This window comes from Stenotrophomonas sp. SMYL89, from assembly GCF_036319985.1.
In the GTDB taxonomy this organism is placed as follows: Bacteria; Pseudomonadota; Gammaproteobacteria; order Xanthomonadales; family Xanthomonadaceae; genus Stenotrophomonas; species Stenotrophomonas maltophilia_Q.
On record NZ_JAWIRW010000026.1, the window covers coordinates 1 to 41,361 of the forward strand.

At 67.4% G+C, this 41,361-nt stretch carries 39 protein-coding genes and 1 pseudogene; 25 read left to right on the forward strand and 15 right to left on the reverse strand.

Annotated elements, in window-relative coordinates; translation table 11 throughout:
- From V3B41_RS19210 to V3B41_RS19245, 8 genes and pseudogenes are all read left to right on the forward strand, one after another.
- Positions 1 to 841: pseudogene (locus V3B41_RS19210) on the forward strand (hypothetical protein); the annotation flags it as partial.
- A gap of 137 nt (positions 842 to 978) precedes the next feature.
- Positions 979 to 2,166 (forward strand): hypothetical protein, encoded by a 1,188-nt coding sequence (locus V3B41_RS19215; RefSeq protein ID WP_329861791.1) that lies wholly within the window; start codon positions 979 to 981, stop codon positions 2,164 to 2,166.
- Positions 2,157 to 3,257 (forward strand): hypothetical protein, encoded by a 1,101-nt coding sequence (locus V3B41_RS19220; RefSeq protein ID WP_005407892.1) that lies wholly within the window; start codon positions 2,157 to 2,159, stop codon positions 3,255 to 3,257. The genes V3B41_RS19215 and V3B41_RS19220 overlap by 10 nt, the downstream gene beginning before the upstream one ends.
- 135 nt (positions 3,258 to 3,392) lie before the next feature.
- Positions 3,393 to 4,070 (forward strand): hypothetical protein, encoded by a 678-nt coding sequence (locus V3B41_RS19225; protein WP_329861792.1) that lies wholly within the window; start codon positions 3,393 to 3,395, stop codon positions 4,068 to 4,070.
- Between the two features lie 16 nt (positions 4,071 to 4,086).
- Positions 4,087 to 5,736 (forward strand): CsgG/HfaB family protein, encoded by a 1,650-nt coding sequence (locus V3B41_RS19230; RefSeq protein WP_197620333.1) that lies wholly within the window; start codon positions 4,087 to 4,089, stop codon positions 5,734 to 5,736.
- A gap of 364 nt (positions 5,737 to 6,100) precedes the next feature.
- On the forward strand, positions 6,101 to 7,750 hold the full coding sequence (locus tag V3B41_RS19235) for a M28 family metallopeptidase (RefSeq protein WP_329861793.1): 1,650 nt from the start codon (positions 6,101 to 6,103) through the stop codon (positions 7,748 to 7,750).
- Positions 7,751 to 7,913: 163 nt separating this feature from the next.
- Positions 7,914 to 9,173 (forward strand): histidine kinase, encoded by a 1,260-nt coding sequence (locus V3B41_RS19240; RefSeq protein ID WP_005407896.1) that lies wholly within the window; start codon positions 7,914 to 7,916, stop codon positions 9,171 to 9,173.
- A complete protein-coding gene (locus V3B41_RS19245) occupies positions 9,163 to 9,933 on the forward strand; it encodes a LytTR family DNA-binding domain-containing protein (protein ID WP_329861794.1) in 771 nt (256 codons plus the stop codon). Before V3B41_RS19240 ends, V3B41_RS19245 begins: the two co-directional genes overlap by 11 nt.
- A 79-nt stretch (positions 9,934 to 10,012) precedes the next feature.
- Here the strand turns inward: V3B41_RS19245 and V3B41_RS19250 are convergent, their stop codons facing one another.
- Complete coding sequence (locus V3B41_RS19250; RefSeq protein WP_106549748.1) at positions 10,013 to 10,627, reverse strand: hypothetical protein; 615 nt, start codon at positions 10,625 to 10,627, stop codon at positions 10,013 to 10,015.
- Positions 10,628 to 10,936: 309 nt separating this feature from the next.
- On the opposite strand from V3B41_RS19250, the gene V3B41_RS19255 reads away from it, so the two are divergent.
- Positions 10,937 to 11,866, forward strand: coding sequence for an oxygenase MpaB family protein (locus tag V3B41_RS19255; RefSeq protein ID WP_197650953.1), 930 nt, complete (start codon positions 10,937 to 10,939; stop codon positions 11,864 to 11,866).
- A 154-nt stretch (positions 11,867 to 12,020) separates the two neighbouring features.
- Here V3B41_RS19255 and V3B41_RS19260 read toward each other — a convergent pair whose 3' ends face one another.
- Positions 12,021 to 12,608 carry a TetR family transcriptional regulator gene (locus V3B41_RS19260; protein WP_049432363.1) on the reverse strand — a complete coding sequence of 196 codons (588 nt, stop codon included), beginning with the start codon at positions 12,606 to 12,608 and terminating at the stop codon, positions 12,021 to 12,023.
- A 133-nt stretch (positions 12,609 to 12,741) separates the two neighbouring features.
- On the opposite strand from V3B41_RS19260, the gene V3B41_RS19265 reads away from it, so the two are divergent.
- Positions 12,742 to 13,962, forward strand: a complete 1,221-nt coding sequence (locus tag V3B41_RS19265) for an MFS transporter (RefSeq protein ID WP_329861795.1) — start codon at positions 12,742 to 12,744, stop codon at positions 13,960 to 13,962.
- Positions 13,963 to 14,059: 97 nt separating this feature from the next.
- Here V3B41_RS19265 and V3B41_RS19270 read toward each other — a convergent pair whose 3' ends face one another.
- Complete coding sequence (locus tag V3B41_RS19270; RefSeq protein WP_329861796.1) at positions 14,060 to 16,171, reverse strand: M13 family metallopeptidase; 2,112 nt, start codon at positions 16,169 to 16,171, stop codon at positions 14,060 to 14,062.
- A gap of 176 nt (positions 16,172 to 16,347) precedes the next feature.
- Here V3B41_RS19270 and V3B41_RS19275 point away from each other — a divergent pair, with 176 nt between their 5' ends.
- Positions 16,348 to 19,410: an EAL domain-containing protein gene (locus V3B41_RS19275; protein WP_049432355.1), complete on the forward strand. Its 3,063-nt coding sequence runs from the start codon at positions 16,348 to 16,350 to the stop codon at positions 19,408 to 19,410.
- A 245-nt stretch (positions 19,411 to 19,655) separates the two neighbouring features.
- On the opposite strand, the gene V3B41_RS19280 is transcribed toward V3B41_RS19275, so the two are convergent.
- Complete coding sequence (locus V3B41_RS19280) at positions 19,656 to 20,537, reverse strand: LysR family transcriptional regulator (RefSeq protein WP_049432352.1); 882 nt, start codon at positions 20,535 to 20,537, stop codon at positions 19,656 to 19,658.
- Between the two features lie 96 nt (positions 20,538 to 20,633).
- On the opposite strand from V3B41_RS19280, the gene V3B41_RS19285 reads away from it, so the two are divergent.
- From V3B41_RS19285 to V3B41_RS19295, 3 genes are all read left to right on the forward strand, one after another.
- A complete protein-coding gene (locus V3B41_RS19285; protein WP_049432350.1) occupies positions 20,634 to 21,044 on the forward strand; it encodes a DoxX family protein in 411 nt (136 codons plus the stop codon).
- A 31-nt stretch (positions 21,045 to 21,075) separates the two neighbouring features.
- Positions 21,076 to 21,867 (forward strand): class III extradiol ring-cleavage dioxygenase, encoded by a 792-nt coding sequence (locus V3B41_RS19290; protein ID WP_049432347.1) that lies wholly within the window; start codon positions 21,076 to 21,078, stop codon positions 21,865 to 21,867.
- Between the two features lie 117 nt (positions 21,868 to 21,984).
- On the forward strand, positions 21,985 to 23,634 hold the full coding sequence (locus V3B41_RS19295) for a Na+/H+ antiporter (RefSeq protein ID WP_197620148.1): 1,650 nt from the start codon (positions 21,985 to 21,987) through the stop codon (positions 23,632 to 23,634).
- A gap of 147 nt (positions 23,635 to 23,781) precedes the next feature.
- Here V3B41_RS19295 and V3B41_RS19300 read toward each other — a convergent pair whose 3' ends face one another.
- A complete protein-coding gene (locus V3B41_RS19300; RefSeq protein ID WP_329861797.1) occupies positions 23,782 to 24,030 on the reverse strand; it encodes a DUF3297 family protein in 249 nt (82 codons plus the stop codon).
- A 90-nt stretch (positions 24,031 to 24,120) separates the two neighbouring features.
- Here V3B41_RS19300 and V3B41_RS19305 point away from each other — a divergent pair, with 90 nt between their 5' ends.
- Complete coding sequence (locus V3B41_RS19305; RefSeq protein ID WP_012479021.1) at positions 24,121 to 24,663, forward strand: hypothetical protein; 543 nt, start codon at positions 24,121 to 24,123, stop codon at positions 24,661 to 24,663.
- Between the two features lie 146 nt (positions 24,664 to 24,809).
- Here V3B41_RS19305 and V3B41_RS19310 read toward each other — a convergent pair whose 3' ends face one another.
- From V3B41_RS19310 to msrB, 5 genes are all read right to left on the reverse strand, one after another.
- Positions 24,810 to 25,085 (reverse strand): DUF4031 domain-containing protein, encoded by a 276-nt coding sequence (locus tag V3B41_RS19310; RefSeq protein ID WP_049432338.1) that lies wholly within the window; start codon positions 25,083 to 25,085, stop codon positions 24,810 to 24,812.
- A 13-nt stretch (positions 25,086 to 25,098) separates the two neighbouring features.
- Positions 25,099 to 25,599 carry a hypothetical protein gene (locus tag V3B41_RS19315; protein WP_329861798.1) on the reverse strand — a complete coding sequence of 167 codons (501 nt, stop codon included), beginning with the start codon at positions 25,597 to 25,599 and terminating at the stop codon, positions 25,099 to 25,101.
- Between the two features lie 97 nt (positions 25,600 to 25,696).
- Positions 25,697 to 26,635, reverse strand: coding sequence for a flagellar motor protein MotB (motB, locus tag V3B41_RS19320; protein WP_329861799.1), 939 nt, complete (start codon positions 26,633 to 26,635; stop codon positions 25,697 to 25,699).
- 3 nt (positions 26,636 to 26,638) lie between these two features.
- Positions 26,639 to 27,493 (reverse strand): flagellar motor stator protein MotA, encoded by an 855-nt coding sequence (gene motA, locus V3B41_RS19325; RefSeq protein WP_008264562.1) that lies wholly within the window; start codon positions 27,491 to 27,493, stop codon positions 26,639 to 26,641.
- A gap of 91 nt (positions 27,494 to 27,584) precedes the next feature.
- On the reverse strand, positions 27,585 to 28,052 hold the full coding sequence (gene msrB, locus V3B41_RS19330) for a peptide-methionine (R)-S-oxide reductase MsrB (RefSeq protein ID WP_329861800.1): 468 nt from the start codon (positions 28,050 to 28,052) through the stop codon (positions 27,585 to 27,587).
- 141 nt (positions 28,053 to 28,193) lie between these two features.
- On the opposite strand from msrB, the gene V3B41_RS19335 reads away from it, so the two are divergent.
- Positions 28,194 to 28,565, forward strand: coding sequence for a hypothetical protein (locus V3B41_RS19335; RefSeq protein ID WP_049432324.1), 372 nt, complete (start codon positions 28,194 to 28,196; stop codon positions 28,563 to 28,565).
- Between the two features lie 124 nt (positions 28,566 to 28,689).
- On the forward strand, positions 28,690 to 28,875 hold the full coding sequence (locus tag V3B41_RS19340; protein ID WP_197650968.1) for a lana protein: 186 nt from the start codon (positions 28,690 to 28,692) through the stop codon (positions 28,873 to 28,875).
- Positions 28,876 to 28,984: 109 nt separating this feature from the next.
- Here the strand turns inward: V3B41_RS19340 and V3B41_RS19345 are convergent, their stop codons facing one another.
- Positions 28,985 to 29,464, reverse strand: coding sequence for a winged helix-turn-helix transcriptional regulator (locus V3B41_RS19345; protein WP_005407919.1), 480 nt, complete (start codon positions 29,462 to 29,464; stop codon positions 28,985 to 28,987).
- A gap of 149 nt (positions 29,465 to 29,613) precedes the next feature.
- On the opposite strand from V3B41_RS19345, the gene V3B41_RS19350 reads away from it, so the two are divergent.
- On the forward strand, positions 29,614 to 30,918 hold the full coding sequence (locus tag V3B41_RS19350) for a D-amino acid dehydrogenase (RefSeq protein WP_014035841.1): 1,305 nt from the start codon (positions 29,614 to 29,616) through the stop codon (positions 30,916 to 30,918).
- Positions 30,897 to 31,964 carry an alanine racemase gene (alr, locus tag V3B41_RS19355; RefSeq protein WP_049432321.1) on the forward strand — a complete coding sequence of 356 codons (1,068 nt, stop codon included), beginning with the start codon at positions 30,897 to 30,899 and terminating at the stop codon, positions 31,962 to 31,964. Before V3B41_RS19350 ends, alr begins: the two co-directional genes overlap by 22 nt.
- 111 nt (positions 31,965 to 32,075) lie before the next feature.
- Here the strand turns inward: alr and V3B41_RS19360 are convergent, their stop codons facing one another.
- Entirely contained in the window at positions 32,076 to 32,642 is a 567-nt protein-coding gene (locus V3B41_RS19360) for a DUF3016 domain-containing protein (RefSeq protein WP_049432316.1), read from the reverse strand.
- Positions 32,643 to 32,885: 243 nt separating this feature from the next.
- Between V3B41_RS19360 and V3B41_RS19365 the strand changes: the two genes are divergently transcribed.
- On the forward strand, positions 32,886 to 34,874 hold the full coding sequence (locus V3B41_RS19365) for an ATP-binding protein (protein WP_049432313.1): 1,989 nt from the start codon (positions 32,886 to 32,888) through the stop codon (positions 34,872 to 34,874).
- Positions 34,875 to 34,917: 43 nt separating this feature from the next.
- Positions 34,918 to 35,211 (forward strand): DUF3247 family protein, encoded by a 294-nt coding sequence (locus tag V3B41_RS19370; protein ID WP_049432308.1) that lies wholly within the window; start codon positions 34,918 to 34,920, stop codon positions 35,209 to 35,211.
- 72 nt (positions 35,212 to 35,283) lie between these two features.
- On the opposite strand, the gene V3B41_RS19375 is transcribed toward V3B41_RS19370, so the two are convergent.
- On the reverse strand, positions 35,284 to 35,547 hold the full coding sequence (locus tag V3B41_RS19375; RefSeq protein WP_005407925.1) for a hypothetical protein: 264 nt from the start codon (positions 35,545 to 35,547) through the stop codon (positions 35,284 to 35,286).
- A 157-nt stretch (positions 35,548 to 35,704) separates the two neighbouring features.
- On the opposite strand from V3B41_RS19375, the gene V3B41_RS19380 reads away from it, so the two are divergent.
- From V3B41_RS19380 to V3B41_RS19390, 3 genes are read left to right on the forward strand one after another with little or no spacing between them, the layout of a single operon-like run.
- Positions 35,705 to 36,769, forward strand: coding sequence for a class I SAM-dependent methyltransferase (locus V3B41_RS19380; protein ID WP_049432305.1), 1,065 nt, complete (start codon positions 35,705 to 35,707; stop codon positions 36,767 to 36,769).
- Complete coding sequence (locus V3B41_RS19385; protein ID WP_049432302.1) at positions 36,766 to 37,467, forward strand: pseudouridine synthase; 702 nt, start codon at positions 36,766 to 36,768, stop codon at positions 37,465 to 37,467. Before V3B41_RS19380 ends, V3B41_RS19385 begins: the two co-directional genes overlap by 4 nt.
- Positions 37,464 to 38,147 carry an HAD family phosphatase gene (locus tag V3B41_RS19390; RefSeq protein ID WP_049432300.1) on the forward strand — a complete coding sequence of 228 codons (684 nt, stop codon included), beginning with the start codon at positions 37,464 to 37,466 and terminating at the stop codon, positions 38,145 to 38,147. Before V3B41_RS19385 ends, V3B41_RS19390 begins: the two co-directional genes overlap by 4 nt.
- Before the next feature lie 61 nt (positions 38,148 to 38,208).
- Here V3B41_RS19390 and fabB read toward each other — a convergent pair whose 3' ends face one another.
- A complete protein-coding gene (gene fabB / locus V3B41_RS19395; RefSeq protein WP_049432297.1) occupies positions 38,209 to 39,417 on the reverse strand; it encodes a beta-ketoacyl-ACP synthase I in 1,209 nt (402 codons plus the stop codon).
- On the reverse strand, positions 39,417 to 39,932 hold the full coding sequence (gene fabA, locus V3B41_RS19400; protein ID WP_049432293.1) for a 3-hydroxyacyl-[acyl-carrier-protein] dehydratase FabA: 516 nt from the start codon (positions 39,930 to 39,932) through the stop codon (positions 39,417 to 39,419). Before fabA ends, fabB begins: the two co-directional genes overlap by 1 nt.
- Before the next feature lie 190 nt (positions 39,933 to 40,122).
- Here fabA and dinB point away from each other — a divergent pair, with 190 nt between their 5' ends.
- The gene (gene dinB / locus V3B41_RS19405) at positions 40,123 to 41,211 is read left to right on the forward strand and encodes a DNA polymerase IV (protein ID WP_049432292.1); all 1,089 of its coding nucleotides are present in this window, start codon (positions 40,123 to 40,125) and stop codon (positions 41,209 to 41,211) included.
- The last annotated feature ends 150 nt before the right edge of the window (positions 41,212 to 41,361 follow it).

Consider the following 41,361-nt stretch of genomic DNA (forward strand, 5'->3'; position numbering starts at 1 on the left):
CGCGTTCGGGCCAGACGGAAAATATGACGTCCCGCGCACGGCCAGCACCCCGCTGGCCACCTATGCGGCCATGGTGGTCGCCCGCCGCGAGCGGGTGGAATGGCTGCGGCCGTGGGCACCGTATACCGAAGTGAACGTCGATGAGTGGTGGCCGCAATTCAACGGATGGCAGGCAACCCCGCCGAAGCCTTTCAAACCCACACCGTTCTTTCCCACCCCTTGGACGCGCGCCCACTTCAAGCAATGGGACGCCCTACCCACGCTCGCCAAGTTGCATCGCCCGGTTGTCGCCCGCTTCACGGATGAGCAGGGTACGCCTCTCAAGCGTCAGGCCCAGCACGAGGCGCTTGTAGAGGGTTGGAAACAGGCCGCCGGCGAAACCTACATCAACTCGGTGTTCCTTGACACCGGCAAGGCCGGTACCGGCATCGCCACACTGTCACCGGTGCTGCGCGAGCTCAAGGGCAACCCGGACCTGCTGGATCCAAAGGAAGGCATCGACCTGTACGCGCGGCTGGGCGAAACCGGCGCGGCCTCGCCGTTCGTGCAGTTGGTACTGGCCACGATGGCCGCTGCCGAATCGAAGCGGGCCAGCATGGTGGTGCCCATGCGCCGGCCGGACCAGGTGACGATGATCCAGGTGAGCCCTTCGGACGATGAGATTCCGTCGTACCTGTTCAAGCCACGCTTGCTGCCGCAGACCTCGCAGGCGCCGGATGTGCCGGAACAGCAGCCTGCAGCGCCGCGCTACGTTGCGCCGATGTCGATGGACAAGGAAGCCGTTGCTGCCGACCGCAAGGCACTGGCTGAGCTGCTGCGCGATGGTGGGTCCGGTGGGTGAGATCGACAGGCGACAGGGCTTGAGCTTTAACTGACCTGGATTGTCGCATCTTGCCCGTTTTGTAAACAGCGGCTATCGTTGCGCCCTTCACACGCCTGTGCCGCGTCCGGCATGGGGTGGACACAGGACGCAGGTCGATGGCTTCAAGGAAGAGGAGTGCACGCGCCCTGCGCGTGCTGTTGGTGCTGTGCATGGTGGCCTTCACGGGCGCCACCCAGGCCGCAGACAAATCGCAGCAGGCCTACTGGGCCGGTTTTGCCTATACCGCTGATGCCGCTGCCGTGCAGGCGACCACGCCGCATGCGCACGCCGTGCTGGAAAAGCGCGGCCTGATCCCGCTGAACCAGACCTTGGCGCAGGCGCTCAAGCGCCGGCCGCCGGCGAACCTGGAACTGATCGACCAGCCGGTGGCGATGCTCGACGGCACAACCAGCGCGACGGTGCTGGCCGCCGCGCTGGACCGCGAACTGGTTTCGGTCGAGCCGATCGGCAACCAGTACAAGGTGCTGGTGGAAGTGGCCCTGCAGGCGCTGTTCTTCGATTTCCGCGAGCGCCAGGTGATTGCGTCCTATCCGCTGACCCTGCAGCGCATCGACGTGCAGGATTACCGTCCTGACAACGACGATATCGACACGATCGTCGCCGATCTGCTGTACGGCAGCGCCGATACCAGCCTGTCGCAGGTTCTGGCCGCCAGTCTCGCCCAGGCCAAGCTGCCCGATGCCGCCGTGCGTCGCCTGCAGGTCGGTGGCGTAACCCTGTCCGACGCGGTCCGCGCCAAGCTGCCTGACCCGAAGTGGGAAACGCCGCTGCGCGCCACGCTGGCCCATGAACTGTCCAAGACGCTGGCGTCCAATACCGGCGTCGGCCTGCTGCCGCCGGCCTCGGGCCAGGCGATCGGTGGTGCGATGGCCGCGCGCTTTGCCGACGGCAAGGTCTACCAGCTGAAGATTCCCGAGCCGGACTACGTCATCAGCGTGCAGGTCGATGCGCTGAAGAACGGCGTGATTGAAGAAACCCCGGCGATGAAGACGATGCTGTTCGGCGCCTTCTTCACCGCGAAGGTGACCGAGCCGTTCTCCGGCAAGGTCTACTTCGAACAGCCGCTGCGCAAGGGGGCCACCAAGGTGGTACCGGTCACGCAGTGGCAGGTCGACCAGTGGTCGGCCAGCTACGAAACCCTGCTGGCCGGCTTCGACGCCTTCGCCGGCGCCGCCGCCAAGCGCGCAGATTCGCGTGCATGGCTGGACGAACAGAAGCCGGGCGGCCGCCCGTTGCAGCAGCAGACCCAAGCCCTCCAGGAGTTGATCAAGTCATGTCGTTGATGCGTACCATCCTGCTCATCCTCATCGCCCTGGTGGTGGCCTCGCCGGTCGCCGCACAGACCGCCAGTTCGCGTGGTACCGGTTCGGCCAGCTATGGCCTGCGCCTGAGCGCCGATACCCGCGCCCAGGCCCTGAACAAGGCCAAGGTCAATGCACTGGAGGCGTACATCGCTGAAACCGGTGCAGCCAAGCTGCGCCTGTTCGAAGCCCGCCGCGCCGAGTTCATCGGTGAGATCGACCGCTATGTGCTTAGCGCCGTGCCGCTGTCGGACACCGAAGACAAGAAGGCCAAGACCTACACCGTCACCGTCCGCGCCGAGATCAACACCACGCTGCTGCAGACCAAGCTGGATGCCGGTTCGGCCGTGGCCGGTGCCACCGCCGCGCAGCGCTCGCTGCTGACCTTCCTGTTCATGGCACGCTCGCAGGACACCGTGCAGTCGTTCCAGGACAAGGAATACCGCCGCGTCGACGCCAGCAGCAGCTACAGCGAGAACACCCGTGAAGGCGACAGCTTCCGCGGCAACTCGGTCAGCACCAACGGCAGCATCAACCAGAACGGTTCGGTGTCGGTCACCAGCGGCGGCAGCACCACCCAGCGCAGCGACAACATCAGCTGGAAGGTGGCCAACGCGGCCGAGGTCAACACTGCGATGACTGGTGCCTTCAGCGCCGCCGGCTACGAAGTGGTTGAAGCCGAGTACGTGGAAGGCGAATCGCGCGGCCTGCTGAGCATCGAGCGCATCCGCAAGGATTTCAGCACCGGCAACGACCTGTCTGCCGCCACCCTGCGTGACACCGCCAACGGCATCCGTGCGGCCAACATCCCGTACATCGCCGTCGGTACCCTCGACGTCGGCATGCGCGACCGCGATCCGGCCAGCGGCAATACCCGCGTGTTCGTCACCGTCACAGGCAAGGTGCTGGACGTGACCGGTCGCTTCCCGCGCACCGTGTCGTCGGTGGGCCCGGTGCAGTTCTCCGGCACGGGCCCGAATGAAACCGTCGCCCGCACCAACGCCCTGCAGCTGGCCGCCGAGAAGGCCGCCCAGCAGATGATCAACGAACTGAACGTCAAGGCAGTCCGCTGACGTTACCGCTGCGCTCGCCGGGCATGGCCCGGCGCTACCGGCTCTGGTGGGTGCCGAGCTTGCTCGGCACTGACTCGCTGCCATCCCCGATCTCGCGTGCCGCGCTGCGGCCGTCTTTCTCATAAAGGAAATCCCATGATCCGCAATACCGCTCTTGTCGTGGCCATCGCTGCCGCCACCCTGTCGATGCCGGCCCACGCTGGCCTGGGCAAGCTGAAGGACCTGGCCGGTGCCGCCACCGGTACCTCCAGCAGCAACGCCTCCAGCGCCGCCGCTCCGGACGAAGCCGCGCAGGAAGCGCTGGTGCGCCGTTTCGTCAGCTCGCAGTCGCACTCGCTGCAGGCCCAGACCTCGTTCGCCCGCGCCTTCGGCCTGGCCGAGCAGGTGCAGCTGCTGGAAGCCGAGCGCCAGGCGCTGTCGTCGGGTTCGGTCAGCGTCGATGCGATGAAGAAGTCGGTGTCGGTCAGCGAAGCTGCGCAGGCCGCGATCAACGAGCGCCAGGCCGCACAGCCGGAACTGAACGCTGAATCCAAGCAGCACTACGCCGAAGGCCTGGTCTCGCTGCTGGCGTCGGCTGCCGAAGCGCAGAAGCTGGGTGGCGAAGCCAGCAACTTCACCGCCGGCATGAAGAACCTGGGCGCGACCCAGATGGCCACCGTCGGCCGCAAGCTGGCCGCCGGTGCATGGGTGGCCAAGGAATCGCCGGGCTTCATCCAGGGCCTGTACGGTTCGACCAAGTCGGCCGTGACCTTTGCCAAGAAGAGCAAGGTGAAGGTGCCGTCCAACGCCGATTCGATGCTCGATTCGATCTGATCCGAGGCGAATCTCCATGCGTACGACAACCCGTTTGATCGGCCTGGGCCTGGCCGCCGCGCTGCTTGCAGCCTGCGGCAAGCAGGACACCCCGGCCGCCGCGCCTGCACCCGCCAAGGACAAGGCAACCAGTGCGCTGGCCAGCAATGCGCCAGTGGAAGCAGCGCCCCTGCGTGGCACGCCGGATTTCGGCGGCACCACCCAGGTCGCGCGTGAAGCCGACGGCATCGGCAGCACCCCGGAACTGGCGGTGCTGGCAGCGCTGCAGTCGGCCGTGGCGCAGGTCAACGGCGTACGCGTGGCCAGCCAGATGCAGAGCCTGCGTGCAGGCCTGCATGTGGATGTGGATGGCGAACACGTCGGCGATATCCGCGCCGACGCGTTCACCCAGCAGATGATCGCCGGCTCGCAGGGCGCGGTGCTGGGCTATGAAATCCTGTCGCAGGATGAAGTGCGGCAGCTGGACGAGGAAACCATCGCCCGCGTGCGCGCCAGCGATGAAGGCTGGAGCTTCAAGGGCTCGGCGTCGGCCAATGCGTCCGGCGAAGCCTCGGCCAAGAGCGGTTCGGCCTCAGCCAGCGTCAGGGAAAGCTACGACGAGAAGGTCAACGTTGATGCCAAGCGTGGCGCCAGTTCGTTCGATTCCGACGTGACCCATCGCAGCATGCGCAGCTACTGGAAGGTGCGCGTGCGCGCGCAGATCGCCCAGTACCGTGCGCCGGACGAGCAGGGCAAGCCGAAGATCGTGGTCGCCCTGCCGCGTACCAAGGCCGGCAGCTACGCCGTGGGCGATGGCCGCGTGGATGCCGATGAAGTGGCCGACGCGATCCGTGCGCGCCTGTCCGACACGCTGACCCAGACCCAGCGCTTCATCGTGCTGGACCGCGAGTTCGGCGACGAACTGCAGGCCGAGATCGATCACATCAACAGCGGCAACGTGCGCCTGCAGGACACCGCACGCGTGGGCCAGCAGCTGGCGACCGACCTGATCCTGATCCCGACCATCGAGCGCTTCGAGTACCCGCGCAGCGTGCGCAACCTGCGCATGTCCGACCGCCAGGTGACCTCGTATTCCGGTGGCGGCCGCATCACCCTGCGCCTGATCAACGCCACCACCGGCCAGGTGGTGATGTCCGACAGCTTCGACCACCAGCTGGCCTCGACCGGTCCGAGCACCCTGCCGCGTGTGGTCAACGGTCGCAACATGGCGGCGGCGATGATGGAGTCGCTGTCCGGCCAGATCGGCACCACCATCGTCACCACGCTGTTCCCGGTGTCGGTGGTCTCGGTGGACGGCGACCAGGTGGTACTGAGCCAGGGCGGCGAAACGCTGCAGGCGGGCCAGCGCTGGCAGGCCGTTCGCCTGGGCGAAGAACTGAAGGACCCGCAGACCGGTCGCTCGCTGGGCCGCAGCGAACACCCGTGCTGCACCATCCGCATCGACCGCGTGGCCGCACAGACGTCCTACGGCACCATCGAAGACGGCGTAGACGCGATGCGCGGCGGCTTCCGCCCGGGCCAGATCGAACTGCGCCAGAAGCTGGGCAGCAAGCCGGCAACGGCCGCCGCAGGCGCGACCGCCTCGGCCGCTCCCGCCGCCGCACGCCCGGCCGCCAAGCCGAAGCCCAAGGCGGCCGCCGCCCCGGCCGAAGACCCGAACTGGTAACAGACTCAAGCAACATACAGATGGGGTCAGAGCCCTTTCCCGCCGGGAAAGGGATCTGACCCCTTCGTGTTTCCGTCCGTGTCGACCAAGGTCGACACCCACCAACAGCAGCAGAAATCTGTCGAAGGCGGGGTGGGTCCGGGTGCGGGGGGGGGCGGGGGGGGGGGGGGGCGGGGGGGGGGGGCCGGCGCCCCCCCCCCATTGGTGGGGTTCCCGGCCCCCCCCCCACTCGCCCCCACCCCGCCATCCCACGGGATGCCGCTGTTGCTTTGGCTTTGGCTGCTGCCCTGGCATCGGCGGGTGCAGGGCGCAGCCCTGCCGAATCCCATTACACTCCAGAGAGATTTCCCTGCTGGAGAGAGCAATGAAACGAGTAGCACTGGGCCTGCTGGCCCTGTCAGTGTCGAGCGCACTGATGGCGGCCACCCCGAAATTCGACGGCGCGCGAATCTCCGCCGACGTCAAGGAACTGGCCTCCGACGCCTACGAAGGCCGCTCCCCGGCCACCGCCGGCGAAGAAAAGACCATCGCCTTCCTCAGCAAGCAGTTCGCCGATGCCGGCCTGCAGCCGGGCGGTGACCTCAAGGACGGCAAGCGTCTGTGGACCCAGGCCGTGCCGCTGCGCAAGGGCGACATCGTCGGCGCACCGCAGCTGGCGCTGCACCAGGGCGGCAAGACCGTCCCGCTGGAGCAGGGCAAGCAGATCGCCGTGCGCGCCGCCATGAACGGCGCCAGCAACGTCGACATCAGCAAGGCGCCACTGGTGTTCCTCGGCTACGGCGTGAAGGCGCCGGAGCGCAACTGGGACGACTTCAAGGGCGTGGACCTGAAGGGCAAGATCGCCGTGGTGCTGATCAACGACCCGGACTTCGAGACCGGCCAGGGTGATTTCGACGGCAAGGGCATGACCTATTACGGCCGCTGGACCTACAAGTACGAGGAAGGCGCCCGCCAGGGAGCGCTGGGCGTGCTGATCGTGCATGAGACCGCACCTGCGTCGTATGGCTGGGCCACTGTGGCCGGCTCCAACACCAACACCATGTTCGATGTGGTGCGCGACAACCCGGCGGAAAGCCACCCGCTGCTGGAAGGCTGGATCCAGCGCGACCTGGCGGTGGAGCTGTTCCGCTCGGCCGGGCAGGATTTCGAGGCGCTGAAGAAGAAGGCGCAGCAGCGCGACTTCACCCCGGTGACGCTGACCGGCGCCAGCCTGGACGCGAAGTACGCGGTGAAGACCGAAGTGATCACCTCGCACAACGTGGCCGCGCGCCTGGAAGGCACCCGCCATCCGGACGAGACCATCATCTACAGCGCGCACTGGGACCACATCGGCGTGGGTGAGCCGGACGCACGCGGCGACCGCATCTTCAACGGTGCGCTGGACAACGCCAGCGGCACCGCCTCGCTGATCGAGCTGGCGCGCGGCTTCGCCAAGGCCAAGCGTCCGGAGCGCTCGCTGCTGTTCCTGGCGGTCACTGCCGAGGAAAAGGGCCTGCTGGGTTCGGAGTACTACGCCACCCATCCGCTGTACCCGCTGGAAAAGACCGTGGCGGTGATCAACATGGACGGCATGGCGCCGTTCGGCCCGTCGCGTGATTTCGGCATCTACGGTGCCGCGCGCTTCGAGCTGCTGGACCAGCTGAAGGACGTGGCCAAGGGCTGGGACATCCGCTACACCCCGGACCCGAAGCCGGAAGCGGGCCTGTTCTTCCGCTCCGATCACTTCCCGTTCGCCAAGCGTGGCGTGCCGGCGCTGTCCTGGTCGGCCGGCCAGGACTGGGTGCACGGCGGCGTGGCCGCAGGCAAGAAGGCCTCCGAGGACTACACCGCCAAGCGTTATCACCAGCAGGGCGACGAATGGCAGCCGGACTGGGTGTTCGCCGGTGCCGCCCGCGACCTGGAGGTGCTGTACACGCTGGGCAACCAGCTGGCCAACTCGCGCAGCTGGCCGAACTGGAGCAAGGACGAGTCGTTCCGCGCCGTGCGTGACGCCAGCGCCGACCAGCGCAGATAAGGGATTGCGGGGCGCTGCCCCGCCACCCTTCGGCAACGCCGGGCCATGCCCGGCGTTGCCGTAACGGCTTCCATCGCCGCTTTCCGGCCCTTCGTCGCAACCCGCTTGCTTGCCCGGCGGGCCGCCCTATGCTCGGCTCACCCCCTTCCTCCAAGGCGCCGTCGTGTTCGCCAGCCTCTCTCTCCTGATCCGCCACCTGCTGGCCTGGGCCGCCGCGCTGGTTGTCGCCGGCATGGTCTGGAGCGGCATCTTCAGCGGCATGAACGATGGCCCGGGCTGGGTGTTCGGCCTGCTGGCGATGTTCCTGATGATTTCTGCGCTGGGCAGCGCGATCACCCATGTGCGGCGTGTCTGGCTGGTGGCCGGCCGGCTGGATTCGACCACGCTCTCGGGCCGCCAGCGCCGCCAGGTGGAACTGCCGATGGATGCCGGCCAGGCCTACGCCGTGGTGGAAGCGGCGATTGCCGAACTTCCGCGCGTGGAGGATGTGGAAAGCTCGGCCGGCAGCCTGCAGGTACGCGCCTACGTGCGCCGGGTCGATCTCTGGAATGGCCGCCAGCCCTCGCGCTGGAACCTGCCGGCGCGGCTGGCGATCAAGCGCAACAGCGTGCTGGCCACGGTCACGCCGGGGCAGGGCACCAGCACTGTCACGCTGTTGTTCGAACCGGACGCTGGCTGGTGGGCCGATCTGCTCGCGCTGGACGAGGGCAGCAACTTCGAGAACGCCGAAGCGGTCACCCGCGCGATCAGCCGCCGCGTGGCCGACCAGCGCCGCGATGAGCAGGCCGCTGCCGAACAGACCCAGGTGGAAAAGGAACTGTCGGTCGCGCGCTTGAACCTGCTGCATGCGCAGGTGGAACCGCATTTCCTCTACAACACGCTGGCCAACGCGCAGGTGCTGACCCGCACCGATCCGGCGCGCGCCGAACAGATGCTTGGCCACCTGATCCAGTACCTGCGCAGCTCGCTGCCGCAGGTGGATGAGTCGGTGTCGACGCTGGGCGTGGAGCTGGAGCGTACGCGCGCCTACCTGGAGATCCTGCGCATCCGCATGGGCGCGCGGCTGGCGGTGGAAGTGCAGGTGCCGAATGAGCTGCATGGCGTGCACCTGCCGGCGATGGCGCTGCAGACGCTGGTGGAGAACGCGATCAAGCACGGCCTGGAACCCAAGCCCGGCGGCGGCACGATCTGGATCCTGGCGCGTGGCTTCGATGACCACGTAACGGTGACCGTGGCCGACGATGGCCTCGGCTTCGGCCAGGGCACCAGTGGCACCGGCATCGGCCTGAAGAACCTGCGCGAGCGCCTGCGACTGACCTGCGGCGAGCAGGCCGGCGTGGCGATCGTTGCCAACTTCCCCAGCGGCGTGGCCGCAACCATGACCCTGCCGCAGACACACAAGGAGCGCAGCCATGCCGCTTGAAGCCCTCATTGCCGAAGACGAGGAACTGCTGCGGCAGTCACTGGTGGAACAGCTGCGCCGGTTGTGGCCGGAGCTGAAGCTGGTGGCCGAGTGCGAGGACGGTGCCAGTGCGCTGGAGCAGCTGGCCGAGAAGCAGCCGGATATTGCCTTCCTCGATATCCGCATGCCCGGCATCAGTGGCATCGAAGTTGCGCGTTCGCTGTTCGAGCTGAGCCCGCGCACCCAGGTGGTGTTTGTCACCGCCTACGACCAGTACGCCATCGACGCGTTCGAGCAGGGCGCGATGGATTACCTGCTGAAGCCGGTCAGTGACGAACGCCTGCTGGCCACGCGTGAGCGCATCCTGTCGCGGCTGCCATCGACGCGCCAGGATGACGCCGTGCTTGAACGCCTGCTGCAGCGGCTGGGTCCATCCCAGGGTGCTGCCGAACGCCCGCCGCTGGCCTGGATCACCGCCAGCAACGGCCGCGAGACGCAGTTGATCATGCTGGAGGACGTGGCCTACTTCCGCGCCGACAACAAGTACACCACCGTGGTGACGGCCGCAGATGAGAGCCTGTTGCGCACACCGTTGCGCGAGCTGCTGGAAGTGCTCGACCCGCAGCACTTCCGCCAGATCCATCGTTCGACCATCGTCAACATGAAGGCGGTGGCGGCGGTCAGCCGCGACGATACCGGGCGTGGCGTGCTGCGGCTGCGAGGCCGCACGGAAACACTGGTGGTCAGCCAACCGTTCATGAGCCTGTTCCGCGGGATGTGATCCACGCAGGCTGCTGAAAGAACAATGCCACCGTGATCGCGCACGGTGGCATTGTGGGTCCCCCCGCTTTCCCCAAGGGTCAGTAGGCAGGCTGCAGTGTCAGGTCGTGGTGGTGCTCGTTCTCGCCCACGTGGTTGAGGCGGCCGACCAGCTCGGAGTGCTGCTTCATGCGCCCGATCTCGGTCATGATGCGGATGTCCTCGTGGCGCAGTTCGCGCTTGGCGGTGACCGCCTGCTTGTAGTCGAGCACTTCCGGGTAATGCTCGGCCAGGTCCAGTGCCTCGGCCACGTGCTCGACACTGTCGGCCTTGGAGCTGATGCGGGCGCGGCTGTTGAACGCCTTCATCCAGCGTTCGAAACCGGCAGTGCGGTCGAACATGTTGGCCATGAACCAGATCACGAACAGGATCGAGATCCATGAACCGAACACCACGACCACCCGGGTGAAGGTGATGTGGTAGTCGTCGCGCCACAGATAGTTGGTGATCAGGCCGAGGATCAACAGTGACGCCGCCTGCCAGCCGACGATCGAGGCGATCAGCCACTGGCACTTGGCCTGGGCCAGCACAGCCACTTCATCGCGGATCTGCTGCTCGCTGAGGTTGCGCCAATGCGCGACCTGTTTGTCGAACGGGCTGCTGTAGAGCTCGTTGTCGCGAAGCAGTAGTCCCAAACCCTTGAACAAAGCAATCATGGCTGGCTCCTTGTGGAACGTGCGTCGATCAGCATTGGACGGTGTGGCGGGTTCAGTTCTAGCACTTCCAGCGAGCCGTGCAATGGGCGCAATGCCAAGCGGCGTAAGGGTTTTGTCTGAATGGGTGAATGTTGCTGCATCGCAGCATTGAGGCCGCAGCCTGCGACAGGATGTCGCAGGGTGAAATGTGCTGCGGCCGCACATGAAACCGTGGCTGAGCGCGGAGACTCGCCGCCGGCGTCGTGATCGCCCAGAATCGGGGCCGACCGCGCAACGCGCGGCCGTACTCCCGCCTTTCCTGGACCTGTGATGCCGGCTCTGCTGCAGCGACTTTCCCGCCCCGTCACCGCGCCGATCCGGCGCTGGGTGCTGGAGGCTTTCCCGCGCGGCCAGAGCGGCATCGATTACGACCATCCGCTGGGCGACCCGGGCTGGTTCGGCCCGGACAGCGTCACTTGGCGGTTGCATGCCGAATTCCCCTCGATGCTGGCCGGCGGCTTGTGTGCGCTGATGTTGCAGACCTTGCACCCGCGCGCGCTGGCCGGGGTCTACGACTACTCCAATTTCCGCCAGGACCTGGTGGGTCGCCTGCGGCGCACCACAGCGTTCGTTGCAGGCACCAGCTACGCGCCCAGCGGTGAGGTGGAAGCGCTGGTGGCCAAGGTGCGTCGCATCCATGCGCGGATCCGCGGCCAGACCGCGCAGGGCGAGCCCTATGCCGCCGATGATCCGCAGCTGCTGACCTGGGTGCATGTGACCGAGGCGTTTGGTTTCCTGCAGGGCTTCCGCCGCTACGGGCGCGAGGTGCCGGCGCACATCGCCGATCGCTACTACGACGAGTACCGCCGGGTGGCCGAGGCGCTGGGCGCGGTGGATGTGCCGCGCAGTGAAGCCGAGGTGGCGGCGTACTTCTGTGCACGGCAACCGGAGTTGCGTGTGGACGAGCGCTCGCGCGAAGTGCTGGGGGTGTTGTCCGGCGTGCGCCTGCCGGTTCCGGTGCCAGGGTTGTCGCGCGAAGTGTTCCTGGGTGCAGGTGCGGCGCTGCTGCCGGACTGGGCCGAGGGCATGCTGAAACGCAATGGTCGCCAGCGTGCTCAGGCGGCAGCTTCAGCGAAGTTGATGCAGGGCATGGCGCCACTGTTCCGCCGCGCGCTGCCCGATGGCCTCGCCAGCCGTGCCTGCACGCGCATGGGCGTGCCGGTGGACGTCCTGCGCGAGTGGCCCACCGTTGCCTGGTAAATGCCAACCTTGGTTGACACGCTCGCACCATGGTTCTGGTAGGTGCCAACCTTGGTTGGCACGCATTTCGCGCGGTGCCGCAGAAGCGCCAACCAAGGTTGGCATCTACCAGAGCGGATTCCGCGGTAGATCCACGCCATGCGTGGATGAAGCCTTACCCGTCCACCTTCAACCCACGCAACAACACGTCCAGCGCCGCCGTCGCCTGCCGCAGGCGCGCATCACCCTCCTCTCCTTCGGCGATCCAGAACGCAGCCTCGGCCAGGCCGCCGTAGATCAACGACGCCAGTACCTGTGCATCCACCGGCGCCACCACGCCCTGCGCGATCAACTGTTCGATCAACCGCTGCATCGAGTGCACGCAGTGGCGCTGCGATTCCGGTGAGGCGCCACCGAGCACCGCGCGTGCATCGCGCAGCACGATGCGCTGGATCTCCGGTTCCAGTGCCATCTCGAGATAGGCGCGGCAACGCTGCACGAAGCCCTCCCAGGCATCGTCGGCGCCGTCGCTGATCGCCTGCAGGCGCTGGTCGGTCTCGGCATCCAGCTGGGCGACCACAGCCGCCAGCAGGCCCTTCTTGTCGCCGAAGTGGTGGTACAGCGCGCCACGGGTCAGCCCGGCCTGGGCGGTCAGGTCGTCCATCGAGGTGGCGGCATAGCCATGCTCGCTGAACACCCGGCGGGCGGTGGCCAGCAGGCTGGCGCGGGTTTCTTCCATCTCGGCGCGGGTGCGGCGGACCATCCGGAGCTCCTTACATACGAAGTGCATGATTATTTACATACGGCGCGTATGAATGTAACCTCTTATTCATACGCTCTGTATGTATTGTCGTGGCGCCGGGTGCGCCAGGCAAGCCGCTGCCCTGGAGATCCTGATGGCCACCCCCTATCGCGACCTGTTCGCGGCCCCCGGCACCGCCGGCCTCGCCCTGGCCGGGCTGCTGGCACGCCTGCCGCTGCCGATGACCGGCATCGGCATCATCACCCTGCTGTCGCAGCTGCGCGGCAGCTACGCATTGGCTGGTGCGGTGTCGGCCACCTTCGTGCTGACCTACGCGCTGCTGTCACCGCAGGTGTCGCGCTGGGTCGACCGCCACGGCCAGGGCAGGGTGCTGCCGTGGGCGGCCGCAGCCAGCGCGGCCGGTCTGCTGCTGCTGCTCGCGTGCACGCTGCTGGCCGCGTCCGACTGGACGCTGTTCATTGCGGCGATGCTGGCCGGCTGCATGCCCAGCGTGTCGGCGATGGTGCGCGCGCGCTGGACCGCGATCCATCGCGGCCGCGCGCAGCTACAGACCGCGTATTCGCTGGAGACCGTGTTCGACGAGGTGACCTTCATCGCCGGGCCACCGCTGTCGGTGGGATTGTCGGTTGCGGTGTGGCCGCAGGCGGGCGTGCTGGCGGCAGCGTTGCTGCTGGTGATTGGAGTGGCCGCACTGGTAATGCAGCGTGGCACCGAGCCGCCGCTGCAGCACCGCGAAGGTGCCGCACCCTCGCGTTCGTTGCTACGGCAGCCGGAGATCCGCCTGCTGGCGTTGCTGATGCTGGCGATGGGCTTGATTGTCGGCACCGTCGACATCACCAGCGTGGCGTTCGCCGAAGAGCGGGGCCAGCCGCTTGCCGCCAGCGCGGTGCTGTCGGCCTATGCGCTGGGCAGCTGCACAGCGGGCCTGCTGTTCGGTGCACTGAAGCTGCAGGCACCGTTGCCGCGCCTGTTGCTGGCCGGCGCAGCGGCCACCGCACTGACCACGTTGCCGTTGCTGTGGGCGGGCAACCTGCCTGCACTGGCCGTGGCCGTGCTGCTGGCCGGCGCGTTCTTCGCGCCGACGATGATCGTGGCGATGTCTCTGGTCGAGCAATGCGTGCCGGCAGCACGCCTCACTGAGGGCATGACCTGGCTGTTGGCCGGCCTGAACATCGGTGTCGCGCTGGGTGCGGCGGTGTCGGGCCAGGTGGTCGATGCCGCGGGCGTGCGCCCGGGCTTTCTCGTTGCGTTGATCGCCGGCGCCTGCGTGCTGTTGATCGCGATACTCGCGCAGCGCGCAATGCATCGCGCGCGCGTACCTGGCTGTGCTGCGGAGGCCACCGCAAGGACGTAGATCCACCCCATGGGTGGATGGCGTGGATAGATGCCAACCAAGGTCGGCACCCACCAGAAAATGAAACGGGCGCCTTGCGGCGCCCGTTCCCGTTACATCACCACACCTTGACCCGCTTGTCCGGGGCCAGGTACAGCTTCTGGCCTTCCTTCACTTCGAACGCCGGGTACCAGGCGTCGATATTGCGCACGGTCAGTGCGCGGAACTGGCCTGGTGCATGCACATCGGTCAGCAGCGAATTGCGCAGCGCCTGCTCGCGGCTCTTGCTGCGCCAGGCCTGGGCGAAGCCGAGGAAGAAGCGCTGGTCCGGGGTGAAGCCTTCCAGGGTCTGCCCCGGCTTGCCCTGCAGCGACAGCTGGTAGGCGTCGTAGGCGGTGCCCAGGCCGGCCACGTCGGCGATGTTCTCGCCCAGGGTCAGCTTGCCGTTCACATGCACGCCCGGGAACGGCGCGTAGCTGCTGAACTGCGCGGCCAGCGCATCGCCAGCAGCGTTGAACTGCTTCAGGTCCTCGGCGGTCCACCAGTTGTGCAGCTTGCCGGTTTCATCGAACAGCGCACCGGCGTTGTCGAAGCCGTGGCTGATCTCATGGCCGATCACCGCGCCGATCGCACCGTAATTCACCGCGTCGTCGGCGGCACCGTCGAAGAACGGCGGCTGCAGGATCGCCGCCGGGAACACCAGGCGGTTTTCCAGCGGCACGTTCATCGCATTGATGGTCTGCGGCAGCATCGCCCACTCGCTGTGGTCGACCGGCTTGCCCAGCTTGGCGATGTTGCGCTGGTACTCGAACAGCTCGGCGCGCTGCGCATTGCCCAGCGCGTCATCGCGGCGGATCTCCAGGCCGGTGTAATCGCGCCACTTCTCCGGGTAGCCCATGCCCACGGTCAGGCCGGCCACCTTGGCCTTGGCATGCGCCTTGGTCTGCGGCGACATCCACGACAGTGCATCGATGCGCTTGGCGAAGGCGGCGATGATGTTCTTCGCCATCTCGTCCGCGCGCTCCTTGGTCTTCGCGTCGAAGTGCTTCTCGACGTAGCGCTTGCCGATGGCTTCGCCGACGGCATGGTTGGCATCGTCCACCGCGCGCTTCCAGCGGTCGCTCTGCTGCGGTGTGCCGCTCAGCGCGGTGCCGTGGAAGGCGAAGCGGGCATCGGCGAACTTCTTCGGCAGGTAGGCGGCGGCACGGTCCAGTGCGTGGAAGGCCAGGTAGTCCTTCCAGACGTCCAGCGGCTCTGTGGCGACCAGCTTGGACAGGCCGGCCACGGCCTTGGGCTGCCACACGATGAAGTCCTGCTGGTCGCCCAGCGCGGCCGCATCAAGGAAGGCGTTCCAGTCCATGCCCGGTGCCTTGGCGTTGAAATCGGCCTGGGTCCACGGGTTGGCACCCTTGGTCACGTCGTTGGTTTCTTCCTGGGTGACGTGCGCCTGCGCGATCTTCGTTTCCAGCGCGAGGATGCGCTGCGCCTTGCCGGCCGGGTCGGCCACGCCGGCCAGCTGCAGCATCTGCGCGATGTAGGCCTGGTACTGCTTGCGCAGCTCGGCCATGCGGCCGTCACCGAGGTAGAAGTCGCGGTCGGGCATGCCAAGGCCACCCTGCACCAGGTAGGGCGCGTTGCGGTCCGGCTGCAGCATGTCCACCGACACCCACAGGCCGAACAGGCGGTCGGTGTAGAAGTTGGTGGCGTTGAGCAGGTCGACGTCGGCGCGCATGTCGCCGCCGAGGGTGCGGGCCAGGCCGGCCTTGTCGGCGATCGCATCGATGGCCTTCAGCTGCGGCTGCACCGGGGCGATGCCATGTTGCTCGATGCCGGCTTCATCCATGTAGGCGGCGTAGTAGTCGCCGATCAGCTTGTCGTCACCGCTGGCCTGTGCATTGCCGGCGGCGCCTTCGAGGATGGCGCGGGTGTCGGCTAGGGTCTTCTCGGCAATGACGTTGAAGCTGCCGAAGCGCGAACGGTCGGCCGGAATCTCGGTGTTCTTCACCCAGGTGCCGTTGGCGAAGCCGAAGAAGTCATCGCCGGCCGCGATGCTGCGGTCCATGCCGCTGGCATCGAAGCCGAAGCTGCCCAGCATCGGCTTGGCCGCAGCGGAGGCAGCCTCGGCGGGCTTGGCGGTGCCACCGGCCGGATCGGCCGGACGGTCGCAGGCAGCCAGGGACAGGCTGGCAACGATGGCCAGTGCCAGGGTGGGACGGCGCAGCTTGGACATGGACTTCTCTTGCAGCGGAAAACCCCAAGTCTAATCCGCTGCGGCCCGGCTGGCCCTCCCTGTGGCTGGCCGGTCCTGTGCAGGATCTGGCTGAACGCGCCGAAGCGATCTTCACGCCGTCACCGGGGTGGTGCATGCTGGGCCCTGGAGCCCTGCGCGGACACGGGGAGGTGGCCATGCAGGACGGGGTCAGGCGTCAAGAATGGCGTTCGCCGGCCGTTGAGGTCGGGGATGTGGAGGATTCGTTCGCGCATGAAGCCAGCCGACTGCACAAGGAAGCTCGACCGATGCCCGCGCTGAAGCGGGCGTTGGCCCGTCCGTTGCGCGCCATCACCTGGGGCGGCGTGCTGCTGGGCCTGTTGCTGGTGGCCGGATTGGCCACCATGCTGGCCAACGACCATCACCGTCGCCTGGAGGCCGCGCAGCGGCAGAGCCGGGCGCTGGCGGTGGGCAGCGAGCGCCTGCTGGCGCTGGAGCTGCGCAACCTGGAGCGGGCGATGTCCGGCATCGCCGCCGATGCCGCTGAACTGTTCCGCACCGTGCCGTCACAGGCGCCGGCACTGCTGGATGCTGCCATCGGTGGCGTGCTGCGCCGCCACGCTGAACTGCAAAGCATCGTGGTGCTGGACAGCCACGGGCGCGCGCTGACCGCCGGCCGCGGCGACCTGCAGCTGCCGCTGTGGACTGACCCGCTGCGCCGCGGGCAGGGCAGCGCGATGTACATCGGGCCGCCGCAGCGGGCCAGCGATGGCGGCTGGGTGGTGCCGCTGGCACTGCCGATGGCCGGTGAACGCTGGCTGTTGGCGCGGCTGCGCTGTGGTGAACTGCAGCGCATCGCCGGCGGCCTGGATGTGGGGCCCAACGGGCTGGTCTCGATCAGCGATGCCGAGGGTTACATGCTGGCGCGCGTGCCCGATCCGCATGGCACCGTCGGTCGCCGCTACGACCTGCCGCGGCGTGACCTGCTCGGCAAGCAGGCGGTGGTCGAGCTCGGCAGCCTGCCCGGCGTGGTCGACGGTGTGCCGCGCATCACCACCATCAGCACGCTCGACCGCAGTCCGCTGGCGGTGCAGATCGGCTTGGCCGATGAAGACGTGCTGGCGCCATGGTGGCCCTACCTGCAGGCGTCGGTGGTGATTGTGCTGGCCTACATCGCGGTGCTGCTGGTGCTGCTGTATGCGGTGCGCCGTACGACCCGCCGCCAGCAATCGATGGCCGAGGAACTGAAGGCGGGCCATGCCGAGCTGCGCCTGGCCCATCAGGTCGGCCGTGTCTGTACCTGGTACGTGGACGAGGATGCCGCGCTGCTGCGCTGGTCACCGCTGGCGCGCGAGATCTTCGGCGTGCAGACCGATGCGCTGCCGGTAGCCGACTTCTTCGCCCGCGTGCATCGTGATGATGCCGCGCGCCTGCAGCAGGCCTTTGACCAGGCCTTCGCCGGTGGTGCAGTGCTCGACCAGGTGTTTCGCCTGGTGCTGCCCGGTGGTGAAGTGCGCTGGGTGGGTGCGCGCGGGCAACGGGTGGAGGTGGCCGACAGCGAGCGCCGCATGATCGGCGCGCTGACCGACCTGAGCGAGCGCTACCAGGCGCGCGAGCAGATGAGCGAAGTGGAACGCCGTTTCCGCCTGCTGTTCGATCGCAACCCGGCGCCATTCTGGGTGTTCGACCCGGACACGCTGCGCTTCATCGAGGTCAACGATGCCGCGGTGCGCCAGTACGGCTACAGCCGCGAGGAATTCCTGGCGATGAGCATCCTCGACATCCGCCCGCGCGAGGGCTGGGACGAGGTGAAAGGAGCGATCGCCAAGGCCCGCGTTGGTGAACTGCAGGATGCGGCGGTGCGCCTGCACCGGCGCAAGGATGGCAGCGTGTTCGAAGTGCGCGCACACTTGTCCAAACTCGATTTCGACGGACAGCCCGCGTGCCTGGTGCTGGCCGAGGATGTCAGCGAACGGTTGGCCTACGAACGCGACCTGGCCTACCAGGCACGGCACAACCCGGCCACCGGCCTGCTCAACGTACGTGCATTGACCGACCAGCTGGATGAGCAGGACGAGGGTTACACCATCGCCTTCGTGCAGCTGCGCGGCCTGCAGCTGGTGGCCGATACGCTGGGCCGCGAGATCGGCGATGCCGTGCTGCAATCGATGGCGACCCGGCTCGGTGGGTTGGGCGCGCGCTGCGGCACGCTGGCGTTCCAGCCGGCCGAGGACTTCGTGTTCGCCATCGGTGCCGAACACGATACCCAGCGCGTGCTGGACGACCTGCTGCAGATCGTGTCAGCGCCGATGCGCGGCAAGGATTCACTGCACCAGTTCGAGCCGCGCATTGGCGTGGCAGTGCACGTCGCCGGTGACGGCCACAGCGCCGAGCAGGTGATCGGCATGGCCGCGCAGGCCGCGCATGCAGCGCGTGCCGAGGGCAACGTCGTGGTCTGGTTCGACGCAGCGGTGACAACGCGGCTGGCCGACCGGCTGCGCCTGGCCGGGCGCATCCATGCGGCCATCGACAACGAGTTCCAGCTGTATTTCCAGCCGATCCGGCATGCCAGCGATGGCAGCCCTGCGGCGTTGGAGGCGCTGCTGCGCTGGCCGCAGGCTGATGGCAGCTTCATCCCGCCCAATGAGTTCATCCAGCTGTGCGAGGAGACCGGGTTGATCCTGGCACTGGGGCGCTGGGTGATCCGCGCGGCAGCGAAGGCACAGCGGCGGTTGGTCGAGGCCGGTTGGGGCGAGCTGCCGATTGCCGTCAACGTCTCGGCCGTGCAGTTCTTCAACAGCGATCTGGTGGCCGAGTTCACCCGCGCCCAGCAGGAGTTCGGGCTGGCGCGGGGTGCGCTGCATGTGGAGCTGACCGAGAGCAGCCTGATGCGCAAGCCGGCACAAGCGATGCAGACCATGCAGCGCCTGCACGAGCAGGGCATCAGCGTGTCGCTGGATGATTTCGGCACCGGCTATTCCAGCATGTCCTACCTGCAGCACCTGCCGCTGGACATCCTGAAGATCGATCGCAGCTTCGTGGCGGACGTGGAAACCAATCCGCGCAATGCCTCGATCTGCCGCGCGCTGCTGTCGCTGGGCCACAGCATGGGCCTGACCATCATCGCCGAAGGCGTGGAGACGCCGGGGCAACTGGACTGGCTGGCCGCGCATGGCTGCGACCAGGTGCAGGGCTACCTGCTGGGGCGACCGGCGCCGCTGGAACAGATCATCGATGCGCTGGACGAGGTGGCGGCCTAGGTCGCGCGCCGGACAAGGAGCCGGCGACGTGTAGTGTAGAGTCGACTGTTAGTCGACTGCTCTTGTTAGTCGACTGCTCTTGTTAGTCGACTGCTCTTGTTAGTCGACTGCTCTTGGCGTTTGGCAGAAAGACGCGCGCTACGCGCGGGAGTCGACTGACAGTCGACTCTACCGGGCCATATCCGCCGGAAACATCGGCGGATCCATGCGCCGGTAGCGCCGGGCCATACCTGGCGGACGCCCCCTTACACCCCGGCTTCCACCAGGTGATCGATGAAACTGCGCACCTTCGGTGCCAGGTGGCTGCGGCTGGTGTAGACGGCGAAGATGCCGATCGGCGCCGCCTCCCAGTCCGGCAGGATGCGCACCAGGCGGCCCTCGGCCAGTGCATCCTGCAGCAGGAAGTCCGGCTGCAGGATCACCCCCATGCCGGCGATCGCCGCTTCGCGCAGCACATCACCGTTGTTGGCGTGCAGCAGGCTGCTCACCGCCACCTTCACTTCGCCACCAGGCCCCTGCAGCGGCCAGTGGTCACCGGCGGCCCAGTAGCTGTAGCTCAGGCAGGCGTGCGCCTGCAGCTCCTGCGGTGTCTGTGGCGTGCCATGCGCGGCCAGGTACGACGGTGCGGCGCACAGGCTCACCCGCGATTCGCCCAGGCGGCGCGCGATCAGCGCCGGGCTCGGTTCGCGGGTGATGCGGATGGCGACGTCGTAGCCTTCCTCCACCATGTCCACCAGCCGATCAGACAGCGCCAGATCCAGTTCCACCTGCGGAAAGCGCTGGCGGTAGCTGGCCAGCAGTGGCCCCATCCGGGCGATGCCCCAGCTGACCGGTGCGTTGATGCGCAGGGTGCCGGAGGGCTCAAGCGCCTGCGCGCCGATGCTGGCCTCCAGCGCGTCGAACTCGGCCAGCAGGCGCACGCACTGGGCGTAGTAGGCGGCGCCGGCACTGGTTGGGCTGACCCGGCGCGTGGTGCGGTGGAGCAGGCGGGTGGACAGGCGTTTTTCCAGCGCGGCGACCTGGCGGGTGACCCCGGCGGTGGACATGTCCAGGGCCTGGGCGGCGGCGCTGAAGCCGTTGCGCTCGACCACCGCCACGAATACGCGCATCGCCTCAAGGGTGTCCATTGTTGCGCCTTTTGAAATAAATACGGTCAAACGATCGTATTTATCGGTCTGTGAAGGCGCAATAACCTGTGTCCATTCCTTCCGAGGTGCCTCCCCATGCACACCACGATCGCTCCTGTTTCTTCGCTGGCCCCGTATGGCGCCACCCTGCTGCGCCTGGCCCTGGGCGTGCTGTTCCTGGTCCACGCGCTGACCAAGCTGCTGGTGTTCACCCCGGCCGGAACCGCCGCGTTCTTCGAGTCGATCGGCCTGCCCGGCGTGTTCGGCTACGTAACCATTGCGGTCGAGCTGGCGATCACCGCCGCGCTGCTGCTGGGCATCTACGCGCGCTGGGTCGGCCTGGTCGGCGTGCCCCTGTTGCTGGGCACCATCGTCACCGTGCACGGCGCCAATGGCTTCAGCTTCGCCAACGTCGGCGGTGGCTGGGAATACCCGGCCTTCTGGGCGCTGGCGCTGGTGGTGCTGTTCCTGATCGGCGATGGCAAGTGGACCCTGCGTTCGCGCTGATCGCCGCCTGATCCTGCAACTGGAGAATTCCATGTCCCGCCTGCCTTCGTTGTACATCTCGCATGGTTCGCCGATGACCGCCCTGCATCCGGGCCAGGTCGGTGTGCGCCTTGCCGAGCTGGCGCAGGATCTGCCAACCCCGCGCGCCATCGTGATGGCCTCGGCGCACTGGCTGGGCCGGCAGCCGCTGGTCGGCGCGCATCCGCAGCCGCCGACCATCCACGACTTCGGTGGCTTCCCGCGCGCGCTGTTCGAACTGCAGTACCCGGCGCCGGGTGATCCGGCACTGGCCGAAGAAGTGGCCGGCCGCATCGCCGCCGCCGGCCTGCCGGTGGCCATCGACCCGCAGCGTGGCCTCGACCACGGCGCGTGGGTGCCGCTGCGCTTGCTGCGCCCGCAGGCCGATGTCCCGGTGGTGCCGCTGTCGATCCAGCCGCTGCTTGGCCCCGAGCATCAGTTCGCGCTGGGCCGTGCATTGGCGCCGCTGCGCGAGCAGGGCGTGCTGTTGGTCGGCTCGGGCAGCATCACCCACAACCTGCACGACTGGGGCGACTACCAGGACGGCAAGGAAGCGCCTTACGTGCGCCCCTTCATCGAGTGGGTGGAGCAGCGGCTGGCCGCCGACGACCGCCAGGCGCTGCTCGACTATCGCCGCCAGGCGCCGTTTGCCGAGCGTGCGCACCCGACCGACGAGCACCTGCTGCCGCTGTTCTTCGCGATGGGCGCGGCGGGCGAGGGCGGCTTCGGTGCACGTCGCATCGATGCCGGCATCGACGCCGGTTTCCTGGCCATGGACCTGTACCGCTTCGATGGAGCGGCATGAGCCGGGGCTGACGCCGGGCCATCCCCGTCGTCGCGCCTGCAGCCGCATGTGGTAGTTTTTTCCGGGTTTCCGGCGCTGGCTCCCGAGCCGCCCCCCGCGCCGCTTCCTGGAAGAAGCATGCATACCATTGAAGTCGTCCTGGCGATGCTGGTAGCCGTTGTCGCCAGCGGCTACCTGGTTCGCGTCCTGCCGTTCTCGTTGCCGCTGCCGCTGGTGCAGATCGGCCTGGGCGCGGTCATCGCCGGGGTGTTCAACCGCGGCCACGCGCTGGAGCCGGAAGTGTTCTTCCTGCTGTTCCTGCCGCCGCTGCTGTTCCTGGATGGCTGGCGCATTCCCAAGCAGGGCCTGTTCCGCGACAAGGGCGCGATCCTCGAGCTGGCCTTCGGCCTGGTGGTGTTCACCGTCATCGGCGCCGGCTTGCTGATCCACTGGCTGATTCCAGTGATGCCGCTGGCCGTGTGCTTCGCGCTGGCGGCGATCGTGTCGCCCACCGATCCGGTGGCGGTCGGTGCGATCGCCTCCAAGGCGCCGATCCCCAAGCGCCTGATGCACATCCTGGAGGGCGAGTCGCTGCTCAACGATGCATCGGGCCTGGTCTGCTTCCGCTTCGCAGTGGCGGCGGTGATGACCGGCACCTTCTCGCTGGCCACGGCGTCGCTGACCTTCGTGTGGGTGGCGGTGGCCGGCCTGGCGGTGGGCGTGGCGGTCACTTTGGGTGTGTCCACGTTCCAGCGCTGGCTGTGGCGCCGTTTCGGTGAAGAGCCCGGCGCGGCGATGCTGGTCAACCTGCTCATCCCGTTCGCGGCCTACCTGTTGGCCGAAGAAATCCATGCCTCGGGCATTCTCGCCGCGGTCGCCGCCGGCATCGCGATGAGCTACGTGGAGCTGACCGGCCGCGTCTCCGGCAGCATGCGCGTGCAGCGCGCCGGGGTCTGGAACATGCTGCAGTTCAGCTTCAACGGCATCATGTTCGTGCTGCTGGGCGAGCAGCTGCCGGGCATCGTCGAACGTGCCACCACCACCATGAACGAAAGCGGCCACCAGAGCGCGTGGTGGCTGCTGGTGTACGTGGTGGTGATCAACCTGGCACTGATCACGCTGCGCCTGCTGTGGGTGTGGCTGTCGCTGCGCTGGAACCTGCTGCGTGCGCGGCGCCGCGGCCTGGAGCGCGGCGAGGCGCCGAACTGGCGCATCGTGGTGGCGACCTCGGTGGCCGGCGTGCGCGGTGCGATCACCCTGGCCGGTGTGTTGACCCTGCCGCTGTTCCTGCCCGATGGCAGCGCGTTCCCGGCGCGTGACCTGGTGATCTTCCTGGCCGCGTCGGTGATCCTGTTCTCGCTGCTGGGCGCCAGCATCGCGCTGCCGCAGCTGCTGAAGGGCCTGCAGCTGCCGGCCGATTCGGGCGAGCGCAAGGAAGAGGACCTGGCGCGCCGGCTGTCGTCGAAGGCCGCGCTGGCCGGGGTCGAGCGCATGCGCCAGCAGCTGGTGATGAACCAGAATACCGAGAACGTGCAGCTGTACAACGACGCTGCGTCGCGGGTGAGCCTGCTGTACCAGCGCCACCTGGAGCGCGACAGTGATGGGCCCGACGTGGACCCGGAGAAGGTGCGGCGCATGGAGATGGGCTACCGCCAGCTGCGCAGCGCCGGCCTCAATGCCGAGCGCGAGGAACTGTTCCGGCTGACCCGGCGCGGGGTGATCTCCGATGAGATCTCGCGGCGCCTGATCCGCAACCTGGACCTGCTGGAATCGCGCAAGCGCGAGTGATGCCCGGGCCGGGCCGTGCTGGCGCCGATGCGGATCCGGCCTTGGAATGTAGAGCCGAGCCTATGCTCGGCTGCTGTTGCTTCAGGCGTCATGAACCCGGAACGAAAAGCAGCCGAGCATGGGCTCGGCTCTACATGCCGGTGCTGCTTACTCCGGCTTCTGGTCCAGGAAATACGCCTCGACCTTGCCCTTGACCTTGATGGTCATCGGGTTGCCGCGGCGGTCGCGGGCCTTGCCGGCCTGCACGCGGATCCAGCCTTCGCTGATCGAGTATTCCTCGACGTTGTCGCGCTCGACGTCGTTGAAACGCACGCCGACGCCACGCTCCAGCGCCTGCGCATCATGGAAGGGGCTGGCCGGGTTGATCGCCAGGTGGTCGGGAGGGATATCGCTCATCGCTTCATTCACAGTGACGGCCACCAAGGCCGGCTTCAGCGGCACAGGATAAACCGTAGAATGCCGGCCTGCCCCAGAGGAAGTTCCGCCATGCCCGACAACAGCGACTATTTCGATTTCGAGGAAGACATCCACGACTTCGACGAAGATGGCTTCGAGGCGCGGGTCTGGAACCTGCTGGTACTGATCAACCCGGGCGACGAGGAACTGGCCCTGCAGCAGTTCAACCGCTGGCGCGAGCATCTGGCCGAGGACGGGCAGCCGCTGGAAGCGGACAGCGACTGGCTGCCGGCCCTGTTCACGGCCATTGCCTGGCAGTCCGGTTTCGAGGTGGAACGTGATGACCTGGAATCGCTGCAGTCGGCGGTGAACGAGCTGTCGGCGCGCTTCAACCTGCAGCTGGACTGGGGCGGCGACCTGGACGACGAGGACTTCGCCGAAGGCCTGGACGGCGTGCAGCTGATGTCCACCGCCTTCGACCGCCTGCGCGAGCACAACTACACGCTGTGGAGCGTGGATGCCGGCAGCGACGGCTTCACCGGGGTGATGGCATTGACCCGCGACGACGACGCGATGCTGGCGCTGTGCTCGCTGCTGAACGTGGAAATCCGGCTGGGCAGCGACCCGTTCTGAGCAGGACGGCAGCGCTGCGCATGTAGAGCCGAGCCCGCGCCCGGCTCCAGTCCGTTCTCTTGTAGAGCCGAGCCCATGCTCGGCTGCAGTCCGCGTAGAGCAGCCGAGCGTGGGCTCGGCTCTACAGGAGGCAAACGGCAGCCTGCCTACGGCCGGTACTGCGCCCTGGCGTTTGCAATCACGGCTTTGACAAGGTCACGGTCGGCGTGCCGGGAAATGGCCCGCGCACCGAGCGCGATTGCCTGCGCGCGCAGCTCGGCGGTGACATCGTAGTGGGCACCGCTGGCCTTGTTCTGGAAGGCCCGCAGGGGAATGCCGAGCTGCGCCGCCATGGCGTGCAGCTCGGGCAGGGTGTCGGCCATCAGGTGCGCCCAGCGCTGTCCGCGCCAGGGATGCACCGCGTCATCGACGTAGACCGTCACGGCCGCGGCCGGTTCAGGCCTGCGGCTTGCTGTCGCTGTCAGCGGCCGGGGTGGCCTTGGCATCGGCAGCAGCTTCAACCACGTCACCTTCGGCGGCCTCGGCGGCTTCGCCTTCCTCGCCTTCAGCAGCGTCGACGCCTTCGAACTCGGCAACCAGCTTGTCCAGGTACTCGTCAGCGGTCTCGCCGGACTCTTCGGCCAGGGTGTCCAGCAGCTTCTGCAGCAGTTCGGAATATTCCAGGTTGACCTTGCGGCCTTCCTTCTCCTGCACGTTGGACAGGTGCTTGAGCATGGCCAGCATCGGCACCGGGTTCTCGGCGTTGCCCATGGTCTGGCCGCCGATGGCCAGCAGCCACTCACGGCCCTGCAGGCCGATGGCGGCGACCACCTGGCCGTCTTCGTTGGTCAGCACGGCATGGTTCTGCACCTGCTGCTGGGCGTTCAGGCGCAGGAACGGGCGCTTGGCCTGCTGCTTCTTGCGCTTGTCGCGCTTGGCCTTGGAGTTCTGGGACATGGGGTGGAATCACCTGGAAACGGAAAGACCGCCATTGTAGCGGCCGCGCGCAGGTGGGGTCAGATCCCTTTCCGCAGGAAAGGGATCTGACCCCGGTTCAGTGCGCCTCACCCTGCGCGGCCTGCACATCCGGGTCGACGGTCGGCGCCGCCCGCCCCCCCGGCGGGGCGGCCCCGGCCAGGGCGGCCTCCTCGGCGGCCTTGGTCATCACTACGATGCTGATGCGGCGGTTGATCGGGTTCTGCGGGTCGGCCTTGTCGAACAGTACGGACGAGGACAGGCCGACCACGCGGGTGATCTTGCTGTCATCCAGGCCGCCGTCCACCAGTGCGCGCCGTGCGGCGTTGGCACGATCGGCGCTCAGTTCCCAGTTGCCATAGCCGCGTGTGGCCGAATAGGCGGTGATGTCGGTGTGGCCGGTCAGGCTGATCCGGTTCGGCACATGGTTCAGGTACTCGGCCAGCTCGTGCAGGATCTGCTGCGTGTACGGCTTCAGCGTGGCACTGCCAAGGTCGAACATGGGCCGGTTCTGCTTGTCCACGATCTGGATGCGCAGGCCCTCCGGGGTCAGGTCCAGCAGCAGCTGGTCCTTGAACGGTTCCAGCGCCTGGCTCTTGCTGATCGCTTCCTGCAGCTCCTTCATCAGCTGTTCCAGCTGCTGCTTGTCGCGCTGCTGCTGGTCCACCGGCTGCGGCACGGCCTCCTTCTGGTTCTGGAAGGGATCATTGCTGCTGCCGCGCGAGATGTCGGTGGCACCGCCCAGCTTGATCATCGAAGTACTGGCGCCGCCCGGTCCGGCCATGCCGGGTGCAGGCGTGGCGTTCTGGCCACTCAGCGGGCTGGGGTTGCGGAAGTACTCGGAAATGGCCGCACGGTCGTTCTTGTTGGTGGTGGCCATCAGCCACAGCACCAGGAAGAACGCCATCATCGCGGTCACGAAGTCAGCGTAGGCCACCTTCCACGAGCCGCCGTGATGGGCGGCGTGGCCGGCCTTCTTGACCCGGCGGACGATGACAGTGGGCTTGGTCTCGGCCATGGCTTACTTGACCGTCTTCAGGTGCTGCTCGAAATCGGAGAAGGCCGGGCGCACGTTCGACGGCAGCGTCTTGCGGGCAAACTCCAGCGCGATCTTCGGGTTGTAGCCGCGCAGGCAGGCCAGCAGGGCGGTCTTCACCGATTCGTAGATGCGGCTGTCCTGTTCGGCGCGCGCTTCCATCGCCGCCGCCATCGGGCCGACGAAACCATAGCCCAGCAGGATGCCGAGGAAGGTGCCGACCAGCGCACCGGCCACATGGCCGCCGACCTCGACGATGTCGCCGCCGATCGAGCCCATGGTGATGACGATGCCCAGCACCGCCGCCACGATGCCGAAACCGGGCAATCCGTCGGCGACCTTGGTCAGCACCTGCGACGGCGCCATGGCCTCGGCGTGGTGCTTTTCCAGCTCCAGTTCCAGCAGCGGCTCCAGCTCGTGCGGCTCGATGTTGCTGCCGATCATCAGGCGCAGGCAGTCGGTGATGAAGTCGATCAGGTGATGGTCGGCCTGCACCTTGGGGTAGTTGCCGAACAGTGCGCTCTCGGCCGGGCGCTCGACATGGTCTTCCAGCGCCATGAAGCCCTCGCGGCGAGCCTTGTTGAGCAGTTCGTAGAGTAGGCTGAGCACATCGATGTAGTCCTGCTGCTTGTAACGCGGGCCCTTGAACACGCCCACCATCGCCTGCAGGGTCTGCTTGACCGTCTTGGCCGGGGTGCCGACCAGGAACGCACCCAGCGCGGCACCGCCGATGATGACCAGCTCATACGGCTGCCACAGCGCCCCCAGGCGGCCGTGTGCGCCGAGATAGCCGCCCAGCACGCTGATGATGACAACCAGGAATCCAACGATGATGAGCATGGCGCAACGCAAGGAGCGGGGATATCTCCTTGTCGGCCCATCACCGGGTTTTCTGAAGAGGGAATTCTGTGAAATCGGTCAGCGGGGTGTTTCAGCCCGCCACGCCGCTTTCTGCACCGCCACGGCGCAACGGATCAGGCCACTGCTCGCCGTTGCCGGTGAACGAAAGTGAGACGGAGTTCAGGCAGTGGCGCTCGTAGGTCGGCGGCGGGCCGTCCGGGAACACGTGGCCCAGATGGCTGCCGCAGCGGGCGCAGGTGATCTCGGTGCGGACCATGCCGTGGCTGGTGTCGCGGATCTCGCGCACGTGCGCCGGGTCGAACGGCGCGAAGAAGCTGGGCCAGCCGGTGCCGGAATCGAACTTGGTGCTGGAGCGGAACAGCGGCAGCGCGCACAGCCGGCAGCAGTAGACGCCCTCACGCTTGTTGTCGAGGAACACGCCACAGAACGGTGCCTCGGTGCCGTGCTGCAGCAGCACGCGGCGCTCTTCGCTGCTGAGGCCGGCGACCAGCGCCTCGGTCTGGGTGGCAGTGGGGGGCGTCAGGTCGAAGGCGGTCATGGGGGCGCTCCGTGGGGGGTGATGGCCTGGGGATGCGGGAAAACGTGGGGGTGATGGCGCGACCTTGCAAGTGTGATGGCCGTTCATGGCGGGCACACGGGGGCAGGCGCATGGTGAAGACGATCCACGCCGGAGCGTGCCATGAAATCGCCCCTTCCCTTGTTGTTGCTGGCCCTGCTGCCTGCGTTGGCGCTGGCCCAGGTGCCGACCGCCGATCCCACCGCCACCCGCAGCACCACCACCGTGGCGCCCGCCCCGGTGCCACCGCCGCCACAGGCTGCGCGCCCGCAGCCGCAGGTATTGCCCTCGCCGCAGCCGGCGCAGCCGATCAAGTCCACCGGGCCGGCCCAGGTCGCGCCGACGCCGGTACCGAAGCCGGCCGACAAGGTCTACGACCGCAACGGTCGCATCATTCCCGGCGTGCGCCCGGCCGGTCCCAACCGCGTGTTCGATTCGCGCACCGGGCGTTATCTCGACAGCGTGCCGCAGGGCGACGGCCAGCAGATCCGGTAAGGCCGCGCTACGCCCGGCGGCGCAGCTGAACCCCCGAAAACAACATCCTGCCGATCACTGCTTTTTCGCCTGCGATTAACCGATCCGGGACCACCGTGGCCCTGCGCCGGCATTCCGCCGCCGCATGTCCTTCGTCCACTGGATCGCGATCATGAAAAACCAGCAGAACCGTCATCCCGGCAAGGAACCGCAGGGCCGCAACCCGCAGCAACAGCAGCAACAGCAACAGCAACAGATGGACCCGCAGCAGCCGCACAAGGGCGGCAGGCAGCAGGAGCAGCGTTCGCAGAAACATCCGCAGCAGCGTTGACTGTTGCCATGACCGGGGTCAGAGCCCGCTGCGCGGGATCCGACCCCTTGCCGAATCCTGACCGGGGTCGGATCCCGCAACGCGGGCTCTGACCCCGATTGCAACGGCCTCAATCGGGAATCGGCAAGCTCAGCGTTTCCTTCACTTCTTCCATCACGATATAGCTTTTCGACTCACGCACGTGCGGCAGTGTCAGCAACGTGCTGCCGAGCAGCTTGCGGTAGGAGGCCATTTCGCTGATCCGCGCTTTCAGCAGGTAATCGAAGTCGCCCGACACCAGATGGCACTCCAGCACGTTGGGCAGCTTCAGGGCCGCGCGCCGGAATTCCTCGAAGATGTCGCCGGACTTGTAGGCCAGGCTGATCTCCACGAACACCAGCAGGCTGGCCTTCACCGCCGCAGGGTCGAGGTGGGCGTGGTAACCGGTGATCACCCCCTCGCGCTCCAGCCGGCGTACGCGCTCGGTGCATGGGGTGGTGGACAGGCCGACCCGCTCACCCAGTTCGGTGAAGGAGATGCGGCCTTCGGCCTGCAGGATGCGCAGGATCTTGCGGTCGATCTTGTCCAGTTCGCGGGTACGGGTGGCCATGGCCGTCAACCTTCGGGAATGAATTGCAGGAGAACATCCTGCCGGTGTATTTCAAAACAGGCAAATCAACTGGTATCGGCTGTCTATACTTCCCCAATTATGGTCCCGGCACGCTTCAGTGCAGGGAATGATCGGGTTGGAGAAGTCCCATGCGAGTCCTAGTTCTCGGCAGCGGCGTGATCGGCACCACCAGTGCCTGGTACCTGCGACAGGCCGGGTTTGAAGTCACGGTCATCGACCGCCAGCCCGGCCCGGCGCTGGAGACCAGCTTCGCCAACGCCGGCCAGCTGTCGTTCGGCTACACCTCGCCGTGGGCGGCGCCGGGCGTGCCGAAGAAGGCGATCGGCTGGCTGTTCGAAAAGCACGCGCCGCTGGCGATCAAGCCGGGCATGGACCTGGCCCAGTACCGCTGGCTGTGGCAGATGCTGCGCAACTGCACCCACGAGCGCTACGCGATCAACAAGGCGCGCATGGTGCGCATGTCCGAGTACAGTCGCGACTGCCTGAACGAGCTGCGCGCGCAGATCGGCATCGAATTCGAAGGCCGCGACCTGGGCACCACCCAGTTGTTCCGCACCCAGCAGCAGCTGGATGCCTCGGCGCAGGACATCGAGATCCTGGCCCAGTACGGCGTGCCGTACGAGGTGCTGGACCGCGCCGGCATCATCCAGGCCGAGCCTGCGCTGGCCCACGTCGATGGCCTGGTCGGCGCGCTGCGCCTGCCGCGCGACCAGACCGGCGACTGCCAGCTGTTCACCCGCCGCCTGGCGCAGATGTGCGTCGATGCCGGCGTCGAGTTCCGCTTCGACCAGGACATCACCGGGCTGGAGTTCGACGGCGACCGCATCACCGGCGTGCGCATCGACGGCAAGCTGGAAACCGCCGACCGCTTCGTGGTTGCACTGGGCAGCTACTCGCCGGCGCTGGTCGCGCCGCTGGGCATGCGCCTGCCGGTGTACCCGCTGAAGGGCTACTCGCTGACCCTGCCGATCACCGACCCGGCGATGGCGCCCACGTCGACCATCCTCGACGAGAGCTACAAGGTGGCGGTGACCCGCTTCGACGACCGCATCCGCGTCGGTGGCATGGCCGAAGTGGCCGGCTTCGACCTGTCGTTGTCGCAGCGCCGCCGCGAGACCCTGGAACTGGTGGTCAGCGACCTGTACCCGAAGGGCGGCGACCTGTCGCGCGCGCAGTTCTGGACCGGCCTGCGCCCGGCCACGCCGGATGGCACGCCGGTAATCGGCGCCACGCCGTTCCGCAACCTGTACCTCAACACCGGCCACGGCACGCTGGGCTGGACCATGGCCTGCGGTTCGGGTCGCTACCTGGCCGACCTGATGAGCGCGCGCCAGCCGCAGATCAGCACCGAAGGCCTGGATATTTTCCGCTACGGCCAGTACGGTCACGCGCCGCAACACGAGAACCGCACATGCGTCCTGCCCGCGCGCTGATCGATCTGGGCGCTCTGCGCAGCAACTACCGGCTCGCCCGTGAACTGGGCGGTGGCAAGGCCCTGGCGATCATCAAGGCCGATGCCTATGGGCATGGCGCGGTGCGCTGTGCCCAGGCGCTGGAGGATGAGGCCGATGGCTTCGGCGTGGCCACCATCGAAGAAGCGCTGGAACTGCGCCAGGCCGGCATCCGTGCGCCGATCCTGCTGCTGGAGGGCATTTTCGAACCCAGCGACATGGCGTTGGTGGCCGAGCATGATTTCTGGTTCGCCGTCGGTTCGCCGTGGCAGCTGGAGGCCGTGGCCGCCTTCGACAGCCCCCGCCCGTTGACGGTGTGGCTGAAGCTGGACAGCGGCATGCATCGCCTAGGCCTGGACGTGGACAGCTTCCGCGCGGCGCACGCGCGCCTGTCGGCGCTGCCGCAGGTCGAGCGCATCGTGCTGATGACCCACCTGGCGCGCGCCGACGAGCTGGACAGCGAACGCACCCACGAACAGGCGGCGACGTTCGCGCGCGCCATCGACGGCCTGCACGGCGAGACCAGCGTCTGCAACTCGCCGGCGCTGCTGGGCTGGCCGGACGTGCGCAGTGACTGGGTGCGCCCGGGCCTGATGCTGTATGGCGCAAATCCGCTGCCGGACGACACCACGCTGACCGAGCGCCTGCGCCCGGTGATGACGATGCAGTCGAAGGTGATCGCCGAACGCTGGATCGAAGCGGGTGAGCCGGTGGGTTATGGCGCGCGCTTCGTGGCCAAGGCGCGCACCCGCGTGGGTGTGGTTGCACTCGGCTATGCCGACGGTTATCCGCAGTTTGCCCCGAACGGCACGCCGGTGCTGATCGACGGCCAGCCCGGCACGCTGATCGGCCGCGTGTCGATGGACATGCTGACGGTGGACCTGACCGCGCATCCGCAGGCCGCGGTGGGCAGCGTGGTGGAACTGTGGGGCAGTGCGCCGACGTTGGCGGAACTGGCGCCGCGATGCGGCGTGAGCGCGTACCAGCTGCCGTGCGCGGTCAAGCGCGTGGCGAAGGTGTACGTGTAGAGCCGAGCCTACGCTCGGCTCCGGGAACGTGTGTCGACCAAGGTCGACACCTACCGGTGGGTCGCGTTGCCGGGCATTGCTGCGCAGCCCGGTGGGGCGCGTCGCCCGGCATTACCGCGCAGCGGTGGCCTGGCTGGCCAGCTGGCGCTTCACCCAGTCATCAATCAGGCGCTTCTCGTAGCGCAGCGGATCGCTGTTGGTCAGCAACCCACTGCCCTGCAGGTAGCCGGAGTCGCTCAGGCGGGCGTCGCCTTCGCTCACAATACGGCCGTCGGCGTCCTTCAACGTGTACTGCAGGGTGATGCGGGGCGGGTAGATATCGCGCATCACGCGGATGTCGCGCGCACGCGGGCCGTGCCACGGCTCGTAGTCACCGGCACGCTTGATGTCGACCAGGGTCACATCGAGTGTCTGTCCGGGCTGCAGCGGTTTGGCGGCGGTGGTCTGCAGGTAGCGGGCCAGCTGCTGTACCCAGTCACCGCGTTCGGCCTCGAAGCGATTGGTGCTCTGGCGGATCTCGGTGAACTTGGCCGGATCCTCCCATTTCACGCTGACCGGGCCATTGGCCTGCAACGCACGCGGGGCTTCCGGATCGGTCACCGCGCGTGGCGCAGCATGGGCGCCGCCTGCCACAAGGGCACTGGCCAGCAGAAGGGCGGCAGCAAGTGAGCGGTTCATGACGGTCTCCTGCATCCCCTGAGGGGGACGATATTGATTACGGATCGAGTGTGATCCCGCTCCCGGGCAACGGCAATGGCCGAATGCGTCATGCACAAGAGTGGTTGCCGCCAATTCATCGTCGTCAACCCTGACTGACGGCGCTTGACGCTGTGAATACGCTCTCTGGAACATGCTGTGTTTCCAATCCGGCCCGTCCAGACGCCCTTGTCCACACTGCCGCCCCTAGTGGAGCGCCCACCGATGATGGTGCCGGCGCCCGAACCCGACCTGCATCATGGCGTGCTTGAGCGCATCAACGCCGGTTTCTGCGTGATCCAGGTGCTGTTCGAAGGTGACCGCGCGGTGGACTACCGTTTCATCGAGGTCAACGACGCCTTCGAGCGCCATACCGGATTGAAGGACGCACGCGGTCAGCGCATGACGGCGCTGGAGCCGCACCACGAGCAGGACTGGTTCCGCATCTACGGCGAGGTCGCACGCAGCGGCCGGCCGGCGCAGTTCGAGATGGAGGCACGAGCGCTGGGCCGCTCCTTCGCGGTCGACGCGGTGCGGGTGGGGCGACCGGGAGAAGACAAGGTCGGCATCCTGTTCTTCGACATCACCGCGCGCAAGCAGATGGAAGTGGAGCTGGGTGAAAGCGAAGCCCGCTTCAGCGCACTGGCCGATGGCCTGCCGATGCCGGTATGGGTACTCGACGAGCGCGGCCACGCCCGCTTCGTCAACAGCGCCTTCAGCGAATTCTTCGGTGGCGATGAAACGCGCGTTCCGGAAGATGTATGGCGCGGCCTGGTGCACCCGGATGATGCGTCCGTATTCGAGTACGAGCTGCAGGAAGCATTGAAGGCGCAGCGTTCGATGCATGCGCTGGTACGCGCGCGCCGCGCCGACGGCCAATGGCGCTGGCTGGAGATGAACGCGCGCCCGCGCTTCTCGCGCATGGGCCGCTTCATCGGCCTGGCCGGCAGCAGTCCGGACGTGACCGAACGCCGCGAGATCGAACTGGCACGCGAGGAGCTGCTGCAGTCCGAGCGCGCCGCGCGCAGTGCCGCCGAGAACATGGCGCGGTTGAAGGACGAATTCCTGGCCACGCTGTCGCACGAGCTGCGCACGCCGCTGACCACCATCCTCGGTTGGAGCGAACTGCTGCTGCAGCGGGTGGACAACACCAGCCCGCTGTACAAGGGCTTGAACGTGATCGCCAACAGCGCCGGCGCGCAGAAGCGGCTGATCTCGGACATGCTCGACCTCAGCAGCATGCTGCTGGGCAAGGTACAGCTGGAAGTGGAAATGCTGGATCTGCGCACGCTGCTGGGCGAGGCCATCGGCGCGCAGGAACTGGTGGCCGAGGGCAAGGCGCTGGACGTGCACCTGCAGCTGCCCGAGCAGCCAAGCCCCGTGCTCGGCGATGCCACTCGCCTGCAGCAGGTGTTCTGGAACCTGCTGTCGAACGCGATCAAGTTCACCCCGGCCGAAGGCCGCATCGACGTGCAGTTGCAGGCCGACGGCAACCACTGGGTGATTACGGTGAGCGATACCGGTGATGGCATCGCACCGGAGTTCCTCAACCACCTGTTCAGCCGCTTCCGCCAGGCCGATGGCACCACCACGCGCCGCCATGGCGGCCTCGGCCTGGGCCTGGCGATCGTGCAGCAGCTGGTTGAACTGCACGGCGGCACCGTTGCCGCCGCCAGCGAGGGCCATGGCCACGGCGCCACGTTCACCGTGCGCCTGCCGCAGCACCTGCCGGATGCCGAGCGCCGGCCGCTGCGCGAAGTCATCAGCGGGCCGATCCTGGAGCCGGTGATCGTCGAGCCGTATCCGCTGCGGGGCATGCACGTGTTGGCGGTGGAAGACCAGCCGGAGGTGCTGGAGTACCTGCGGCGCATGCTGGAAGAGCAGGGCGCCAGCGTGTCGGCGGCCAGTTCGGCCGGCGAGGCACTGGCACTGCTGGCCGACACCGGCCATCTGCAGTACCACGTGATGCTGACCGACATCGGCATGCCGGGCATGGATGGCTACGGGCTGGTACGCACGCTGCGCGAGGACATGGGCGTGGATGCCGCAACACTGCCCGCGGTGGCGGTGACCGCACTGGCGCGTGCCGATGATCGGCGCCGCGCGCTGGCCTCGGGCTTCCAGGAGCACGTCGCCAAGCCGTACTCGGTGGCGCAGCTGGTGGCTGCCGTACGCAAGGTGCAGGTGCCGCGCGCGGACAGCGCGCTGCACTGAACATTCACGGCCGATTGGCGAACCTGCAATCAGGAGGTCGCCGATGTCCCGTATTGCTCCCCGCATCCATACCGATCCGGCGCAGATCGCGCGCCTCGAAGCCCTGCTGCCGCAGCTGGAGGGCGAAACGCAGGTGGAACTGACCCTGCACGACGGCCGGCGCCTGCTCGGCACGGTGGCGGTGAAGCCGACCGTGCAGCAGTACCGCAATGACGCCGGCGATGAAGGCAGCAACGGCCAGTTGCGCCTGGATGACTACGACACGCCGGTGCAGCAGCACCATGTGTGGCTGGACGAGATCGCCAGCGTCAACCGTCTGCCACCCAGGGCGCCTTGATCGGATGTAGAGCCGAGCCCACGCTCGGCTGCGCCGTCACCCGAGCGTGGGCTCGGGCGCTACACCGGTGCATCAATGCTCGAACAACGTCGGCGTCGCCTCGAACCGCCGCGCATAGGCGCGTTCCTCCGCGACCCGGGCCACCTCGTCGTCGGCCAGGTCCGGCGCACCATACACTGCATAGGCCACGCTGCCATCGGCGCCATGGCCGACCTGGTGCAGCCGGTAGCGTGAGTGGCCGCCGCCGGTGTCCTCGGGGTAGTGCACGGGCGGATGGCTGCCTTCCAGGTCCATTTCACTGTTGTCGACCACGCCACCGACGAACAAGGCTCGCATGCAGGTTCTCCTGGGTTTCCGGGGGAGCCTCTACCCTGAACGTTCCAATGTTGCTGGCGGATCAAGGCCCCGTTCGGGTTTCGCAAAGCGGCCTGGCGGGGCCGGCCCGGCCAAGCCGGTACAATGGACGGCCCTCACGCTTGAAGTACCCGCGCCGATGGCCTCCAGCGACGACGCCCCCCTGCAGACCCTGTTCCTGCCGTTCTCCCAAGGTGCCCTGCGCTGGCCGGAGGGCCCGGTGGCCTTCCTGCGTGCCCGCGATGGCTGGCCGCTGCGAGAAGTGGCCGGCAACCGCGAGCTGCACTGCGAGCAGAGTTTTGCCCCGTTCGCGCAGCCGCTGCAGCAGGCCGCCGGCTGGACCGTCAGCGGCCAGCTGGACGATGCCGCAGGCAAGGGCCGCTACCCGCTGGTGCTGGTGCTGCCGCCGCGCCAGCGCGAAGAAGCCCGCGCGCTGTTCGCCCGCGCGCTGGCGCTGGTCGCCGACGGCGGCCGCATCGTCGCCTGCCAATCCAACAACGAAGGCGCGCGCTCGGGCGAGGGCGACCTCAAGCAGCTGGCCGGCCTCGGCGGCAGCCTGACCAAGAACCATTGCCGCGTGTACTGGACCGCCCCGCTGCAGGTCCAGCACGACGCCGACCTGGCCAAGCGCTGGTCGGCGCTGGACGCGGTGCGCCCGATCGTGGGTGGCCGCTTCCTCAGCCGCCCGGGCGTGTTCGCCTGGGACCGCATCGATCCCGCGTCGGCGCTGCTGGCCGAGCACCTGCCGGCCGACCTGGCCGGGCGTGCCGCCGACCTCGGCGCGGGCTACGGCTACCTGTCACGCGAACTGCTGGAGCGTTGCCCGAAGATCACCGCGCTGGACCTGTACGAGGCCGAGCAACGTGCGTTGGCGCTGGCCGAGCTGAACCTGGCGCCGCCGCCGCGCCCGCTGCCGCTGCGCTTCCTGTGGCAGGACGTCACCGCCGGCATCGAGCCGGGCTACGACGTCATCATCAGCAATCCGCCGTTCCACACGCCGTCGCGCGCCGACCGCCCGGACATCGGCCAGCGCTTCATCGCCGTGGCCGCGCAGGCGTTGCGCCCGGGCGGGCGCCTGTACGTGGTGGCAAATCGCCACCTGCCGTACGAGCACACCCTCAACGACAGCTTCGGTGCCGTGCGCGTGATTGCCGAGCGCGATGGCTTCAAGCTGGTCGAAGCGGTGAAGGGGAAGGGCCGGTGAAGCTGGTCAAGCACATCGCCAACCTGGGCTACGGCAGCCGCAAGCAGGTGCAGTGGATGTTCCGCGAGGGACGCGTCACCGACGCCGACGGCGAGGTGCTGTACGCCGACGACCAGGTGCCACACGAGGCCATCCGTGTCGATGGCGAGCCGCTGGACCCGCCGGCCGGCTTGTCGATCGCGCTGCACAAGCCGGCCGGCTATACCTGCTCGACCAAGGACACCGGCCGCCTGATCTACGACCTGCTGCCACCGCGCTTCCGCGACCGCGATCCGGTGCTGTCCACGGTCGGCCGCCTCGACCGCGAGACCAGTGGCCTGCTGCTGCTGACCGACGACGGTGGCCTGCTGCATCGGATCATCTCGCCGAAGTCGAAGCTGCCCAAGGTCTACGAAGTGGAGCTGAGCGACGACCTGCGCGGCGACGAAGCGGCGCTGTTCGCCAGCGGCACGCTGATGCTGGAGTCCGAGAAGACGCCCCTGCTGCCGGCTGAACTGGAAGTGCTGGATGTGCGCCGCGCGCGCCTTGTGCTGCACGAAGGCCGCTACCATCAGGTACGCCGCATGTTCGCCGCCACCGGCAACCACGTGCAGGCCCTGCATCGCAGCCGCGTCGGCGGGCTGGACCTGCAGGGGCTGGACGAGGGGCAATGGCGGCAGCTCACTTCCACCGACCTGGATACGCTGTTCGCTCCATGACCAACATTGCTGCGCTGCCGTTCCTCCCCGACGCCGTCATCTTCGACATGGACGGCTTGATGATCGACAGCGAGCGGGTCTCGCTGGCCTGCTGGAGCCAGGCCGCCGACGAGTTCGGACTGGGCCTGGATGAAACGGTGTTCCTGCGCATGGTCGGCCTCGGTGATCGCGACACGCACGCGCTGCTACGTGCGCAGGGCATCGAGGACAGCGTGATCGAGGCGGTGGCCGCGCGCTGCCACGAGCTGTATGAAGCACGCACGCAGACCGGCCTGCCGTTGCGGCCGGGCATCCTGGAGCTGCTGGAATTGCTGAAGGCGCATGCGGTTCCGCGCGCGGTGGCGACCACTACGCGGCAGCCACGGGCCAACCGCAAGCTGGCGGCGGCCGGACTGCTGCCGTACTTCGATGCGGTGATCACCAGTGGCGACGTGGCGCGGCCGAAGCCGGCGCCGGACATCTATCTGCTGGCCGCGCAGCGGCTGGGGCAGGCGCCGGAGCGGTGCCTGGCGCTGGAGGATTCGCCGGCGGGTACGCGTGCGGCACTGGCGGCCGGCATGACGGTGATCCAGGTGCCGGACCTGGTGCATCCGGATGAAGAGTTGCGTGCCCTGGGCCACCGCATCGTTGGATCGCTGGTGGACGCGCACGCATTGCTGGTGCCGTTGTTGCCGAAGTAACGGTGGGTGCCAACCGCCTCTGAGGGTGGGTGCCGACCGTTGGTCGGCACACCTGTTCCCATCACACCCGCCCGAACACCAGCGCGGCGTTGGTGCCACCGAAGCCGAAGCTGTTGGACATCACCGTATCCAGCTTCTGCTCGCGGCTTTCGCGCAGGATCGGGAAGCTCTCCACCTTCGGGTCCAGCTCGCCGATGTTGGCCGAACCGGCGACGAAGCCGTCGCGCATCATCAGCAGGCAGTAGATCGCCTCATGCACGCTCGCTGCACCCAGCGAGTGGCCGGACAACGCCTTGGTCGACGACAGCGGCGGTACCGCGTCGCCGAACACTTCGCGGATGGCGTTGAGCTCGGTGACATCCCCCAGCGGCGTCGAGGTGCCGTGGGTGTTGAGGTAGTCCAGCGGACGATCGACGCCCTGCAGCGCCATCTTCATGCAGCGCACCGCGCCTTCACCGGACGGAGCCACCATGTCGGCACCATCGGAGGTGACGCCATAGCCGATCAGCTCGGCATGGATGTGCGCGCCGCGGGCTACGGCGTGGTCGTAGTCTTCCAGCACCAGCATGCCGCCACCACCGGCGATGACGAAGCCGTCGCGGTCCTTGTCGTACGGACGCGAAGCGCTGGCCGGGGTCTCGTTGAAGCTGGTCGACAGTGCGCCCATCGCGTCGAACATCACGCTCATCGACCAGTGCAGGTCTTCACCGCCACCGGCGAACATGATGTCCTGCGCGCCATGGCGGATCATGTCCGCGGCGGCGCCGATGCAGTGTGCCGACGTCGCGCAGGCGGCCGACAGCGAGTAGCTGACGCCCTTGATCTGGTAGGCCGTGGCCAGGCAGGCCGAGACGGTCGAGCACATCGTGCGCGGCACCATGTACGGGCCGACCTTGCGCACGCCACGCTCGCGCAGCAGATCGACCGCGCCGATCTGCCATTCGCTGGAGCCGCCACCGGAACCGGCGATCAGGCCGGTGCGCAGGCTGCTGACCTGCTCGGCGCTGAGCCCGGCATCGGCGATGGCGTCGCGCATGGCCAGATAGGCGAAGGCCGCCGCATCGCTCATGAAGCGCTTCTGCTTGCGGTCGATCAGCGCGTCCAGATCGAGATCGACGCGGCCGCCGATCTGGCTGCGCAGGCCGGCCTCGGCATGGTCGGCCAGTGCAGTGATGCCGGAGCGCCCTTCGCGCAGCGCGGCCGAAACAGTATCCAGATCATTGCCGAGGCAGGACGTGATGCCCATGCCGGTGATGACGACGCGACGCATCAGAAGCTCCCGGTTTCAGTGAACAGGCCGACGCGCAGGTCGCGCGCGCTGTAGATTTCGCGGTCATCCACGTACATGCGGGCATCGGACTGGGCCATCACCAGCTTGCGGTTGATGACGCGGCTGATGTCGATCTCGTAGCGCACCAGCTTGGCGTCCGGCAGCACCTGGCCGGTGAACTTCACCTCCCCACAGCCCAGCGCGCGGCCCTTGCCGGGGGCGCCCAGCCAGGTCAGGAAGAAGCCGGTCAGCTGCCACATGGCATCCAGGCCCAGGCAGCCGGGCATCACCGGGTCGCCGATGAAATGGCAGCCGAAGAACCACAGGTCCGGGCGGATATCCAGTTCGGCGCGTACCATGCCTTTGCCATGCGGTCCGCCGTCCTCGCGGATTTCGGTGATGCGGTCGAACATCAGCATCGGGTCGTTGGGCAGACGGCCGGCAGCGGTGCCGAACAGTTCACCGCGTGCGCTGGCCAGCAGCTGTTCGCGGTTGAACGCGTGGAGACGGGTCATGAAGCACAATCCTGGAAGCGAAGAACAGGGAAACAAGCGCCCGAGAATGCCCGTGGAAACTGCGCCGATCAAACATTTCAACCGTACGCAACCGTAGTGTTTTCAAGGGAATACGCGCATCCTGTTGATGTGCAACGACCATACTTCGGCGTGTGGCCCGCCCGGCCCGCCCCCGCCCTTTCCACCTGACATGACCCGACTGCGCAAGATCATCCACGTTGACATGGACGCGTTCTACGCGTCGGTGGAGCAGCGCGACGATCCGTCACTGCGCGGCAAGCCGGTGGTTGTGGCATGGCGCGGCGCACGTTCGGTGGTGTGCGCGGCCTCGTATGAGGCGCGCGTGTTCGGTGTGCGTTCGGCGATGCCCGCCGTGCGTGCCGAGCGCCTGTGCCCGGATGCGATCTTCGTGCCGCCGGACTTCACGCGTTACAAGGCGGTGTCACAGCAGGTACGCGCGATCTTCCTTCGCCATACCGACCTGGTCGAGCCGTTGTCGCTGGACGAGGCCTATCTGGACGTGACCGAGCCGAAGAGTGGCATCGAACTGGCCACCGACATCGCCCGCACCATCCGCGCGCAGATCCGCGAGGAAACGAACCTGACTGCTTCAGCCGGGATCGCGCCGAACAAGTTCCTGGCGAAGATCGCCTCGGACTGGCGCAAGCCTGATGGCCAGTTCGTGATTCCGCCGCAGCGCGTGGATGCGTTCCTGGCACCGCTGCCGGTGAACCGGGTGCCCGGCGTCGGCAAGGTCATGGAAGGCAAGCTGGCCGCGCGTGGCATCGTCACCTGCGGTGACCTGCGGCAGTGGGCGCTGATCGACCTGGAAGAGGCATTCGGCAGCTTCGGGCGCAGCCTGTACAACCGCGCACGCGGCATCGACGAGCGGCCGGTGGAGCCGGACCAGCAGGTGCAGTCGATTTCCTCGGAGGACACCTTCGCCGAAGACCTGCTGCTGGAAGACCTGACCGAGGCGATCGTGCAGCTGGCCGGGAAGACCTGGAACGCCACGCGCAAGACCGAGCGCATCGGCCACACCGTGGTACTGAAACTGAAGACCGCGCAGTTCCGCATCCTCACCCGCAGCTTCACCCCGGAGCGCCCGCCGGAATCGATGGAAGAGCTGCGTGACATCGCCCTGTCGCTGCGCGCGAGGGTGGATCTGCCGGCCGAGACGCGTTACCGCCTGGTCGGCGTCGGCCTGGGTGGTTTCCGCGAAAAGGAGCCGGTGGTGCAGGGGGAACTGTTCGAGCACACCCAGACCGATCCCCCCTGATCGTTAATCCACGCATGGCGTGGATCTACGTGTCGACCAGGGTCGACACCCACCAGGAGCAGGTCATTCCATCCAGACAGGTTGCGGAGACATGCCATCCAGACAGATCGCAGAGAACCGTCGAAGGCGGGGTGGGGGCGGGTGGGGGGG

Excerpts from the sequence above, each read along its gene's own strand:
- V3B41_RS19215 (WP_329861791.1), top strand. The coding sequence starts at position 979 with ATGGCTTCAAGGAAGAGGAGTGCACGCGCCCTGCGCGTGCTGTTGGTG.
- V3B41_RS19220 (WP_005407892.1), top strand. The coding sequence starts at position 2,157 with ATGTCGTTGATGCGTACCATCCTGCTCATCCTCATCGCCCTGGTGGTG.
- V3B41_RS19225 (WP_329861792.1), top strand. The coding sequence starts at position 3,393 with ATGATCCGCAATACCGCTCTTGTCGTGGCCATCGCTGCCGCCACCCTG.
- V3B41_RS19230 (WP_197620333.1), top strand. The coding sequence starts at position 4,087 with ATGCGTACGACAACCCGTTTGATCGGCCTGGGCCTGGCCGCCGCGCTG.
- V3B41_RS19235 (WP_329861793.1), top strand. The coding sequence starts at position 6,101 with ATGAAACGAGTAGCACTGGGCCTGCTGGCCCTGTCAGTGTCGAGCGCA.
- V3B41_RS19245 (WP_329861794.1), top strand. The coding sequence starts at position 9,163 with ATGCCGCTTGAAGCCCTCATTGCCGAAGACGAGGAACTGCTGCGGCAG.
- V3B41_RS19250 (WP_106549748.1), bottom strand. The coding sequence starts at position 10,627 with ATGATTGCTTTGTTCAAGGGTTTGGGACTACTGCTTCGCGACAACGAG.
- V3B41_RS19255 (WP_197650953.1), top strand. The coding sequence starts at position 10,937 with ATGCCGGCTCTGCTGCAGCGACTTTCCCGCCCCGTCACCGCGCCGATC.
- V3B41_RS19260 (WP_049432363.1), bottom strand. The coding sequence starts at position 12,608 with ATGGTCCGCCGCACCCGCGCCGAGATGGAAGAAACCCGCGCCAGCCTG.
- V3B41_RS19265 (WP_329861795.1), top strand. The coding sequence starts at position 12,742 with ATGGCCACCCCCTATCGCGACCTGTTCGCGGCCCCCGGCACCGCCGGC.
- V3B41_RS19270 (WP_329861796.1), bottom strand. The coding sequence starts at position 16,171 with ATGTCCAAGCTGCGCCGTCCCACCCTGGCACTGGCCATCGTTGCCAGC.
- V3B41_RS19275 (WP_049432355.1), top strand. The coding sequence starts at position 16,348 with ATGCAGGACGGGGTCAGGCGTCAAGAATGGCGTTCGCCGGCCGTTGAG.
- V3B41_RS19280 (WP_049432352.1), bottom strand. The coding sequence starts at position 20,537 with ATGGACACCCTTGAGGCGATGCGCGTATTCGTGGCGGTGGTCGAGCGC.
- V3B41_RS19285 (WP_049432350.1), top strand. The coding sequence starts at position 20,634 with ATGCACACCACGATCGCTCCTGTTTCTTCGCTGGCCCCGTATGGCGCC.
- V3B41_RS19290 (WP_049432347.1), top strand. The coding sequence starts at position 21,076 with ATGTCCCGCCTGCCTTCGTTGTACATCTCGCATGGTTCGCCGATGACC.
- V3B41_RS19295 (WP_197620148.1), top strand. The coding sequence starts at position 21,985 with ATGCATACCATTGAAGTCGTCCTGGCGATGCTGGTAGCCGTTGTCGCC.
- V3B41_RS19300 (WP_329861797.1), bottom strand. The coding sequence starts at position 24,030 with ATGAGCGATATCCCTCCCGACCACCTGGCGATCAACCCGGCCAGCCCC.
- V3B41_RS19305 (WP_012479021.1), top strand. The coding sequence starts at position 24,121 with ATGCCCGACAACAGCGACTATTTCGATTTCGAGGAAGACATCCACGAC.
- V3B41_RS19315 (WP_329861798.1), bottom strand. The coding sequence starts at position 25,599 with ATGTCCCAGAACTCCAAGGCCAAGCGCGACAAGCGCAAGAAGCAGCAG.
- motB (WP_329861799.1), bottom strand. The coding sequence starts at position 26,635 with ATGGCCGAGACCAAGCCCACTGTCATCGTCCGCCGGGTCAAGAAGGCC.
- motA (WP_008264562.1), bottom strand. The coding sequence starts at position 27,493 with ATGCTCATCATCGTTGGATTCCTGGTTGTCATCATCAGCGTGCTGGGC.
- msrB (WP_329861800.1), bottom strand. The coding sequence starts at position 28,052 with ATGACCGCCTTCGACCTGACGCCCCCCACTGCCACCCAGACCGAGGCG.
- V3B41_RS19335 (WP_049432324.1), top strand. The coding sequence starts at position 28,194 with ATGAAATCGCCCCTTCCCTTGTTGTTGCTGGCCCTGCTGCCTGCGTTG.
- V3B41_RS19340 (WP_197650968.1), top strand. The coding sequence starts at position 28,690 with ATGTCCTTCGTCCACTGGATCGCGATCATGAAAAACCAGCAGAACCGT.
- V3B41_RS19345 (WP_005407919.1), bottom strand. The coding sequence starts at position 29,464 with ATGGCCACCCGTACCCGCGAACTGGACAAGATCGACCGCAAGATCCTG.
- V3B41_RS19350 (WP_014035841.1), top strand. The coding sequence starts at position 29,614 with ATGCGAGTCCTAGTTCTCGGCAGCGGCGTGATCGGCACCACCAGTGCC.
- alr (WP_049432321.1), top strand. The coding sequence starts at position 30,897 with ATGCGTCCTGCCCGCGCGCTGATCGATCTGGGCGCTCTGCGCAGCAAC.
- V3B41_RS19360 (WP_049432316.1), bottom strand. The coding sequence starts at position 32,642 with ATGAACCGCTCACTTGCTGCCGCCCTTCTGCTGGCCAGTGCCCTTGTG.
- V3B41_RS19365 (WP_049432313.1), top strand. The coding sequence starts at position 32,886 with ATGATGGTGCCGGCGCCCGAACCCGACCTGCATCATGGCGTGCTTGAG.
- V3B41_RS19370 (WP_049432308.1), top strand. The coding sequence starts at position 34,918 with ATGTCCCGTATTGCTCCCCGCATCCATACCGATCCGGCGCAGATCGCG.
- V3B41_RS19375 (WP_005407925.1), bottom strand. The coding sequence starts at position 35,547 with ATGCGAGCCTTGTTCGTCGGTGGCGTGGTCGACAACAGTGAAATGGAC.
- V3B41_RS19380 (WP_049432305.1), top strand. The coding sequence starts at position 35,705 with ATGGCCTCCAGCGACGACGCCCCCCTGCAGACCCTGTTCCTGCCGTTC.
- V3B41_RS19390 (WP_049432300.1), top strand. The coding sequence starts at position 37,464 with ATGACCAACATTGCTGCGCTGCCGTTCCTCCCCGACGCCGTCATCTTC.
- fabB (WP_049432297.1), bottom strand. The coding sequence starts at position 39,417 with ATGCGTCGCGTCGTCATCACCGGCATGGGCATCACGTCCTGCCTCGGC.
- fabA (WP_049432293.1), bottom strand. The coding sequence starts at position 39,932 with ATGACCCGTCTCCACGCGTTCAACCGCGAACAGCTGCTGGCCAGCGCA.
- dinB (WP_049432292.1), top strand. The coding sequence starts at position 40,123 with ATGACCCGACTGCGCAAGATCATCCACGTTGACATGGACGCGTTCTAC.